At 54.8% G+C, this 57671-nt stretch carries 52 protein-coding genes (1 of these 52 only partly in view); 26 read left to right on the top strand and 26 right to left on the bottom strand.

Annotation, left to right across the window (positions count from 1 at the left end):
* Positions 1 to 11 precede the first annotated feature (11 nt).
* On the bottom strand, positions 12 to 1460 hold the full coding sequence (gene rlmD, locus K1V27_RS10505; RefSeq protein ID WP_258929947.1) for a 23S rRNA (uracil(1939)-C(5))-methyltransferase RlmD: 1449 nt from the start codon (positions 1458 to 1460) through the stop codon (positions 12 to 14).
* Positions 1461 to 1769: 309 nt separating this feature from the next.
* Here rlmD and K1V27_RS10500 point away from each other — a divergent pair, with 309 nt between their 5' ends.
* Positions 1770 to 2630 carry a UbiA-like polyprenyltransferase gene (locus K1V27_RS10500; protein ID WP_258929946.1) on the top strand — a complete coding sequence of 287 codons (861 nt, stop codon included), beginning with the start codon at positions 1770 to 1772 and terminating at the stop codon, positions 2628 to 2630.
* A 1-nt stretch (position 2631) separates the two neighbouring features.
* Positions 2632 to 4476, top strand: coding sequence for a menaquinone biosynthesis decarboxylase (locus K1V27_RS10495; RefSeq protein ID WP_258929945.1), 1845 nt, complete (start codon positions 2632 to 2634; stop codon positions 4474 to 4476).
* A gap of 61 nt (positions 4477 to 4537) precedes the next feature.
* Here K1V27_RS10495 and clpB read toward each other — a convergent pair whose 3' ends face one another.
* The 4 genes from clpB to dnaK form a co-directional block, all read right to left on the bottom strand.
* On the bottom strand, positions 4538 to 7156 hold the full coding sequence (gene clpB, locus K1V27_RS10490) for an ATP-dependent chaperone ClpB (RefSeq protein WP_258929944.1): 2619 nt from the start codon (positions 7154 to 7156) through the stop codon (positions 4538 to 4540).
* Positions 7157 to 7303: 147 nt separating this feature from the next.
* Positions 7304 to 7627, bottom strand: a complete 324-nt coding sequence (locus K1V27_RS10485) for a chaperone modulator CbpM (RefSeq protein WP_258929943.1) — start codon at positions 7625 to 7627, stop codon at positions 7304 to 7306.
* A 21-nt stretch (positions 7628 to 7648) separates the two neighbouring features.
* Positions 7649 to 8629, bottom strand: coding sequence for a DnaJ C-terminal domain-containing protein (locus tag K1V27_RS10480; protein WP_258929942.1), 981 nt, complete (start codon positions 8627 to 8629; stop codon positions 7649 to 7651).
* Between the two features lie 266 nt (positions 8630 to 8895).
* Complete coding sequence (gene dnaK / locus K1V27_RS10475; RefSeq protein ID WP_258929941.1) at positions 8896 to 10782, bottom strand: molecular chaperone DnaK; 1887 nt, start codon at positions 10780 to 10782, stop codon at positions 8896 to 8898.
* A gap of 412 nt (positions 10783 to 11194) precedes the next feature.
* On the opposite strand from dnaK, the gene K1V27_RS10470 reads away from it, so the two are divergent.
* The 7 genes from K1V27_RS10470 to K1V27_RS10440 all read left to right on the top strand — a co-directional run bounded on the left by K1V27_RS10470 (position 11195) and on the right by K1V27_RS10440 (position 18052).
* Positions 11195 to 13402: a vitamin B12-dependent ribonucleotide reductase gene (locus K1V27_RS10470; RefSeq protein ID WP_353740561.1), complete on the top strand. Its 2208-nt coding sequence runs from the start codon at positions 11195 to 11197 to the stop codon at positions 13400 to 13402.
* A gap of 36 nt (positions 13403 to 13438) precedes the next feature.
* A complete protein-coding gene (locus K1V27_RS10465) occupies positions 13439 to 14098 on the top strand; it encodes an endonuclease V (protein ID WP_258929939.1) in 660 nt (219 codons plus the stop codon).
* Between the two features lie 182 nt (positions 14099 to 14280).
* The gene (locus K1V27_RS10460) at positions 14281 to 14673 is read left to right on the top strand and encodes an isoamylase early set domain-containing protein (protein ID WP_258929938.1); all 393 of its coding nucleotides are present in this window, start codon (positions 14281 to 14283) and stop codon (positions 14671 to 14673) included.
* A gap of 127 nt (positions 14674 to 14800) precedes the next feature.
* Positions 14801 to 15412 carry an RNA polymerase sigma factor gene (locus tag K1V27_RS10455; RefSeq protein WP_258929937.1) on the top strand — a complete coding sequence of 204 codons (612 nt, stop codon included), beginning with the start codon at positions 14801 to 14803 and terminating at the stop codon, positions 15410 to 15412.
* Positions 15390 to 16016, top strand: a complete 627-nt coding sequence (locus K1V27_RS10450) for an isoamylase early set domain-containing protein (RefSeq protein ID WP_258929936.1) — start codon at positions 15390 to 15392, stop codon at positions 16014 to 16016. The genes K1V27_RS10455 and K1V27_RS10450 overlap by 23 nt, the downstream gene beginning before the upstream one ends.
* Positions 16000 to 17142 (top strand): hypothetical protein, encoded by a 1143-nt coding sequence (locus K1V27_RS22625; protein WP_309574010.1) that lies wholly within the window; start codon positions 16000 to 16002, stop codon positions 17140 to 17142. Before K1V27_RS10450 ends, K1V27_RS22625 begins: the two co-directional genes overlap by 17 nt.
* A 625-nt stretch (positions 17143 to 17767) precedes the next feature.
* Entirely contained in the window at positions 17768 to 18052 is a 285-nt protein-coding gene (locus K1V27_RS10440) for a hypothetical protein (RefSeq protein ID WP_258929935.1), read from the top strand.
* A 177-nt stretch (positions 18053 to 18229) separates the two neighbouring features.
* Here K1V27_RS10440 and K1V27_RS10435 read toward each other — a convergent pair whose 3' ends face one another.
* Positions 18230 to 18802, bottom strand: coding sequence for a hypothetical protein (locus K1V27_RS10435; protein ID WP_258929934.1), 573 nt, complete (start codon positions 18800 to 18802; stop codon positions 18230 to 18232).
* A gap of 282 nt (positions 18803 to 19084) precedes the next feature.
* On the opposite strand from K1V27_RS10435, the gene K1V27_RS10430 reads away from it, so the two are divergent.
* A complete protein-coding gene (locus K1V27_RS10430) occupies positions 19085 to 20179 on the top strand; it encodes an FAD:protein FMN transferase (RefSeq protein WP_258929933.1) in 1095 nt (364 codons plus the stop codon).
* Between the two features lie 80 nt (positions 20180 to 20259).
* On the opposite strand, the gene K1V27_RS10425 is transcribed toward K1V27_RS10430, so the two are convergent.
* From K1V27_RS10425 to rsxC, 6 genes are all read right to left on the bottom strand, one after another.
* Positions 20260 to 21156 (bottom strand): RnfABCDGE type electron transport complex subunit B, encoded by an 897-nt coding sequence (locus K1V27_RS10425; RefSeq protein WP_258930112.1) that lies wholly within the window; start codon positions 21154 to 21156, stop codon positions 20260 to 20262.
* 152 nt (positions 21157 to 21308) lie between these two features.
* Positions 21309 to 22040, bottom strand: coding sequence for an electron transport complex protein RnfA (locus K1V27_RS10420; RefSeq protein ID WP_258929932.1), 732 nt, complete (start codon positions 22038 to 22040; stop codon positions 21309 to 21311).
* A 5-nt stretch (positions 22041 to 22045) separates the two neighbouring features.
* A complete protein-coding gene (gene rsxE / locus K1V27_RS10415) occupies positions 22046 to 22675 on the bottom strand; it encodes an electron transport complex subunit RsxE (protein ID WP_258929931.1) in 630 nt (209 codons plus the stop codon).
* Positions 22676 to 23362 (bottom strand): RnfABCDGE type electron transport complex subunit G, encoded by a 687-nt coding sequence (locus tag K1V27_RS10410; RefSeq protein ID WP_258929930.1) that lies wholly within the window; start codon positions 23360 to 23362, stop codon positions 22676 to 22678.
* 68 nt (positions 23363 to 23430) lie between these two features.
* Complete coding sequence (locus K1V27_RS10405) at positions 23431 to 24405, bottom strand: RnfABCDGE type electron transport complex subunit D (RefSeq protein WP_258929929.1); 975 nt, start codon at positions 24403 to 24405, stop codon at positions 23431 to 23433.
* A gap of 73 nt (positions 24406 to 24478) precedes the next feature.
* On the bottom strand, positions 24479 to 25840 hold the full coding sequence (rsxC, locus tag K1V27_RS10400; protein WP_258929928.1) for an electron transport complex subunit RsxC: 1362 nt from the start codon (positions 25838 to 25840) through the stop codon (positions 24479 to 24481).
* Between the two features lie 267 nt (positions 25841 to 26107).
* Between rsxC and sixA the strand changes: the two genes are divergently transcribed.
* Positions 26108 to 26563: a phosphohistidine phosphatase SixA gene (gene sixA, locus K1V27_RS10395; RefSeq protein WP_258929927.1), complete on the top strand. Its 456-nt coding sequence runs from the start codon at positions 26108 to 26110 to the stop codon at positions 26561 to 26563.
* A gap of 124 nt (positions 26564 to 26687) precedes the next feature.
* On the opposite strand, the gene K1V27_RS10390 is transcribed toward sixA, so the two are convergent.
* Positions 26688 to 27224: a hypothetical protein gene (locus K1V27_RS10390; RefSeq protein WP_258929926.1), complete on the bottom strand. Its 537-nt coding sequence runs from the start codon at positions 27222 to 27224 to the stop codon at positions 26688 to 26690.
* Between the two features lie 421 nt (positions 27225 to 27645).
* On the opposite strand from K1V27_RS10390, the gene K1V27_RS10385 reads away from it, so the two are divergent.
* Genes K1V27_RS10385 through K1V27_RS10370 form a run of 4 tightly spaced genes read left to right on the top strand, consistent with a single transcriptional unit; the run spans position 27646 to position 30624 of the window.
* On the top strand, positions 27646 to 28023 hold the full coding sequence (locus K1V27_RS10385; RefSeq protein ID WP_258929925.1) for a DUF1499 domain-containing protein: 378 nt from the start codon (positions 27646 to 27648) through the stop codon (positions 28021 to 28023).
* Between the two features lie 34 nt (positions 28024 to 28057).
* Positions 28058 to 29272, top strand: a complete 1215-nt coding sequence (locus K1V27_RS10380; RefSeq protein WP_258929924.1) for an MFS transporter — start codon at positions 28058 to 28060, stop codon at positions 29270 to 29272.
* Between the two features lie 12 nt (positions 29273 to 29284).
* Positions 29285 to 29488, top strand: a complete 204-nt coding sequence (locus tag K1V27_RS10375) for a hypothetical protein (protein ID WP_258929923.1) — start codon at positions 29285 to 29287, stop codon at positions 29486 to 29488.
* Positions 29485 to 30624, top strand: coding sequence for a PQQ-dependent sugar dehydrogenase (locus tag K1V27_RS10370; RefSeq protein ID WP_258929922.1), 1140 nt, complete (start codon positions 29485 to 29487; stop codon positions 30622 to 30624). The genes K1V27_RS10375 and K1V27_RS10370 overlap by 4 nt, the downstream gene beginning before the upstream one ends.
* A 174-nt stretch (positions 30625 to 30798) precedes the next feature.
* On the opposite strand, the gene K1V27_RS10365 is transcribed toward K1V27_RS10370, so the two are convergent.
* Complete coding sequence (locus K1V27_RS10365) at positions 30799 to 31758, bottom strand: DMT family transporter (protein WP_258929921.1); 960 nt, start codon at positions 31756 to 31758, stop codon at positions 30799 to 30801.
* Between the two features lie 239 nt (positions 31759 to 31997).
* Here K1V27_RS10365 and ettA point away from each other — a divergent pair, with 239 nt between their 5' ends.
* Positions 31998 to 33683: an energy-dependent translational throttle protein EttA gene (gene ettA, locus K1V27_RS10360; RefSeq protein WP_258929920.1), complete on the top strand. Its 1686-nt coding sequence runs from the start codon at positions 31998 to 32000 to the stop codon at positions 33681 to 33683.
* A gap of 16 nt (positions 33684 to 33699) precedes the next feature.
* Here the strand turns inward: ettA and K1V27_RS10355 are convergent, their stop codons facing one another.
* From K1V27_RS10355 to K1V27_RS10320, 8 genes are all read right to left on the bottom strand, one after another.
* Complete coding sequence (locus K1V27_RS10355) at positions 33700 to 34794, bottom strand: SDR family oxidoreductase (protein WP_258929919.1); 1095 nt, start codon at positions 34792 to 34794, stop codon at positions 33700 to 33702.
* 54 nt (positions 34795 to 34848) lie between these two features.
* Positions 34849 to 36456 (bottom strand): succinic semialdehyde dehydrogenase, encoded by a 1608-nt coding sequence (locus tag K1V27_RS10350; protein ID WP_258929918.1) that lies wholly within the window; start codon positions 36454 to 36456, stop codon positions 34849 to 34851.
* A 122-nt stretch (positions 36457 to 36578) separates the two neighbouring features.
* A complete protein-coding gene (locus K1V27_RS10345; protein ID WP_258929917.1) occupies positions 36579 to 37304 on the bottom strand; it encodes a metallophosphoesterase family protein in 726 nt (241 codons plus the stop codon).
* Between the two features lie 4 nt (positions 37305 to 37308).
* Positions 37309 to 38037 carry a phosphoribosylanthranilate isomerase gene (locus tag K1V27_RS10340; protein WP_258929916.1) on the bottom strand — a complete coding sequence of 243 codons (729 nt, stop codon included), beginning with the start codon at positions 38035 to 38037 and terminating at the stop codon, positions 37309 to 37311.
* A 15-nt stretch (positions 38038 to 38052) separates the two neighbouring features.
* Positions 38053 to 39294: a class I tRNA ligase family protein gene (locus K1V27_RS10335; protein WP_258929915.1), complete on the bottom strand. Its 1242-nt coding sequence runs from the start codon at positions 39292 to 39294 to the stop codon at positions 38053 to 38055.
* Positions 39295 to 39336: 42 nt separating this feature from the next.
* Positions 39337 to 40560, bottom strand: a complete 1224-nt coding sequence (locus tag K1V27_RS10330; RefSeq protein WP_258929914.1) for a bifunctional alpha/beta hydrolase/OsmC family protein — start codon at positions 40558 to 40560, stop codon at positions 39337 to 39339.
* A 42-nt stretch (positions 40561 to 40602) separates the two neighbouring features.
* A complete protein-coding gene (arfB, locus tag K1V27_RS10325) occupies positions 40603 to 41031 on the bottom strand; it encodes an alternative ribosome rescue aminoacyl-tRNA hydrolase ArfB (RefSeq protein ID WP_258929913.1) in 429 nt (142 codons plus the stop codon).
* A gap of 574 nt (positions 41032 to 41605) precedes the next feature.
* Entirely contained in the window at positions 41606 to 42697 is a 1092-nt protein-coding gene (locus tag K1V27_RS10320) for an HD domain-containing phosphohydrolase (RefSeq protein WP_258929912.1), read from the bottom strand.
* 574 nt (positions 42698 to 43271) lie between these two features.
* Here K1V27_RS10320 and K1V27_RS10315 point away from each other — a divergent pair.
* On the top strand, positions 43272 to 43487 hold the full coding sequence (locus tag K1V27_RS10315; protein WP_258929911.1) for a hypothetical protein: 216 nt from the start codon (positions 43272 to 43274) through the stop codon (positions 43485 to 43487).
* A gap of 25 nt (positions 43488 to 43512) precedes the next feature.
* A complete protein-coding gene (locus tag K1V27_RS10310; protein ID WP_258929910.1) occupies positions 43513 to 43668 on the top strand; it encodes a hypothetical protein in 156 nt (51 codons plus the stop codon).
* Positions 43669 to 44071: 403 nt separating this feature from the next.
* Here the strand turns inward: K1V27_RS10310 and map are convergent, their stop codons facing one another.
* Together map and K1V27_RS10300 are read right to left on the bottom strand one after the other, a co-directional pair.
* Positions 44072 to 44974, bottom strand: a complete 903-nt coding sequence (gene map, locus K1V27_RS10305; protein ID WP_258929909.1) for a type I methionyl aminopeptidase — start codon at positions 44972 to 44974, stop codon at positions 44072 to 44074.
* A gap of 247 nt (positions 44975 to 45221) precedes the next feature.
* Positions 45222 to 46376 (bottom strand): protoglobin domain-containing protein, encoded by a 1155-nt coding sequence (locus K1V27_RS10300; protein ID WP_258929908.1) that lies wholly within the window; start codon positions 46374 to 46376, stop codon positions 45222 to 45224.
* A 229-nt stretch (positions 46377 to 46605) separates the two neighbouring features.
* Here K1V27_RS10300 and K1V27_RS10295 point away from each other — a divergent pair, with 229 nt between their 5' ends.
* The 3 genes from K1V27_RS10295 to K1V27_RS10285 all read left to right on the top strand — a co-directional run bounded on the left by K1V27_RS10295 (position 46606) and on the right by K1V27_RS10285 (position 49520).
* Positions 46606 to 47658 carry a Druantia anti-phage system protein DruA gene (locus tag K1V27_RS10295; RefSeq protein ID WP_258928225.1) on the top strand — a complete coding sequence of 351 codons (1053 nt, stop codon included), beginning with the start codon at positions 46606 to 46608 and terminating at the stop codon, positions 47656 to 47658.
* 53 nt (positions 47659 to 47711) lie between these two features.
* A complete protein-coding gene (locus K1V27_RS10290) occupies positions 47712 to 48392 on the top strand; it encodes an ISAs1 family transposase (protein ID WP_353740514.1) in 681 nt (226 codons plus the stop codon).
* A gap of 132 nt (positions 48393 to 48524) precedes the next feature.
* Complete coding sequence (locus K1V27_RS10285) at positions 48525 to 49520, top strand: 3-oxoacyl-ACP synthase III family protein (RefSeq protein ID WP_258929907.1); 996 nt, start codon at positions 48525 to 48527, stop codon at positions 49518 to 49520.
* Here K1V27_RS10285 and K1V27_RS10280 read toward each other — a convergent pair.
* Positions 49506 to 51236: an ArnT family glycosyltransferase gene (locus tag K1V27_RS10280; protein ID WP_258929906.1), complete on the bottom strand. Its 1731-nt coding sequence runs from the start codon at positions 51234 to 51236 to the stop codon at positions 49506 to 49508. The two genes, K1V27_RS10285 and K1V27_RS10280, sit on opposite strands and share 15 nt — an antisense overlap.
* Positions 51237 to 51457: 221 nt before the next feature.
* Here K1V27_RS10280 and mutM point away from each other — a divergent pair, with 221 nt between their 5' ends.
* Together mutM and K1V27_RS10270 are read left to right on the top strand one after the other, a co-directional pair.
* Positions 51458 to 52273: a bifunctional DNA-formamidopyrimidine glycosylase/DNA-(apurinic or apyrimidinic site) lyase gene (gene mutM, locus K1V27_RS10275; RefSeq protein ID WP_258929905.1), complete on the top strand. Its 816-nt coding sequence runs from the start codon at positions 51458 to 51460 to the stop codon at positions 52271 to 52273.
* Positions 52274 to 52354: 81 nt separating this feature from the next.
* Positions 52355 to 52705, top strand: coding sequence for a hypothetical protein (locus K1V27_RS10270; protein WP_258929904.1), 351 nt, complete (start codon positions 52355 to 52357; stop codon positions 52703 to 52705).
* Positions 52706 to 52755: 50 nt separating this feature from the next.
* On the opposite strand, the gene K1V27_RS10265 is transcribed toward K1V27_RS10270, so the two are convergent.
* Positions 52756 to 54402: a mechanosensitive ion channel family protein gene (locus K1V27_RS10265; protein WP_258929903.1), complete on the bottom strand. Its 1647-nt coding sequence runs from the start codon at positions 54400 to 54402 to the stop codon at positions 52756 to 52758.
* A 391-nt stretch (positions 54403 to 54793) separates the two neighbouring features.
* Between K1V27_RS10265 and K1V27_RS10260 the strand changes: the two genes are divergently transcribed.
* The 3 genes from K1V27_RS10260 to K1V27_RS10250 form a co-directional block, all read left to right on the top strand.
* Complete coding sequence (locus K1V27_RS10260) at positions 54794 to 56185, top strand: sigma-54-dependent transcriptional regulator (protein ID WP_258929902.1); 1392 nt, start codon at positions 54794 to 54796, stop codon at positions 56183 to 56185.
* On the top strand, positions 56169 to 57290 hold the full coding sequence (locus K1V27_RS10255) for a two-component system sensor histidine kinase NtrB (protein ID WP_258929901.1): 1122 nt from the start codon (positions 56169 to 56171) through the stop codon (positions 57288 to 57290). The genes K1V27_RS10260 and K1V27_RS10255 overlap by 17 nt, the downstream gene beginning before the upstream one ends.
* A 181-nt stretch (positions 57291 to 57471) precedes the next feature.
* Positions 57472 to 57671: the beginning of a PilZ domain-containing protein gene (locus tag K1V27_RS10250; protein ID WP_258929900.1), read on the top strand. The gene runs 277 nt beyond the window's last position; 200 of the gene's 477 nt are visible here — the first part of the coding sequence; the start codon lies at positions 57472 to 57474; its stop codon lies beyond the right edge, outside the window.

The raw sequence follows: 57671 nt of genomic DNA, 5'->3' as shown, positions 1-57671 counted from the left end.
GCCGCGCTGAATCATGATTTCCTGGCCAGCCTGACGACGCACTCGATATGCGGCGTATGGGGAAACAAATCAAAGGGTCGCACCGTTTCAACGACATACTGGTCCGCCAACAGTTCCAGGTCTCTGGCCAGGGTCGAGGGGTTGCATGATACGGTGATGATTCGCTTCGGGGCCAGTTCCTGCAGGACCCGGACGACTTTGGGATGCATCCCGGCTCTGGGAGGATCCGTTATCACCACATCAGGATCTCCACCACCCTGGGATGAACTGCGAGCTTCTCTGATCACATCTTTCAGATCGCCGACGCGAAAGGTGCAATTCTCCACCCCATTCAGTTGACAGTTTTGGTAGGCGTCTTGAACAGCTTCCTCCACCACTTCGAATCCTACTACTCTGCCCACGCGCGATGCAATGAAAAGAGCGATGCTGCCGGTTCCGCAGTAGAGGTCCCACACCGTCTCTTTTCCCGAAAAGGCACCCAGCTCAAGCACCGCCTCGTAGAGCTTTTCGGCTGCCAGCGGGTTGGTCTGAAAAAAAGAGTGCGCCGAGATCTGAAAGCGAAGATCTCCCAATCGCTCCTCTATGAATCCAGGTCCCATCAGTATGCGGCTTCTATCTCCAACCGCCACCTGCGCCTTCTTTTCGCTGACCGAGTGAACTATGGTCGTTATCTGCGGAAATTTTGCAGTAAGGTGTGCCGCCAGGGCGTCTACGACCTGCCTTTCGTCCTTATGAGGTGCCGTCAAGAGATGCACGAGGGTCTGGTGAGTGCGCTTCCCCTCACGAATAACCAGGAAGCGCCAGAATCCCTGATGATTGTCTGTGCCGTATGCCGGAAGACCGCCTGACCGGCACCAGTCCCGAACTTCCTGCAAAATCTCAACGCCCTGGGGCGACTGCAGAAAGCATTGCTCCACATTGAAAACCTTATTGAAGCTCCTTGGTACATGGAGTCCCAGAGCAAAAGATTTGTTGCAGCGCAGTTCACCCTGGGCAATTTCTTCGGGTGCAAGCCAGCGGCGGGAGGAAAAAGTGAACTCCATCTTATTCCGATAATAGATAGTCTCAGGAGCCGGGCAGGTCTCCTGCACCTCTATCGCAGAAGCTTCTTCTCCGGGCAGGTTGCGCAGGCATTCCTGGACATGCAGGCGTTTCCAGCGTATTTGCTCAGCATAGGGCAGATCCTGCCATTTGCACCCGCCACAGTAGTGGAAATGGCGACAAAAAGGTGGGCAATAAGCGGGCGATTGAGCAGCCAGGCCAACCACATAAGCCTCCGCGTACTGGCGTTTTCTACGCGTAATTCGCACCTTGACGCGTTGGCCCGGCAATGCATGTTCCACGAACACCACATAGCCGTTCACATATCCTATCGCCTTGCCGCCAAAGGCAAGTTTTTCAATGGATAATTCCAGTTCGGACCCTTTTCGTATGGCCTGCATCGGCTTGTCGCTGCTCATCCTGTTAAGTCTACTGTGAAGTTGAAAGAATACCAATACGCTGTTTTTGCTTTTTCGAAAAGACCCGGCTCACCAGTTTGCCATTTCTCAACTTTTCTTTGCCAGTGGGCTGTGCTAATAAACAGCTCGGAGGCGGCTCCATGGGGTTTGAGCAGATCAGAGCGCCGACAACCGGACTCGACGCCGATTCGGGCGGTATGGCAGACGGCTGCGGGCGAAACCGCTCGACCCGCGTTTTCCCATGGCGCACTTCAGCCCCTCGCAGTCGCTTGATTTCATTAAACACAACCGAAGGGTAGAAATCCAGGCATGTGGTTGAATCAAATTCGTATCTACGGACATCTGATCAAGTTCAGCCATACCATATTTGCCCTACCTTTTGCCCTGGCCGCAGTCCTGCTGGCACACCGCCAACACCCCGTCAGCTGGTTCAGCCTGTTTTGGATCATATTGGCCATGGCCGGGGCACGCTCAGCGGCAATGGGGTTCAACCGACTGGCCGATTACCAATATGACAGGATCAACCCGAGAACCGCCGGTCGGCCGCATGCCACAGGGCAGATCAGCAAACAGGCGCTCATCATCTTCATTACGCTTTCGTCCGCACTGCTGATAATAAGCGCCGGCATGCTGGGCAAATTATGCTTGCTATTGTCCGTACCACTCCTGCTCATCCTTTTTTTCTATTCATTCACCAAGCGATTCACCTCCTGCTGTCATTTGTTTCTGGGGTTCGCCATCGGTCTGGCTCCCCTTGGAGCGTGGATTGCCGTGACCGGAAGCATCGACGTACGCATACTCCTCCTGACCGCAGCGCTTATGACCTACATCGCCGGTTTTGATATACTCTATGCGTGTCAGGATGTTGACTTTGACCGTGAGGCCCGGTTGTTTTCCATCCCAGCCCGCTGGGGGATCGACTCAGCGCTGCAGGTTTCGTCTCTGTTGCATGCCCTGGCATTTCTGGCGCTGCTGGCACTCTATTTTGCCTTTGACCTGGGTATGGTCTACCTGGTTTTTCTGGCCGTCATCAGTTTTCTCCTGGTTTTGGAGCACAAGCTGGTGCAGCCGCATCGTCTGGATAAGATCAATATCGCTTTCTTTCATGTAAACAGTGCCATATCGGTATTACTGTTCCTGGCCGTCTTCACCGACACATGGATATTTTGAGATGACAACAGCGTATCAAAATCTCGGCGAATTTATTCAGGCTCTCCGCCAAGCTGGAGAGCTGCTTGAAATTAAGGCGCCCGTTTCCACCCATCTTGAAATCACCCAGATCACCGACTTGGCATCCAAGAGCCCAGGCGGGGGCAAGGCCCTGCTGTTTCGAAATGTTCAGGATTCCCGCTTTCCCGTGTTGACCAACGCATTCGGAAGCGACAGGCGGATTTGCCTGGCTCTCGGTGTTCCGAGTCTGGATGCACTGGCGGGGCGTCTGCAGAAGTTTGTGCAAATGGAGCCGCCTAAATCGTTAAGCGACACGTTTCGGCTACTGCCCATGGGAATGGACATTTTGAACATCATCCCGCGCAAGCTGAAAAGGAAGGCTCCCTGCCAGGAAGTTGTTTACCGCGGCAATCAGGTAGACCTCTCGCGCCTACCGGTTCTGACCTGCTGGCCCCAGGACGGCGGACCTTTCATAACGCTGCCGGTTGTTATCACGCGTAGTCTCACAACGGCAAGACGCAACGCCGGTATGTACCGAATGCAGGTTTTTGATGATCAGACGACGGGGATGCATTGGCACATCCATAAGGACGGCTCACACTACTACCAGGAATATCTCAAGGCGCGCCAACGCATGCCCGTTGCCGTGGCCATCGGTACCGATCCCGCCACGACTTATGCAGCCACGGCTCCTCTGCCGCGAGGCCTGGATGAAATTGCCTTTGCCGGGTTCATTCGCCGCAAACCGGTTCCCATGGTTCGTTGCCTGACGGTTGATCTGGAAGTTCCTGCAGAAGCCGAGTTTGTTTTGGAAGGCTATGTGGAGCCCAATGAACTGAGGATTGAAGGCCCATTCGGCGACCATACCGGATACTATTCGCTGGTGGACAAATATCCGGTATTCCATGTGACCGCCTTAACCCATCGACGCTCTGCGGTGTATCATGCAACTGTTGTCGGTCGCCCTCCCATGGAAGACTGCTACCTTGCCAAGGCCTCGGAACGCATCTTTCTGCCCCTTTTGAAAACCGTCATGCCGGAGATAGCAGACTTTTGGATGCCCTGGGAAGGGGTTTTTCACAATGTTACGGTCATTGCCATCAACAAGGAATATCCGGGGCATGCCAGGCGTGTCATGAGCGCCATTTGGGGCCAGGGGCAAATGAGCTTCTGCAAGATTGCCGTCCTGGTCGACGCAGACGTTGATTTAAGCCGTCCGGATCAGGTTTTTTCAACCATTTTGAATGAACTGGACGTGGAAACTGATTTGTATATTACGGAAGGAGTTCTGGATGTTCTGGACCACAGCGCTCCAGAGCCCATGTTTGGCGGGAAGCTGGGGATTGACGCGACGCGCCGTGTGGCCGGCGAAAGACCCCGCCACGCGCCGGAATATCCCGCAAGCGAGCCGTCGCCGGATGACATCGAACGGGCGGTGAAAGAAGTATCGAATCTTTTCACAGCCGCCTATGCACCCGGACTTCAGACGCACAACCGTATTCTTTTGCTGAATTTCCATAAGGACGGTAGAGCAACCGGACGTCAGCTGGCCGGCAAACTACTCACCCACCCTGATCTGGCGGCATTTTCCATCATCCTCCTGTGCGACGACGGCATAGACCTGAAAAACAGTTCACACGTGCTCTGGAAGGCCTTTAACAACGTGGACCCCAAGCGCGATATCGTCAAAAAGAACCGCCGTGTCGTCATTGACGCCAGCAAAAAAGGGCGCGAGGATGACCACCATCGCCCCTGGCCGGACGACATCGTTATGGACCAGGAAGTGGTCGAGGGGGTCAAAAAGCGCGCCTCCGAACTCGGAATAGAAGAGTTTCTGCCCCATTGAACGCGGCTGCAAGACTGACCCCTCTCCTGGTCCGACAACGCTGTCGGCGCTCTAATGGCTGCTATCGTTCGGGCTCGGTATGAGTCACCACCAGTTCGTCGTTTTGCACATTGACATGAATGGTTGAGCCGTCCGGCACGGATCCGGCGATCAACGCGCGGCCGATGCGGCTCTCCAGTTGGTGCTGGAGATAGCGCTTCAAAGGCCTGGCCCCATAGACGGGATCGTAGCCGGCTTTGGCGATGAACTCGCGGGCACCGTCGCTTATGTCCAACTTGATGCGCCGGTCCTTGAGGCGCCTGGTCAAATCCTGAGCCAGCAGGCCGACGATCTGTTTCACTTCGTCCAGGGTGAGTGGCTTAAACAAAACAATGTCGTCGACCCGATTGAGGAATTCCGGCCTGAAATGCCGCCTCAGGTCCTTCATCACGTGGTCGCGCGCTTCCTGAGAAATCTCCCCTTGGTCCGTCACTCCTTCCAACAGGTAGTGTGATCCGATATTACTGGTCATGATGATGACCGTGTTCTTGAAATCAACGGTGCGTCCTTGTGCATCGGTGGCCCGACCGTCATCGAGGATCTGCAGCAGGACATTGAAGACGTCCTGATGTGCTTTCTCGATTTCGTCAAAGAGAATAACGCTGTAGGGTTTGCGCCGCACCGCTTCGGTCAGCTGGCCGCCTTCCTCGTAGCCGACATACCCCGGGGGAGCTCCAATCAGGCGCGATACGGTGTGTCTTTCCTGGTATTCACTCATGTCCACACGCACGATGTTATCTTCGGAGTCAAACAGTGCTTCGGCCAGGGTCTTGCCCAGTTCGGTCTTGCCCACGCCGGTCGGGCCGAGAAAGATGAATGATCCGATGGGGCGCCTGGGATCCTTGATGCCGGACCTGGCTCGCAGCACAGCATCGGCCACCAGTTGCACGGCTTCGTCCTGCCCGATCACGCGCCTGTGCAGGATTTCATCCAGGCGCAGGAGTTTGTCGCGTTCTCCCTCAACCAGTTTGCTCACAGGGATGCCGGTCCAGCGCGAAACGATATCGGCAATCTCTTCCTCCGTCACCTCTTCCCGCAACAGGCGACTACCGCTCTGCTTGCTGGCCAGGCGTTCTTCTTCACTTTTCAGGCGCCGTTCCAGCTCCGGCAATTCGCCGTGGCGCAACTGGGCCACCAGGTTTAAATCGTAAGCACGCTCCGCCGCTTCGATGCGGTGCCGCGTCTTCTCGATTTCCTCACGCAGGGCCTGAACTCTTTTGATGCCTTGCTTTTCTGTTTCCCACTGGGCCTTCATGGCGTCGGCTTTGGCGCGGATTTCAGCAAGTTCCTTGCGCAATGCCTCGAGCCGTTCCTGACTCGCCCTGTCGCGCTCTTTCTTGAGGGCCGCTTCCTCGATTTCCAGTTGCATGACCCGTCGGGTCGCTTCATCCAGATCGGCGGGCATCGAATCGATTTCGGTGCGAATCATGGCGCAGGCCTCATCGACCAGATCGATTGCCTTATCCGGCAAAAAGCGGTCGGTGATGTATCTGTTGGACAAGACAGCGGCCGTCACCAGTGCACTGTCCTGAATCTTTACGCCGTGATGCACTTCGAAGCGTTCCTTGAGCCCCCGCAGGATCGAAATGGTATCCTCGACGCTCGGCTGATCTACCAGCACCGGCTGAAATCGCCTTTCCAAAGCGGCGTCTTTTTCTATGTATTTGCGATATTCGTTGAGAGTCGTTGCGCCGATGCAGTGCAGTTCTCCACGAGCGAGCATGGGCTTGAGCATGTTGCCCGCATCGATGGCACCTTCCGCCTTGCCGGCCCCGACGATGGTGTGCAACTCATCGATGAACAGGATGATCTGTCCTTCAGATTCCTTGATTTCCTGAAGGACCGCCTTGAGTCGTTCTTCAAACTCGCCGCGATACTTTGCGCCGGCAACCAGGGAACCCATATCGAGGGCAAACAGGGTCCTGTTCTTGAGTCCTTCGGGGACATCCCCGCGCACGATACGATGAGCCAGTCCCTCGACAATGGCCGTCTTACCAACGCCGGGATCACCGATCAACACTGGATTATTCTTGGTCTTTCGACTGAGGATGCGGATCACACGGCGAATTTCCGAATCCCGGCCGATTACGGGGTCCAGCTTATTGGTCCTCGATTCTTGCACCAGGTCCCTGCCGTACTTTTGCAGGGCCTCGTAGGTGGTTTCCGGAGACGCACTGGTGACGCGCTGGTGGCCGCGCACCGAGGTCAGGGTCTTGAGCACCAGATCGCGTGTGACTCCAAACTGCTGTAGAATTCGCCCGGCCGGGGTTGCACTTCCCTCGCCCGCGAAGGCGAGCAGCAAATGTTCAACCGACACATACTCGTCCTTCAGGTGATCGGCTTCATCCTGAGCCTTGGCGAGCAGCGTATTCAGACGCTGCGTGATGTAAACTTTGCCGGCTTCCACTCCCGGTCCGCTTATGCGCGGTTTCCTTTCAAGCTCCTCTTGCACCCGCCGGTGCAACTCATCGACGGGGATTTCCATTCTTTTAAGAAGGCCCGGTACCAGTCCTTCCGGTTGTTCGAGCAGCGCCAGCATCAGGTGTTCGCCATCCACCTCGACGTGGCCGTAACGGATGGCTTTGGTCTGAGCCTGTTGCAGTGCTTCCTGTGATTTGACAGTGAATTTATTGAGATCCATCTCCTTGGGTGTTCCTCCTTTGGTATATTAATTGTCGCCCTGGGTCGAAGCGCGATGCAGTGTAGATGAAAACGGCATCCCGATGAATTCAACCCGGGCGGACGCGTCGATGCGCCGTGTACCAACGATGGGAGGTGCTGCTGAGCATTATTCCCCCATCAGCTCCTGCAGCTTCTCTTCCAGCTCTTCGATGCGCGTCATCAATTCCAGCACGAGCCCAATGCCCGCATAATTGATTCCCAAATGATTGCGCAGTCGGATGATTTTTCTAATCAGGGGCACCACTTCCAATCTGAATATGAATTCCCCTCCGGCGTGTCCACTCGGGTCAATGAGACCAAGATGCACGAAACGTTCGATCAATTCCGGATGTATGCCGCACCGTGATGCCACCTCGGTCGTGTTCAGATAAGGAGCAACCCCTGGGGTCCTCCTCAACCGAACCATGAGATATTGGCGTTTTTCAACCATGGGGACCTGTCCTCCTCTAAATCAACGCCTCGGGTTGAATTGCGAAGTTTTTGCGAGCTCTTCGAACAATTCCTGTTCACGCTGGGAGGGCTTGGTTGGTACGACGACCGTCACCACCGCGTAAAGATTCCCGGCAGTCCCTCTGGAACCGGGCATGCCCTTCCCGCGGAAACGAAGTTTCCTGCCGTTTTGGGTACCGGGCGGCACCTTCAGCGTGAGTGGACCGGAAAGTGTCGACAGCTGCACTTCGGTTCCAAGGACGGCTTCCCACGGCGTTATGGGGAGATCCATGTACAAATCCCTGCCTTCCAGTCGATAGATGGGATGAGGGTCTATCTCGACTTTCAAGAGCAGGTCCCCTCGGCGGCCCCCTCCCGACCCTTCACCGCCCTGTCCGCTCAGGCGGATCTTCTGGCCGGGGAGAATACCCGCGGGTATTTTGACCTCGTAACTCTTTTCCTGAACGGAAACCCTTCCGTCTGGAGTCAGGCTTTGGGTTTGCAGGGTGATGGGTTTGGTCGCTCCATGATAAGCATCTTCCAATGATATCCTCACGGTGGCTGACTGATCAACCCCGTCCTGGCGCCATACCGGCCTCTGTCGAGGACCGCCGCGGCGGGTCTGATGAAAGCCGCCGGCACCGCCGAAAAGCGCTTCAAAAAAATCGCTGAAGCCTCCGGCCCCCGACCATTCAAATCCCGCGGGGCCTGCTCCTGCGCCTGTGCCGAAGTCAAAATGAGTCTCCCATCCCGGTGGGGGCCTGAAATCCTGACCATCCTTCCAGTGGGCGCCAAGCTGGTCGTATTTCTGGCGTTTATCAGGGTCTTTCAATACCTCGTAGGCTTCCCCAAGCTCTTTGAATTTTTCTTCCGCGTCCGACGCCTTGTTGACATCCGGATGGAGCTTTCTGGCAAGCTTGCGGTAAGCCCGTTGGATCTCCTCCTGGGTTGCGGTTCGAGGCACCCCCAGTATTTCGTAATAGTCTCTGAATTTTACTGCCATATTTCCCCGCTCAAACCTCTTTTGGTGGTTCTGCTGCAAATCTGTCAACCAGGGACCGATGATCATCCGCGCCACGCTGCTGCCGGCACGGGGGATAACGCAGGAACTGACGAATACATGTGCCGGTCCCGTATGCGTTGAAGCGGTGTGCGGATGAAGACTAGCTATGGAACGTTGCAGTACAAAAGTCAAGGCCGAGGGCCAAAGCCCAATGGGCGGCCTGCCGCCTCGCACCAAGCGGTTATTGGGCCGTCTGCACGTTATTCTTATTTTTCGGTATATTCGGCGTCAATAACGTCTTCCTCTTCTCTGGGCTTCTGCTGGCCCGGCTGCTGGCCGCCTGCTCCCGCCTGTTGATACGCAGCCGCAGCAATCATCTGCAACGCCTGCTGCAGGTCGCTGGCCAGCTGCTGATAACGCTCCTTACCTACGCTTTCATCTTTTACGGCCTTGCGGGTTTCCTCTATGAGCTGCTCCGAGCGCGCCTTTTCATGGGCGGGGACTTTATCGCCCAGGTCGCTCATGGTGCGCTCCAACTGATATGCCAGACCGTCCGCCTGGTTTCTGGCCTCGATCGTTTCCCGCCGCTTCCTGTCTTCCGCGGCGTGGGATTGAGCATCGTTAACCATACGCTCCACTTCATCCTTGGGCAGGTTGGTCGATTCCGAAATGGTGACTCTTTGTTCCTTGCCGGTCTCCTGGTCACGTGCCGTGACATTGAGTATCCCGTTGGCGTCAATATCGAAGGTCACCTTGACCTGCGGAATTCCCCGCGGGGCAGGGCGAATGCCTTCCAGCCTGAAACGTCCCAGCACACGGTTATCCCTTGCCATTTCCCTTTCCCCCTGAAGGACCACAATGTCGACCGCCGTCTGGTTGTCTTCCGCGGTGGAAAAGATTTCTTCGCGCCGTGCCGGGATCGTTGTGTTGCGCTCGATGAGTCTGGTCATCACCCCACCCAACGTCTCGACGCCAAGGGAGAGTGGTGTCACGTCCAGCAGCACCACATCTTCCACTTCTCCTTTAAGTACCGCCGCTTGGACTGCTGCGCCGACGGCCACCACCTCGTCCGGATTGACACTCATATTGGGCTGTTTTCCTCCCGTCAGCTTTTTGACCAACTCCTGGACCGCGGGAATGCGTGTGGATCCGCCCACCAGAATGACTTCATCAATGTCCTTGGCGGTCAATCTGGCGTCCGCCAGGGCCTGCTCCACCGGTTTCATGCAGCGCTGCACCAGATCATGGGTCAAGTCCTCGAACTTGGCTCGCGTCAACTTCATCACCAAGTGCTTGGGACCGGTGGCATCAGCGGTGATGAAAGGCAGATTGACCTGGGTTTCGGTGGCGCTTGAAAGCTCCACTTTGGCTTTTTCCGCAGCCTCGTAAAGTCGCTGGAGCCCCTGTCGATCTTGTCTGATGTCAATTCCTGCGTCTTTCTTGAACTCGTCCGCCAGCCAATCGACGACCCGCTTATCAAAATCGTCGCCGCCCAGATGCGTGTCGCCCGATGTGGAGCGTACTTCACAGACTCCTTCTCCGACATCCAGGATGGAGACGTCAAAGGTCCCACCACCCAGGTCGAACACAAGGATGGTTTCGTTTTTCTTCTTTTCCAGCCCGTAGGCCAGCGCTGCAGCAGTGGGCTCGTTTATGATGCGCAGTACTTTGAGCCCGGCGATTTCTCCGGCATCCTTGGTGGCCTGGCGCTGAGCATCATTGAAATAGGCGGGTACGGTAATGACCGCCTCGGTGACTTTTTCTCCCAGATACTTGGAGGCATCGTCGACCAGTTTTCGCAATACCAGCGCGGAAGACTCCTCCGGGGCGACCTGCCTGCCACGAATATCGAAGCGCACCGCTTCGTTGGGTCCGCGCACCACCTGGTAAGAGACAATTTTCGACTCTTCATCCACTTCGCCCCACTTACGGCCCACAAAACGCTTGGCGGAATAAACCGTTGCGCTCGGATTGAGGATCGCTTGACGCCGGGCCACTTGCCCAACCAGCCGCTGCCCGTCTTCGGTGTAAGCCACCACCGACGGCGTGGTGCGTGACCCTTCCGAGTTGGGAATGACCGTCGCCGTTCCGTTTTCCCAAATGGCCACCACCGAGTTGGTTGTTCCCAAGTCTATACCTACTGCTTTCGCCATAACCTTTGTCCTCCTATGGATGAATGATTCTGTTATGAAATCAATATATTGTAAGAGTGCTTGAGGCTCAAAATCTGAATAATCATGCCCCTGACAAATTTCAATGGGTAAATTAATCATGCCCCCATACTTTTTCATGGATTTTGGCACAGTTTTTGACCATAATATTCCGAGAACATGACCGGATTTTTCGACCAGTTATCATAACCTTGTCTAGAAGCCTCCATTATTTAAATAGAAATTTATTTTTGACAGCCTCTTCATTTCCCCTATCATGAGGCCTCATTGAAGGAGCATGATCGAGTCTGCATAGTTTTCTTTAAGTATTTGTTTTGCATCAAAAAAGGATATAATCATTATGACTGATGCTGGTCAATCCGCGGTGTCTCAGGGAAGCGATATGAGTGGTCAGATGAACACGCCTGCAAACAGGCCCGCAGCAACAGGGAAGCGCGCACCCCTGCGGTTGAGCGAAAATTCTTTGGTGGTTCTTGCCAAACGCTATCTCAAGAAAAACGAGCACGGCGAACCCATTGAAACTCCGGAAGAACTGTTTTGGCGGGTGGCTCGGGCTATTGCACAGGCGGATGCCAACTATGGTGAAGCCGAGCGGGTGGAAGAGACCGCTCACAAATTCTACAATCTGATGGGATCGTTGGATTTTGTCCCCAATTCCCCCACATTGATGAATGCCGGACGCCGCCTGGGTCAGCTCTCCGCCTGTTTTGTGCTCCCGGTGGAGGATTCCATCGACAGCATCTTTGAGGCAATCAAGCATGCCGCCATGATTCACAAGAGCGGCGGAGGAACGGGGTTTGCCTTTTCCAGGATCCGACCCGAAAGCGATAAAGTGCTGTCCACCCAGGGCGTTGCCAGCGGACCCGTGTCGTTCATGACGGTTTTTGACACGGCTACGGAGACCATCAAGCAGGGGGGTACGCGCCGCGGCGCGAACATGGGAATTTTAAGGGTAGACCATCCTGACATTGAGAAATTCATCACCTGCAAGACAGACAACGATCGACTGAATAATTTTAACATTTCCGTGACCTTAACTGACGCCTTCATGGAAGCTGTGGAAAAAGACGGCGAGTACGATTTGATCAATCCGCGCACCGGCGAGCGGGTGACCAGCCTTTCGGCGCGCAAGGTCTTTGACCGGATTGTCCAGTCCGCGTGGAAAAACGGCGAGCCCGGCGTCATTTTTCTGGACAGCGTCAACCGCAGCAACCCTACTCCTCATGTGGGACAGATCGAAAGTACCAATCCGTGCGGGGAGCAACCCCTGCTTCCCTATGAGTCCTGCAATTTGGGCTCAATCAACCTCGCCCGCATGGTCAAGGACGGCCGCATCGATTATGACCGTCTGGCTCAGGTGGTGCGAGACGTCGTCCATTTTCTGGACAATGTGATCGATGTCAACAAGTATCCTCTTCCCATGATTCAAGAAATGACACTGGCCAACAGAAAGATTGGTCTGGGAGTCATGGGTTTTGCCGACATGCTGATCGCCTTGGGAATTCCCTACAATTGCGAGCAGGCAATCGAAACCGCCGAACAGGTCATGCGATTTATCCAAGAGGAATCCAAGGCCGCCTCTGCCGCTCTGGCGCAAAAGCGCGGGAATTTCCCCAACTATCCAGGCTCTGTCTATGACCGCCCGGAAACCCCTTACATGCGCAATGCCACCACCACAACGATTGCTCCCACGGGGACCATCAGCATCATTGCCAACTGCTCGAGCGGCATCGAGCCGGTGTTTGCCATCAGTTTTGTGCGCAAGGTTCTGGATGGTCAGGAGTTGCTGGAAGTTCACCCCCTGTTCCAGAAGATCGCCCACGAGCGGGGCTTCTATTCCGATGAGTTGATGAAGCGCATTGCCGAACGGGGAAGCCTCAAGAGTTTCATGGAAATCCCCGAAGATGTGCGGCGGGTGTTTGTGGTGGCGCATGATGTCAGTCCCGAATGGCACATCCGCATTCAGGCAGCCTTCCAGGAATATACGGACAACGCCGTTAGCAAGACCATCAATTTCCCCTTCAAGGCAACTCCGGAAGATGTGCGCAGTGCCTATTTGCTGGCCTACAAATTGGGGTGCAAAGGCCTGACCATTTATCGCGACGGGAGTCGCGAAGTTCAGGTGCTCAATATTCAACGCAAGCCCCAATATCCTCAGGTGGAGCCCCGCCCACGGCCGGACAAGACGGTGGGCGTGACAGAACGGATCAACACCGGTTGCGGCAAGCTCTACGTGACCATCAACAGCGACGAATATGGGTTCTGTGAAGTGTTCGCCCAGATGGGTAAAGCCGGAGGTTGCGCCTATTCCCAGATTGAGGCGACCGGTCGACTGATTTCTCTGGCACTCCGCTCCGGCGTGAAAGCCGAGTCCATCATCAAACAGCTCATGGGAATCAGGTGCCCTTCGCCCGTTTGGCGCAACGGCGAGCAGGTAGTTTCCTGTTCGGATGCCATCGCCAAGGTCTTGAATCACCAAGCGCAGACCAACATAGCATCGGTTCTGGATGAAATGGGCGCATGTCCGGATTGCGGTGCTTCGGTAGAACACGAGGGCGGCTGCATCGTGTGTCGATCGTGTGGATTTTCCCGCTGCAGCTAAAGAACATTTACGATGACTTGCTCTCATGAGTGGAACATGCCTCCCAGGGAGGCGGTGAAGCTTCAGCGGATCCTTGCGGAACAAGTGGAGTTGCGCCGCATTGCGGAAGATTTCGCGGTCCTTGGGGCCTCGGACATCAGCTATATGAAGCCGGTGGATCGACTGGTGGCGGTGGTTTTGACATTCCACTGGCCATCGTTGGAACCCCTCGAAAGCGTGCATGCCGTTTCGCCCATCGGCTTTCCATATGTGCCGGGGTTGCTCTCGTTTCGCGAGATCCCCCCTTTGCTCATGGCATATCGGCTACTCAAGAGGGCCCCGGACGTTTTTTTGTGCGATGGGCAGGGCATTGCTCATCCGCGCAGATTGGGCTTGGCCTCTCATTTGGGCTTGTGCCTTGATATTCCTACCATTGGTTGCGCCAAAAGCAGGCTGTGCGGTGAACATCGTCCACTGGAACTGCGGCGCGGCAACTACGCGCCGCTTTTGTTGAACGACGTCCAGGTGGGGTACGTTTTCTGTTCCCGCAACGGAGTCAAACCCATTTATATTTCTCCGGGACACCTGGCGGATTTGGACAGTTCCAGGAAACTGATCGAGCGCTGCCTGGGACGATTTCGCATTCCACAACCGCTCCGTCAGGCCCACCTGGAAGCCACGCGAATACGCAAAAGCCTTTTTGCAGGAAGCGGGTGAGCGCTTTCATCAGACCATGGATTACGGGTCTCGGGATCGAGTGCCTTTGAAGACTATGTCCACTACCGCCGTTTGCTGGAAAAAGTCACCCAGCGATAAATTCTCTGCATCTTCCCGCACCCATTTCACGGGGCGCAGTCCAGCATGATGTGGTGACGGGTTGCAGGCTCAGGGGGCAGCACATGACATGCCAGCGTCACTGGACCTTTTTGTACTCTCTTGCCAGTAAATTTATCCCCGCATTTTTCCCGGTCATCCTCACTTGTTGCCTGGTGGCCTGTGTCGGTCCAGGTCGGACGAGCTTCGCACCACGGGATTGGGTCGATGTCCAGTTCATCTACCCGGACGACAGAGCACGCAGTGTTTGTGTGGCGGGTAGTTTCAACGGCTGGTCCAGGGATTCCAGTTGTATGAAAAAATACGACGGCACCTGGTCCCTGGTAATGACCTTGGCTCCTGGTCGTTATGCGTATCTGTTTGTAATAGACGGTCACCTGTGGCGCCCGGACCCAGGGGCCTTTTTGAATGAATCCAACGGATTTGGGGAGACGAACAGCATTTTGATTGTGGAATGATACGGCTACAGTGGTTGTACGACAGCGCGGTTCGTGCAGGATCATTTGTGTGCCGGTCCTGTGACCAAATGGCTGGCATCTGTGTATATGTCATTGAAGAATAATAGATTGGAGAATGACCGTCTGAATGAATGATCTTGACGACCAGAGATGTATTTCCGCCGTTTTGACCGGAGATGTCGATGCCTACAGTGCTTTGGTAAAGCGCTACGAAAAACCGATCTTCAACCTGATGTACCGTATGACCGGTTCTCGGGCGGACGCTTTGGACCTGGCTCAAGATGCATTCATTAAGGCTTACGAACAATTGGATAAGTTTCAAAGGGACAGGAGGTTTTTCCCCTGGCTGTATACAATTGCCTTGAACCTGGCGAAGAATCTGTTGAGAAAGAGCACTAGGGGATCACAAACTTCCTACGTCGATGCATGGGCCGAATGTTCGGGACTGGACTACCCACAGCAGCAGGAAGAATTCATGTGCGCCCGGATGGATGCCCATGGGGTTTACCTGGCGCTGCTTCAACTCCCCACGGAGCAGCGGGAAGCGGTCATCCTCAGGTACCGGGAAGAACTTACGATGGAAGAGATCGCCGCGGCCCTGGAGATTTCGATCAGCGGTGCCAAAATGCGTGTGCACAGAGGCCTGCACAGGCTGCGGGAAATTCTCACGGCGAAACCAACACATGGCCAGGAAGTCTATCCTGTTGAGGGATGTTATGCAAAAAATACAGGACGATAATTTGCAGGGCAGCACAAAATGCGCCAGTGAAACAGCCGACCTTCTGTTGGATGACGAACTGCGGACCGTGGTCCATGCGCTCAAACAACTGCCTGACCTGGAAGCTCCGGCCAGTCTGCTGCCTTCTGTGATGAGCGCGCTGCGTGAAAGGCGGCTGCCCTGGTACCGGCGACTCTACAACTGGGCCAGGGCGCCCCGTTCGATCACGCTCAGCCCACTGCGGATAGCCTTTGCTACGGTACTGTTGCTTGTTGGCACAAGTTTGCTGTTCACTCGGTTTCCCGCCGAGCGTCAATCGCACCTCGCTCAACTGCAAGGGGAGCGCGTACCGGTAGTGTTTATGTTGACTCTGCCCAATGCCCAATCGGTTGCCGTGGTCGGGTCGTTCAACCAATGGCGTCCCCAAGGTTTTGAAATGCAGGGAGCGGAACAACACCAGTGGACCATTACTCTGGAACTTCCACAAGGGCGCTACGAATATGCTTTTCTGGTGGATGGCAAGGAGATGATTCCTGACCCTCATGCCAGTTTTTACCAAAACGATGGTTTCGGAAATCAGAACGCCGTATTGATCTTAGGAGAAAGCAATGGCCAAGCTATTTAAAGCCTTATTTATTACAGCGTGTATGATGGGCGTGGCAGGCAACGTTTCTCTTTCTATGGCAGGCAGCACCGGCGGAAACCTGCAGGGTGCGGTCAACGATGCGCGGGATGCAGGGATAGCGGAAACCGATCTGAACCGAATCCTGACAAAGGCCTACGAAAAGCAGATCGATCCTGACGAAACAGCCGGCTACCTGCATGTGTTGACGCGGGCCAAGCGCGAACAATTGCCCATCGAGCCGTTTGTCGGCAAAATCGAGGAGGGACTGGCCAAGAATGTGCCGGCTCCGCGCATTGACCAGGTTCTGCAAGACAAGTTGGACGATTACCGCTTTGCCAGGTCTATGGCGCAGAGTTTCAAGAAAGAAAAGCAGGTGGCACCCTATGCCGACGAGTACCTGGTCCGCTTGGCGGAAACTTTGAGCTGCGGGCTTTCCCGCGAGAACCTGGAAGCACTGTCGCAGCAGGGCGGCAAGCTTGCTTTGCCGGAAGTCACGCGGGCGGCAGAAATCATGGCCGCACTTGACCAGTTGCAGTTTGATCCCGACATGGCCCGGCAAATCGCCATGACGGGCCTGAAGCAGAATTACTTCGCCGTGGAACAGGGGACTTTTATGCGTTCCGTAGCGGCCGCCAGAGCGAAAGGAATTCCCGATGGTAAAATCGCAGCCGCCGCCGTACAAACGATGGAGCGCAACGAGTCGCAAAATCAGTTCAGGGCACGCCTGGGCATAACCGACGAGGACATGACAGGGTTGGGTCCGAGACAAACCGGGAGCCGGTCGCAAATTGGCCGGGGACCGGGCGGCAAGAGCTCTCATGGCGGGCAGCGAGGTAATTTGGGGGCAAGCGGCGGGCCGGGTGGTCCCGCAGGTGCGGGGACCTCGGGTGCCGGCAGTGGCGGCCCCGATGGTGGTAGTGGTGGTAGTGGTGGTAGTGGTGGTAGTGGTGGTAGTGGTGGAGACTCCGGTGGAGGATCGGGTGGCAGTGGCGGCTCCGGGGGCGATGGGGGCGGCTCCGGGGGCGGAGGTTCCGGCGGAGGTTCCGGCGGAGGTTCCGGCGGTGGTGACGGCGGGGGTTCGGGTGGAGATGGTGGCGGCTCCGGGGGCGGCGGAGGCCGCGGTTAAATGGTGAGGAAGTATTGAGAGATCTCAACCGTTAGACGATTGAGTCGGGCAGAAGGCTGTGCAGCAGCCAGAGCATTGATCAAGCCAGGTGCGGGGATACCCACCTGGCTTTTTGCTTAGGGGTCGATTTGAGCCCGCCGGGTCATCTTTTCGTGTGCCCCCGGAAGAGTGAATCCAGGAAAGATTTTTTGTGACCTTCTACTCTCCTGATGTGTATTTCAAATATAGATTGCGCAGGAAAGGGGGTGACTTGAAGCCGATGGCTTTGGTGGTTTGAAAGAATGAGTTAGAACCGTAGGCATGTATCGATGGCAGATTATTTTGAGAGGAGAGTGCTCCATGAGGCAAATGGTAAAATCAGCTGTGATGGCTTTGATCGTGTTGACATGTGCGACTTCCCTGGCGCTGGCCGGAGGGGACAAGAACCGCAAACGGAAAGAAACCCGGACCCAAACCCGGAGTGGTGCTTCCTACCAGATGAGCATAGACGACAATCTATTCCTGTCCGCACAACGACAAAGAAAAGGAACCCGTACCCGAGATCAGAAACGTGACGGTTCCTGCCTGAATTCGTCGATGGAACCGGACAGCGGACTGCTTTTGGCCGGGAAAGGATACGGCCCGGGTGATGGGACTGGCAATGGTGGTGCCGGCCCTGACGACGGGACTGGATATGGGCCCGGCGATTGTTCAGAACATCGTGACGGCATGTTACTGTTGGCCGGACAAGGAGCCGGCGGTGGCTCGGGTGACGGCAATGGGCGTGGCGGCAATGGTCACGGCGGTGAAGCCAATGGACCCAATGGCGACGGCACCGGTGAGGGTGGGGGAGGCCATGGCCACGGACATGGGGATGGCACGTCCGACGGCAATGGTCCTGGCGATTGTGCATGAATACAGTTTTCAATGAAAGGGTTCCGCGTTTCAGGTAGGCTGGGTTAAAGCAGGGAGCCCGGAGTAACAGGTGCTGGGTTGAGTCTCGTGCGCCGCGTGATTCACCCAGCCTGCCTGAAAACCTGATCCTGGAGGGTATAGCAGTCGATCCTGCTATCGCTGTTGATTAGCCCTACTTTTCACTGAGCCGACATCATCTTCGCACCGGATATTCCCAGAAATCCGTTTCAACCCCGTCATCTCCAAAGCGACGCCAGCCAAAGGCGCCTCCTCCCTCGGTCGCTCGTCCGCTGTAGGCAAAGGCCATGAGCCTGGTCCCCGGCGGGACAGGGAATGAGCCGCTGAAGCGCAGTTCGACGTCGGTCCTGCGAAAGGAACCGCCGGCAATATTCCTGGCGGCCAAAATGACACCGCCGGCATCGGCCAGGAGCAGTTGAAGATTGAAGTAGCGGATGACGGTGAAATTGATCTGGAGGTGGTCGGCAAATCGGATGTTGCCCGCGATTTGAAAAGTGTCGCCAGAGTGAAGATATTTATAGCGAACGGACAAATCTCTGCTCGTGTAGGTGCCCATCTGCTCAGTACCTGGCACGATGGAGATTTCATGTCCGGGAATGATTCCGGCACCCTCGGGATTTAAGGCCAGCGTGCCGCACCCGTTCAACAGCCCCGCCAACAGAAGCGCGCAAGCGGCTGCGATGCAGGCAGGGGCACAACTGAAGGTATGAGCTTTTGCGGCCTGTCTGTTACTTCCCATGGGTGCCATAAGCCAATGTCCTCCACTCATTCGCATCAGCTTAAAAATCCGTGCAGAAAGTCTGCGTCCCAGCGTCCATGCGCGTACCCTCAGCCTTCCGTCCAACCCCAAAAGCCGTCGAAGACATCCATGGGACTGTTATAGGTCCTGCGTCCAATCTTCGCAACGTTCACCCCAGACTCCGATTGTGATGAAAAGTATGTCGACAGATCGGTCTTCAGGGATGTAATGTGAACCGCTCAAAACGAATGGGCAGCATCCCCTCAACGGGTGCTTGAGAGGAAGGTCACTTTGCCGGCACGACGCTCGCAACTCACGTTCAGCAGGGCCAACAGGGGATATATGTTGAATCCCTCTCATAATCAGGCACTGATAACTGCATGCCTGTTGCTCTTGTTTGTCATCGTTGGATGCTCAAACCAGGAAAAACTCTACCGGGATGTCCGCCCTTTGATGGGGACCATGGTAGAAATCACCATCTGTCACAGCCGGGAATCGCAGGCTTTGATGATCCTGCAACGGGCCTTTGAGGAGATGGCAAGAGTCGAGAACATGACGAGCCGTTACCGGGACGGCAGCGAAATCTGCGCGATCAACGCGCATGCCCATGACCATCCGGTTAAAGTGTCCGACGAACTGTTTGATTTGCTGCAGCAATCGGCGAGATACTATGAAATGACCCGTGGTGCTTTCGACATCAGCGTGGGGGCGCTCATGTCCGTGTGGCCCTTCTGCGCAGAAGAAATCGTGTTACCGACCCGGCAGCAGATCCTCAATGCGCTCAGATCGGTTGGAATGGACAAAGTGCGGCTCGATCCTCGAGCCAGGACGATCGCATTCACGTGGTCCGGCGTGGCTTTGGATTTGGGGGGGATCGCCAAGGGCTACGCCGTCGACCGGGCCGTCGAGATACTCAAAGCGAAAGGGGTCAAATGCGCCCTGGTGAATGCGGGAGGAGACCTTTACGCTTTGGGAAGGAAACCGGGCGGTAAAAAGTGGCGCATGGGAGTTCAGCATCCGCGTCGGTTGGATCGGCTGGTCTGCGCATTTGACATAGAAGATACGGGCATTGCCACATCGGGAGACTATGAAAGATTTTTCTTAAAGAACGGTGTGAGGTACGGCCACATCCTCGATCCCAACTCCGGCCTGCCGGCGTCGACATCGGTCAGTGTCACTGTTCAGGCAGGCGACACTACCCGGGCAGACGCTTTGGCCACCGGGGTGTTCGTGCTGGGGCCGGAAAAAGGTCTGGCTTTAATCGAAAGCTTGCCCGGTGTCGAAGGAGGCATCATTTTTCAAGGGGCGGACGGCACCTTACAGGTTTCCGTTTCGAGCGGTTTTAAAACGCTTTTCCAGGTTGACGGGAAGGACCTGCGCCCGTGACGGTTTGCTGCTGGTTTGCTCCATCGGAAGCACTCAATCAACGGAGATTCGCACGGGTAAGGTGGCGCAGAGCAACGACATCAGCCCCACCATTCGGTATCGTCCACCGTTGTCTTAAAATCCGCTTCGATCACGCGCGGCAGGGTTTTATCCGAAACAGCCTCCTGGTCTCTTGGAGACGGCTTGCCCATTAAAACAAGCCCCTTTCTCGGGCACTTTTGCACCGCTTTGGAGAGTTCCTCCATAAAATCGCCGCAGTACTTGTCGTAGTCGATTGCGGGAAGATTCTCTTCCATATGGAACAGGCTGCAAAACCGGGAGCACGCCCGGCACCCGATGCATCCCACCTTGCAGACTACCTTGACTTCGTCGCCAATGTCCTTATTGGAACAGGTCACCGCCAGCATCCGTTCGTATTTGAACGGGATCATGGTGATGATGTTTCTGGGGCACGCCTTGGCACATGCACCGCAACCCACGCACTTCTCATAGTCCACCGTCGCCAAGCCGTCGATGACATGAATTGCATCAAATTCACAGGCGCGCTCGCAATCGCCGAACCCGAGGCAGCCATAGGTGCATCCCTGGACGCCCGCCACCAGATTGGCGGCTGAACATTTCTTTTCACCGTGATATTCAGCTCGGTCCAGCCTGTCGTCGTAGTGTGCGCCGCAATGCACGATGGGACGATAGGGCCAGGACTGTGCGACTTCCACGCCCATAATGCCGGCCAGGGCGGCCGCGCAACTGTCTCCCCCCACGGTGCATTTGCTGACCGGGGCCTTGCCGGCCACAACCGCTTCTGCATAATCGCTGCATCCCACATAGCCGCAACCGCCGCAATTGGCGCCGGGAAGTGCATCGATGACTGCTTCCACCCGGCTGTCAACGTCGACGTGAAAGGCCCGATTGGCCCAGCCCAGAATATATGACATGGTTACCGCCATCCCAACCATTGTTGCGGCGGCAAGACTCACCGTAACCCAAATCAAATCGCAGCCTCCCGGTTAACAGTCGAATTTTCTTTCAATCATAACATGCTAGCCGCGCTGATGAACCCCCTTGACTCGCGGGTTCATCCAGGGAATCGATGCGTCGAGACCGTTCAGCAACCACCCCCCGGGCGCTGTCATTCGCGGCTGCTCTGTTGCGCCTGAACCGGAGATGGAGTCATGGCTTTTTTCAATCCCGAGTCCACCCCGGTGAACCCCATGAAGGCCATGGCCAGAATGCCGGCCACCAGCAGGGTAATTCCCGCACCCCTGAGGGATTGGGGAACATCGCATAATTCCAGTTCTTCGCGTATGCCGGCCATGATGGTGATGGCGATGGTGAATCCCACACCGCCAAAAACCGCGAGGGTAAGGGATTTGCCCAGGTCCCAGACATCGGCCGGGTTGTCCACCCCCACAATGTGGCTAAAAATGATCAGACACGCGAAAAGAATGGCGCAGTTGGTGGTGATGAGGGGCAAAAAGACGCCGAACGACCGGTAAAGGGACGGATAGAACCTGCGCACATACATTTCAACAAACTGAACAGATGAAGCGATGGCAAATATGTAAACCACGTAGCTCAGAATAGTCAAATCAACCTTGGCCGCAGCGTCGGGAGGCATGAACCAGCCTGCGACAAATTTTGACAGCGGAGCGCCCGGCATCAGAATGAAGGTCGTAATGGTCCAGCTAAGTAGGGCTGCAATGGATATCACAAAGGTTACGGCAAAACCCATCCCGATAGCCATGTCAATCCGACGGGATACCCCAATGAACGGACAAATGCCGACAAAGTAATAGAGCACAAAATTATTGACCAGTGCCGCTCCGAGAGCAATCAGGATGATGTCGGTGAAATACAGCATGATTCTTACCCCCTCTCGCTCTCAGCCTGCTCGGAGCGGCGCTGTTCGAACCAATTGACGGCCCCCACCAGCAGGCCCAGGGTCATGAAGGCTCCCGGCGGCAGAATCATAATGACCCAGTTGGGCCAGGATTCCGGCAACACCTGAACCGAGAACAGCATGCCGCTACCGAGGAGCTCACGCACGGCGGCAATGCTGACGAGGGCCAGGGCAAACCCGGTAGCCTGCCCCAGAGCATCCGCCCCGGCAGCAAACACCGATTGCCTCGAAGCACAGACTTCACAGCGGCAAATGATGATGCAGTTGACGATGATGAGCGGTATGTAGGGGCCCAAGAGTTTGCTCATACCGTACATATATGCCGCCAGAAACCGGTCGGTGATGGTGACAAAGGTGGCGATGATCAGAGTAAAGATCACGATGCGCAAATGTGGCTTAAGCAAATGCCGGATCGTGCTGGTGACGATGTTGGCGCAGAACAGCACAAAGGCAACTGCTCCCGCCATTGTCAGGGCGGCTTGCAGACCGTTGGTCACCGCCAGTGTCGGACAGAGTCCAAGCAACTGCCGATAGACAGGGTTTTCAGGCAGAATGCCCTGGATAAATCGCTCGGCGGGAGTGGGTGCAACGGCCATTTATTTTCCCCTCGCGTTGGCCATGGCGGTCAGGGGACCGCGCAGGTCGGCAACTGCATTGTTTACAATCCCGGTCACACTTCTGGATGAGATGGTCGCGCCGGTTATGGCATCAACTTGATTCGGGTCGCTGGCGCCCCCTTTGGTCACTTCGATGGGCTGAAGCGTCTTCAAGTTGCTGAACTGCTGGCGCCAGTCCAGCGTGATGATCTTATTGCCCAGCCCCGGCGTCTCCTTTTGATCCAGAACAAAAATACCGGTAAGCGTATCGACGGACGGGGTGAAGCCAATCAGGAGTTCGATCTTGTCCGCGTAACCCTGCCCCGAAGACTTGGCAACCCACCCCGCCAGTTTTCCATCCGGATAGCTGGCCTCGTAAATAGTGTAAACGATCCTGCGCTGTTCCTTTTCTACAGCAACCGTATGAGGTTCCACGATCAAAGCCTCTCCCTGCTGGGCCAATTCCTCAGCGAGCTCCGATCCAAGAATAATTTCGGGAATCTTCACATAGGTTTCGTTGGTCTTGTTGGCTGCGATTTTCGGAGCGAGCTCAAGGTGCACTCCGGCCAGAGCGGCGCCGAAAAACAGCGCCAGCATCAGTACCAGCCAGGCCTGCACGAGGTAATTGCGCTTCAGTCGCTCCAGCTTGCCGGGCTCTATTGGTTCCATGGGGTGTAGTGGTTTCATGCTCAAGGCTGCTGCACTCCTGGTCTAAACGATCACGCCTGGAAGCGTTTGGTGAAGATCCTGCATTGTTATGGGATGGCTCCCAGCGGACGAGGAATGGTCCAATGGTTGATCAGGGGGGTCACCCCGTTCATGAGCAGCACGGCAAACATCACGCCCTCCGGATAACCACTGAACAGCCTCAGAACCATGACAAAAAAGCCGACTCCAATGCCGAAAATAAACTTTCCCTTCGGGGTCAGCGGACTGGTGACAGGATCGGTGGCAATGAAAAAGGCTCCGAACAGGAGTGATCCCCCCAGTAGATGATGCAATGCGGTCCAGTTGGATTCAGGATGAACGAGGTTGGCAATCCCGGCGAGAGCCGCGGCCGTTACCACGGTGCCTGCGGGAATTTGCCACGATGCGGTGCGCCGCACGCACAGGTAAAGTCCGCCCAGGATGCAGGCCAAAGCGCTGGTTTCTCCCAGGGATCCGTTGGTCAAGCCCCAAAAAAGGGAGTCCAGTGAAGCCACCGCACCGGTTTGTTTGAAGGCATCCATGGGAGTGGCGCGGGTGATGACATCAACCGTGGCATGGATCTGTTCGTAACCTGGAGCACCCATGGCTCCGGCAAAGGCTATCATCACAAAAGCCCGCCCCACCATTGCGGGGTTGAAGATGTTCATGCCGATGCCGCCAAACACCACTTTCCCCATGCCGATGGCCACAACCGAAGCTATGACTCCTATATACCAGGGAGCAGCGCCCGGTAACGACAGCGCCAAGATGATGCCCGTGACCGCTGCGGAATAGTCGTTGAGAGTCGCCGACTTGGCGCGCATCTTCATGAACAGGGCTTCCGCCGCCAGGCACCCGAGCAAACAGATCATCAGCTGCTTTACCGCATACCAGTGAAACACGTAAAGCGCCATGAAAACAACCGGGCTGAGCCCCAGCAGAACATCCCGCATCATTTTGCGCGTGGTCAAGTCCCTGCTGGACAAGTGCGGCGCCGGAGAGACATGAATGACCGGGGTATATTGCGTTTGTTCCGCTTTCATAATCTTCCTGATATCAAGTTCCGGAGAAGTTCTTATCCTCGCCTGCTCACTCATGTCGGAAAGTGGCAGGCGGTCATTTCCTGTCAGCCAAGAACATGGTCTTGCCGGTGCGCACCAGCTGCACCAGGGGAATGTTTGCCGGGCAGATGTAGGCACAGCAGCCGCATTCAAAACACGCCATTACGCTGTATTTGCGGATCAGATCAAGATTTTTGTGGCGGGCTGCCAGGGCCAGCCGTGTCGGAACCAGGTTCATCGGGCATACGTCTACACAGCGACCGCAACGGATGCAGGTGGTTTCCTGTTCGCGCTCCACCTCCTTGTGTGTGAGAATGGTCAACCCGCTGGTCCCCTTGGTTACAGGGGTAGCCAGGTCATGGAAGGCAAATCCCATCATGGGGCCGCCGGCAATCATCCTGGCAGCATCGGCCGTCATCCCGCCGCAATAGTCGATCAATTCACCCAAGCTGATTCCTATTGGCACCAGGAGGTTCTTGGGATGCACGATTCCTCCCCCAGTGACACTGACCACCCGATGAGTCAAGGGTCTGCCCTTGAGCACGGCACGGGCTACAGCCGCCGCTGTTGCCACATTGCTCACCACCACTCCGACATCCAAGGGCAGACCTCCAAGAGGCACGGTCCGATTGGTCACGGCCTGAATCAGCTGCTTTTCACTCCCCTGCGGATATTTGGTTTTCACCACAGCGATTTTGATGCCGGTCCCCGCTGCCGCCCGTTTCATGCTTTCAATGGCTTTGGGTTTGTTGTCTTCAATGCCGATGATGATATGTCTGGCCCCGGTCGCACGGGCAGCAAGCAGAGCTCCGGTTATGATGGGCGCAGCGGCTTCCAGCATGAGCCTGTAGTCCGGGGTGAGGTAGGGTTCGCATTCGCAGCCGTTGATCATGATGGTGTCAACGGTTTTTTTTTCGTTGGGCATGATCTTGACATGGGTGGGGAACGCCGCACCCCCCAGGCCCACTATACCCGCTCGTGCAATCGCCTCGGCAATCCGTTTGGGATCAAATTCTTGCAGGCCCTGTTTTGGCCAATCTCCGCCGAATATCTCATCCCACAAAGCCTGACCCTGCAGCTGCTCTCCTTCCGCCTGAATTGCTATGGCTCTGACATGCCGACCGTTGGGCAGGGTGGTCACCACACTTTTTTGTACGATTCCGGATAGAGGTGCGTGCAGCGGGGCAGATACGAAACCTTGCGCCTCCGCAACCAGTTCGCCGAACAAAACCTGCTGTTTGCTTTTGACTTTCGGAATGCACGCCGCGCCGGCGCTTTGCAGCAGTGGCAAGATGACTCTTGGCGGTGGAGGTATCACTTCAATGGGCACATCGGCAGCCAGCTCCTTTTTTCCCGGAGGGTGCACGCCATGGGCAAAACTTCCTTTGCCTGGAAACTCCTGCAACTTAGATCTCAACTCAGCTCCCCACTCCAAAAGAAACCGCGCGTAAGCGGATGTGCCGCCGGATCAACAACCACGAATCGACCAAAGGATAAAAGCATTCATAGTTCGATAGTAAACTCTTTAAACCGAAAGGGGGCAGTGAATCAAGGAGTAAATGATGCTGCTTTGAACCGGATTTTAAGCTATGAGTGGAATCAACAGAGTTGATGATTAATTTTCACCTACAGGCATTGGGGCAAGCAATCCGACTCGTCAAAACCCGCTGGTAAGGAGGATTTCATGGCGCTGTATTTGGTCCAGCACGGCAAGAACCTTCCCAAAGAGCAAGATCCCGACAAAGGTCTCTCGCCGCAGGGGAGATCCGAAGTCGAGCGCATCGCAAACGTTGCCAAAGGTTACGCTGTAACGGTTTCCATTATCAAGCACAGCGGCACAAAGAGGGCCCTCGAGACCGCGGAAATATTTACCGCTGCCTTGAAGCCTCCCCAGGGGTTGCAGGAAATCAGCGGCATCGCTCCGCTGGATGATGTCACCCGGCTTCGGCTGGATGCCGGGGATAACGTCATGCTGGTCGGACACCTGCCTTTCATGGAAAGGCTGACTTCCTATCTCACCACAGGTTCAGTGGATAACACCGTCTTTAAGTTTCAAAATGGCGGTATTGTGTGCCTCGACAAGGATGTGGACAAGCGGTCGTGGCATATCAAATGGGCTTTGATGCCCAATATTGGCTGAGATCCTGCCTACCAGGGTGAACTCAGCATGCTTGCGGCCACGCTGTAATTCGGTAAGGACGAGCCCTTCCGGATTGCAGCCGGGGTGGCGGTGCCGGGCAATTGCAGGGTGGTCCATAAGGTGTTTAGCCCTGCCATGCATGGATTCTTTTCTTGATTTGGTCGCACAAGAGAAAGGTTGTTGTCACTTCTTCCGCCGTAACGGTTTGAATGGCGGCAACGGCTCTGGAACCGAGTTTTGCTTCCAGTTCCGGGCAAAGATAGTCCACACAGAGCATATTGCGGACCGTTAGGGTACACCCCCGAGGGCTGAGAAAGTAGCAGCTTTCCCGGCGCACGTGAGTGCGCGGAAGGTTCACTCCAAAAAGCAGATTGGCAATGAGAAGGCTCACATCATACTTGTTTTCCAGCCCTCGACTGCAGCAACTGCCACGCGGCGCCGTCGAGTCGCACGCGGCACAGCTTTTGCCGATCCCCAAAGCGGTCATGCACTGCCAGGAGAGGTGAAGAGCATGCTGCAGCTGCGCCACAAGCCGGCTGATGCGCTGGTCATGGGCAAGTTCCTTTTTCTGGCTGCGGAACAGTTGCTCAGCCAGTTCCAGTTTTTGTTCGATCGGTATGGCGGAGGCAATCCATATGTCTCTGTTGAATTTGTAGCTCATGTCTCTTCCCGCAGCTGAAATGACTAAAGGTGATTTGGGGACTATCGCAAAATTTTCCTGCACCGTCACTTCGGGGCGATACCGTCCGAGCGGGGGGTACAGGAACCGCTCACAATGCCCGATTCCGGCGTATGCTGGAATAGCGCACGGAAAAGGGTTGGGGTATTTTCCAGCGGCTTCTTGATCGTTTCCGTCCCCTTGAGCAGAATGCAGCCCAACGGATACGGACATGGAGTTAACCACAGTACGCGGGATTGTTGCAACATCCGCCTGCGATTGTTTTTTCCCAAAGTCGGAGGATCGTGTTTATTTTATGCGCGAGAGGTGTGATAAGAAGCCAGTGGATGGTATGGGTCTTGAGAAAATGTCACTGGTCTTTGTTGGATTTATGATGTTGGTGAGTTGCACTGGAAATCCGGATATGAAAATCGGCGTTACCGATGGTGCTCTTTCTCCGTGTCCCACTTCACCCAACTGTGTTTCCACCCAGAGTGCGGACGAGAGGCATCGCATTGAACCGATAGAGTACAGCGGGTCGCAAAGTGAGGCGAAGGTAAAACTGCTGGCCGTTATTCGTTCCATGCAGCGGGCCGCGATCGTCGAGGATAACGGCGGCTACCTCCATGTGACCTTCACATCGGCCTTGTTTCGATTTGTAGACGACGTGGAATTCTACTTTCCCGGCGGTAGACAGATCATTCAGATGAGATCGGCCTCGCGGGCCGGTTACTACGACTTCGGAGTCAATCGAAAGAGGATGGAACGGATTCGAAGCTTGTTTCACTTGTTGCCCAGGTGAATAGCACTACACTGTCAATTCGGGGTGATTTAGTTTGACTGATTCTCTACCAGGTTCCCAAGAGATCGAAGCACAGGGGGATAATTTATTCCTGACTTTGCCAAAACTCATTCCCCTGTTCTTTCTTACGACAATCTTTTTCACCAACTTTTTTGCGCGCATCATCGCATCCCCTTTGATGCCCTCCATCGAAGCCGACCTGCATGTGAACCACTCGCAGGCTGGAGTGCTGTTTCTGGTGATCGCCGCCGGATACTTTGTGACGTTGGCCGGTTCAGGGTTCGTTTCCTGCCGCCTCACCCACAGAAGAACCATCATTTTGTCTGCGCTTGTCCTGGGTCTGGCTTTCGTGGCAACTTCCTTCAGCAACACACTCAGCGGCATGAGCATTGGTCTGCTGGTCGTCGGGATGGCGACCGGTCTGTATTTGCCTTCCGGCATTGCGACTCTCACGTCGCTGATTTCACCGCAGCATTGGGGTAAGGCCATTGGGGTCCACGAACTGGCGCCCAATACCGCCTTTGTGATCGCGCCGCTGGTGGCTGAGCTTTTCTTGTCCTGGTTTTCCTGGCGTGCCGTGTTGACGGCGGTGGGCGCCACCTCTTTCTTCATTGGTGTGGCCTATGCCATCTGGGGCAGGGGGGGCGACTTCCCCGGCGAAGCACCCGCCTTCAGCTCCATAAGAGCGCTTTTCCATGAACGAAAATTCTGGGTCATGGTTGCGTTGTTCAGCCTCGGCATTGGCGGTTCTGTGGGCGTCTATGCCATGCTGCCTCTCTACCTGGTGGATGGGCGCGGCATGAACCTTTCCTGGACCAACACCGTGGTGGCGACGTCACGCATCATTCCGCTTGCCATGTCGCTTCTCAGCGGGTGGGCGGCGGACCGTTTCGGGAAATCCCGAACCATAACGATGGTGCTGCTCTTCACCGGGCTTCTGACCGTCCTGATCGGGATCGTTCCGGACTCGTGGGTGGTGCTCGTCGTTTTTCTGCAGCCGATGCTGTCCGTGTGCTTTTTTCCGGCGGCTTTGGCCGCCCTCTCATCGATCGGCCCGGCGAGTGCGCGCAATGTGGTGGTATCGTTCACCATTCCCCTCTCGTTTCTGCTGGGGGCAGGGGCTATTCCCACGCTGATCGGCTTCCTCGGCAACCGGGGATGCTTCGCGTTGGGCATAGTCGCAGCCGGCGGTCTGATAATGGCCGGGGCATTCCTCACTCGCTATTTCGAGCCCCGCGCCAGGAGATGATAAGGAGCCCCAATGGTTCATGTGGATGCCGTGAAAAAGTATTTGAGCGATTTTCCGCTGATAGTATTGGTTGTTCTGTTTGCCGGGGTGGTGGCCGCTTTCATGCGTGGTGTCATCGCTTATCCGCTCGGCTGGTTGGTGGTTGCGGCGCTGATTTATCTGCGCATTGTTAAAATTCGGAGAAGGGACAACCATAAAGAGGAAAATGACAAATGACCAGATTAAGCTCTGCCGTCCTACTGCTAGTCGCTTTGTGCATTTGTTCCTGCTTTCCGGCCCTGCCGTCGCGGAGCCTCAATCTCGATGCCATCGCCATGCCTGCCGGCTTCACCATCGACCTGTACGCCGATAACGTTCCGGGTGCCCGGTCTATGGCCCTGGGGAAGGAGGGAGTGGTATTCGTCGGCACGCGCAGGGAGGGCAAAGTCTATGCCGTGATCGATCACAACCGGGATCACAAGGCCGATGCCGTGATCGTTCTCGCCAGGGATCTGAATATGCCCAATGGAGTGGCTTATCGTGATGGGGCGCTCTATGTGGCTGAAATCAGCCGGGTGCTGTGTTTTGATGAAATTGAGAGCCGCCTGAAAAACCCGACTCAACCTCGGGTGGTGAATGACACTTTTCCGACAGACACTCATCATGGCTGGAAGTACATCGGTTTTGCTCCCGATGGAATGCTCTATGTTCCCGTGGGGGCTCCGTGCAACGTCTGCCGGTCGGAAGATCCCCGCTACGCATCGATCATGCGCATGCATCCCGACGGCAGTGGCCTGGAAATCTTTGCTCGAGGGATCCGCAATACGGTGGGCTTTGATTGGCATCCCCGAACCAAAGTGCTCTGGTTCACCAACAACGGGCGCGACTGGATGGGGGACAATCTGCCGCCGGACACGCTAAACCGGGCACCGGAGAAGGATCGGCATTTCGGTTTTCCGTATTGCCATGCGGGAGATATTCCTGATCCCGAGTTCGGCGGTCAGCGACGCTGCACTGATTTCGCTGCTCCTGCAATCAATCTGGGGCCCCATGTCGCTGCCCTCGGCATGAAATTCTATACGGGAACCCTGTTTCCCCAAGAATACCGCAACCAAATTTTTATCGCAGAACATGGATCGTGGAACAGGTCGGTTCCTATCGGCTACCGGATCACACTGGTACGGGTGCAGGGAGAAAAAGCGGTGAGCTACGAAGTATTCGCCCAAGGATGGTTGCAGGGGGTCAAGGCCTGGGGGCGACCGGTGGACATTCTGCAGATGCCCGATGGAGCACTCCTGGTGTCCGATGACAGAGCCGGCGCCATCTACAGGATCAGCTACAGGAATCAGAGCCATCAGCCGATCAATCCCTGAAGTAGGGCGCATTGGCCTTGGCGCCGATTTCCATGTAATACCCAAATAGATCCCATTGTCCGGCCGGTCAGGCGTGATGGAGCAGGAGGGTCGAGCAGGAATCTCCGCCGCTCTGGATGTCTTGCGGGGCGTCGCCGCTGTGCCAAGGTCTCTTGATGAGGAAGCCAAAAGGCGTTACCGGATTTTGCTGATCCGGGGGTCGGTTGTTGCGTGAACGGTGGCAAGTTCTGTCGGGAACACGAGGGGCTCGGGTTCTCTCTTTTGCTGACTCAGAAAAACACCCAGAAAAACAAGGGCCGCCGCCATGTACTGCAGGCCCGTGAACTTCTCGTCGAGAATCGCCCAGCCAAGCACAAGGGTGAAAACCGGAATGAGGTTGACGCAAGCAGAGGCCTGGCTGGCAGGAATGCGGCTCACCCCGTAATTGTAGAGACCATAGGCACCCAGGGTTATGAATACCCCGAGATAGAGGATACTGAGAGCCGGGACCCCATGGAACTGAGTCGGCAGAGCCGAAGGTCTCAGCAGAAGGTAAGGCAGAAAGAAGAGTGTTCCGATGAACGCCTGCAGAGCGGTCAGGAAAAGCGGTTGATAGCGGGCACTCAATTTCTTGAGGGTGATCGTGTAACCGGTGGCAAATACCATTGCCATGAATTCAAGAAAGTTGCCGAGCTGAGGGTTGGGCGCATCCTCGGCCGGCTCACTACCCATACTCAGCAGGGAAACACCGATAATGGCCAGCGTGAAACCGGAGAAGGTCCTTTTGGTGATCACTTCCCGCAAAAAAATGCGCGCGCCGACTGCAACCAGAAGCGGCAGCATGGCAGCGACCATGCCGGCCTGCGATGCCGTGGTGTTCTGCACGGCTTTGGTTTCAAAAATAAAATAGAGACAGGGTTCGCACAACACCATAAAAAGGATGTATTTCACGTCACCTTTTTGGTAGGTATTCCCTCTGAATCGTCTGATAAGAAAAACAAAACAGATACTGGCGACGACCATGCGGCCGAAGATGACAAAGAACGGATCATAACCCTTGATGGCCAGCTTCAGCGCGATAAAGGAGCCGGCCCACAGCACCATGGCCGTAATCAGACAGAGAATGGGAACCCATTCCGATTTTGCTCGAATCATTCAACAAATCCTGACGGTATGACTCGGGTAACCGCATTGCAGAGTCGGCAGCTGCGACTCCGGCCTGAGAGGTTTACCATCCTCACCTGTTGGAGATCCCTCCCGTGGCAGGACATAGCATTGTTCGGCGCCGAAGGGAACCAGAAAGCAGGCAGCTGCCCCCGATCCATATGAACAGCCACCGCCTGGTTCTGACCAGTTTAGCGTTGCAACGAGGCGTCTTGAAAGGAGCTCAACACATGAGCACAGAACCGAACAAAGTCATTTATTCCATGATCGGAGTCAGTAAGTATCACGACAAAAGGCCCATCTTGAAGGACATTTATCTGTCTTATTTCTACGGTGCCAAGATCGGCGTGATTGGATTGAACGGCTCCGGGAAAAGTACTCTCTTAAGAATACTGGCGGGTGTGGACAAAGACTTCAACGGCAGGACGGTTCTTTCTCCGGGCCATTCGGTGGGTTTTCTCGAGCAGGAACCACAACTGGACGTCAACAAGACGGTTCGGCAGGTTGTGGAGGAAGCGGTGCAGAAAACCGTCGATCTGCTGCAGGAGTTCAACCTCATCAACGAACGCTTTGCAGAACCCATGAGTGATGCTCAAATGAACGATCTCCTCGAGCGCCAGGGTGAAGTGCAGGAAAAGCTTGATGCCTGCGATGCCTGGGACCTGGACGCGCGCCTCGAGATGGCGATGGACGCGCTCAGGTGCCCGCCCGGCGAGACGCCGGTAGACGTTCTGTCCGGCGGAGAAAAGCGCCGTGTCGCTCTGTGCCGGTTGCTGCTGCAGAAGCCCGACATTTTGCTGCTCGATGAACCCACCAACCACCTCGATGCCGAGACCGTAGCATGGCTCGAACATCATCTGCAGCAATACGAGGGCACTATCATCGCCGTCACTCACGACCGCTACTTCCTGGATAATGTTGCCGGTTGGATTCTGGAACTGGACCGCGGTCAGGGGATTCCCTGGCAGGGAAACTACAGCTCCTGGTTGGAGCAGAAGCAGATCCGCCTCAAGCATGAAGAAAAAGCCGAGAGCGAGCGGCAGAAGACCCTGCAACGCGAACTGGAATGGATCCGCATGTCCCCGCGCGGGAGGCACGCCAAATCTAAGGCGCGGATCAGTTCTTATGAATCCCTGCTGGCGCAGGAGAGCGAAAGACAGGCCAAAGACCTGGAAATCTACATTCCTCCGGGTCCCCGACTGGGGAAGGTGGTGATTGAAGCGGATAACGTCACCAAGGGCTACGGAGACAGGCTGCTGGTGGACGGCATGTCGTTTGCCATTCCTCCAGGCGGCATAGTGGGTGTCATCGGACCCAACGGCGCCGGGAAAACCACTCTATTTCGCATGATTACCGGCGTGGAAAGCCCCGATTCAGGCATTTTCCGCATCGGCGAAAGTGTACAGCTGGCCTATGTAGAGCAGGACCGCGACGCCCTCGATCCCAACAGGACCATATGGGAGGTTATTTCCGAGGGGCAGGACAAGGTTCAGCTGGGTAAGCGGGAAGTCAATTCGCGGGCGTACGTGGCGCGCTTCAATTTTTCCGGAGCAGACCAGCAGAAAAAAGTGGGCGTGCTGTCGGGAGGCGAAAGGAATCGTGTTCACCTGGCGCGCATGCTCAAAAAAGGCGCGAATGTACTGCTGCTCGACGAACCCACCAACGACCTGGATGTCAACACCATGCGGGCTCTGGAAGATGCGCTGTTGAATTTTGCCGGGAGCGCGATCGTGATCAGCCACGACCGCTGGTTTTTGGATCGTATCGCAACCCACATCCTGGCTTTTGAAGGAGAAAGCAGTGTGGTCTGGTTTGACGGCAATTACACCGAGTATGAGGTGGATCGCAAGGCGCGCCTCGGGACTGCCGCCGACCAACCGCATCGCATCAAGTACCGTCGATTGACCCGGGCATGAACCGGAGGGGTGCAAGTCACATCATGGCGGCGGGGGATATCCCGGGATGACGCCGCATGAACCGGACTAAATGGCCGGCATAGGAGGCAAACTCGGGGCAGGCAATGGCTGTTCCGTGCAAATCATGCAGCGTGTCGGCGCACAGATAGCGGGTGGGATGCACGAAATACTCGATGGCTTCGGGTTCTATGCGCATCAGCCGATAGACGCCGGGGACGTATTTCAGGGCACCCTTGGCAAGGACTTTGGGGAGAGGCACTTTCACCAGTTTCTTGCCGGTGGCCTTTTCCAGGCTGGTGAGCAGTTGGGCCACGCTGGGTGGTTGCGGAGAGCACAGGTGATAGACCTTGTTTAAGGAAAGATCGAGACTGCTCAGATAAGTGAAGGCGTCGATGAAAAAATCACTGGGGATCAGGTTCACGTGATAACGCCTCGTATCGCCTATGACGGGCACGATGGCGCAGGTCGGTTGACGTAAAATCCACTGAATAATGAAGTAGGGTCCATCATATTTTTGCGTTGCGCCGGTCCGGCTGTTCCCCACGACGATGCTGGGTCGATAGATGGTGGTGGGCAGCCCTTTGGTCATGTGTTCTTGTACCTCAACCTCAGCCAGGTACTTGGTTTCTTCGTAGTAGTTGTTGAAGGATTGGCCCTTCTGCAGATCCTGTTCGGAAAAATCACCGGCATACCGGCCGCTCACGTAGCAAGTGCTGACATAGTGAAAACGGCTCAAGCCCGGACACTCTTCGGCAAAGCGAAGCATGTTGCGGGTTCCCTGTACGTTGATGCGCATACCCACGTGGCGTTTCACTCCCAGGTCATAAACGGCGGCCAGATGGTAGATTTCCCGGATTTTGCCCGTCAGTGAGAGATGGACAGAACCCAGGCCCAGATCGGGTGCGGTGATGTCGCCTTCAACCAGCTTCATCCGCCCTGCCCATTGAGGGTTCCTCTGTTCAATGGCCGCCGCGCGCTGCTGGGCCAGTGCGTGGAACTTGGCTTGTACCAGGCATACCACAGGGGCATCCCCAGGGGACCGCTCCAGCAAACGCTCCACCAGTTCCGAACCAAGAAATCCCGGGAATCCTGTCACAAATGATGCCGCCATGGCTTGCTCCTCGGATGTGCTGTATGATGATGCCGATGGTATGCCTTTGCAGATTCAACGAAGACCCGGAATGTGGCGTAACAGTCGCAGGGCCGCCGTCATGACGCGGGCATAGAATCCGGCCTTGACAAAAGGCCAGGGCCCCACCGGGATAAGGTTTTGCTGCGCGATGGTCTGGGATTCCGTGAATCGGGCAAACCCCTCCACGCCATGCCTGCGGCCGATACCCGAAGCTTTCATTCCGCCCATGGGTGCATCCACCGATCCCCAGGCGGCGGCATACGCTCCATTGATGTTCACCGTGCCGCAACGCATGCGGACAGCAAGCCTTTGGCCCTGCCTGACGTCCCGGGTCCAGATGCTGGCATTCAAGCCAAACGGGGAATCGTTTGCCATGCGTAACGCTTCCTCTATATCTCCAAAGGGGCAGACGGAAACCACGGGTCCGAAGGTCTCTTCCTGCCAAACCCGCATCTCTTGTGTTACCCGGGCGAGGATGGTCGGCTCGTAGAAAAACGGGCCCAAATCCGGCCTGGCCCGTCCTCCGGCAAGAATTACCGCCCCCTTTCGCACCGCATCGCGTACATGTGCGTCAACTTTGTCGAGCTGGCCGCGGGAAATCAGAGAACCCATTCCCACATCAAAATTCTTCTCCGGACCAATTTTCAAGTTGCTCGTTCTTTTTATGAATTGGTGCAAAAAGCGGTCGTATACCGGATCCTGCAGAAAGAGTCGTTCACAGGAGATGCACAACTGCCCGGCGTTGGCGAAGCAGCCGCGTAAAGCGCCATGCACAGCTCTGTCGATATCCGCATCGTGCAGCACCAGCATGGGGTTCTTTCCGCCCAACTCGAGGGAGCACCCGATCAGGTTCTCGCCCGCCTGACGAGCAATCGATCGGCCGGTCGTCGTACTGCCGGTAAAACAGATATAATCCACGCCGGCGATGAGCGGCTTTGCCAGATCGGCACCTGGGCCGGTGACCACCTGCAGGACGTCGCCGGGCAATCCAGCCTCGCGCAGCCACTGCAGCCCCAACAGGGCTGCGAGGGGAGCCTGGCTGTCCGGTTTAACAACCACGGCGTTGCCCGCCAGCATGGCCGGAATGGCATCGGACAGGGTGAGTGTCAGAGGATAATTCCAGGGAGATATGAACCCCACGACGCCGATAGGATGGCGCAATTCCCATGTGCGTGTGAGCAGCGGCAAAGCCCCTTTGCGCCATTTGGGCTGCAGGTAGGATTCCGCCCGGAAGGCGTAGTGCCGGCAGGCCTGGGCTACGTCCAGCACCTCTTCCAGCGCATCGCGGCGGGCCTTGCCGGTTTCCATCTGGAGCAGGTCGAGCATGGTCTCTTGACGCTGCAATATGAGATCATGCAGGCGCAATACAATTTGTTTGCGCTCCCGGACGGGGCTTTCCGCCCACTCCTGCTGAGCTTTACGGGCCCGATTCAGCGCCAGGATCACATCCTCTTGCGTGCAAGCGGGAACCTCAACGATGGGCTCATCCACAGCCGGAGCTCGAACTGCAAAGTTGGTACGCTCTCGGCCCGACGCTCTGGTGATGAGATCCACCAGGTTGTTGAGCAACCCGGGGCGCATTGTTTGAGTCCATAACTGCTGGAAATTCGCTGCGATTGACTGGGCAGGCTGTGTGTTCATGCTTCACTGCTCCCGTGCAAACAAGTACGCGCAAGGAAAATAGGAGGTTTCCACCAGATCTGGAAGCCTTGACGGGCACGGCTCCGCAAATCGTTGTGACCCGAATTCGCCGCTTGAGGATGTTACCACAGTCGTCTGGCATTAACGGACGGCAAACCAAGGCGCAAGATCTTCTCTACGGTGGTGGCAATATCGTATCGGACAAACTTCACTTCAATGGTGCCCGCGGTCGTGTCCCACACGACATACTTGGCTCGGTTGTCACCGTCCCTCGGTTGTCCCACACTCCCCACATTTACAATGTATTTGCAATCCGCCGCCAAAGGGAAAATGCCTTCCGACAGGACCATCGGCGACGATTCTTCCTCGTCCAGCCGGATATATCCCAGATCATGTGTGTGTCCAACGAAGCAGAGGTCCTGCTGCATGGTTCTTGCCAGCTGAAACAGCTGGGAATGAGTCAGTTCGAACAGATAGGTTGAGATGGAAGCGGGGGGAGCACCATGTACAAAGAGGCATCCTTCCTTGACCATAAACGTGTTCAAGCCGCGCATGTATTCAAGTGTTTCCGCGGAAATGAGCCGACCCGTCAGCACAAGAGACCTGCGCGCCACCGGATTAAACCAGTCCAGGCTCAAGGGATCGACAATCCCCAGTTCATGGTTTCCCATGACGCAGGGGATGGCCCTTTCTCGCATGATTCCAACGACATGCTCCGGGTCGGGGCCGTAGCCGACATTATCGCCCAGACAGAAGATTTCATCAATGCCTGAGGCATCGATGTCTCTGAGAACTTCGGTGAATGCCTCGAGGTTGCCGTGGATATCGGAGATAATCGCCAGCCTCATCCTGCTAACTCACCTTCTTTCCGGGGATTCTATCTTGCGTGGAAGAGGCGAACTGGTTTTTTCGCAGTGCGGCGAATGCCCGTTTTGCCGCGGTTACAAAAGAGTTCAGAAGCAGCGGGTCCTTTCTCCCGTCAGGGGCTTCAACCCCCGTGTGCACATCCACCCCGGCAGGCCCCACCCGCAGTACGGCCTGTTTCACATTAGCTGGAGTGAGGCCTCCCGCCAGAATGACGGGTCGTGGAGATGACTCCACGAGCCTGCGGCTGATACTCCAGTCGTGGGTTTTCCCCGTCGCCCCGCAAGCCCCCGTCGATGGATCGAAACTGTCGGTAATGAAAGCATCCACAAAAGGTGCATACTGATTCATGCGGTCTATTAATTCAGGCAGATTACCATCACGAACGATGAGGCTTTTTATCAGGAAAAGGGACGCATCCTTGCTTCTCAGTCGTTCGATCTGTGGAACGGGCGGTTCACCATGTAATTGTACCTTGCTGACGCCGATCCTGCGGCAAAGCTTGCTGATTTCATCAGCCTTTTGCAGGTAGGTGATCACTACCGCCGACCCGCCAAGGTGCAGCTTGTCAATGATTGTCGCCGCCTGGTCACAGGAAATGTCCTGGGGATGGACGGAAAGCCCCAGAGGGAAACCGACCAGATTTACACCGGCAGCGAGAATGTTCCAGGCATCCGCCAAGTCCTTTACGCCGGCAATTTGAATCAAGCCGCTCATATCAGCCGATGCATCCTACCTCAGGTTTAATTGCAACACGTTGTCAATCTGCGCCACTGTCTGCCGAATGGCGTTGGCATCTGCGCGGGTCAGTTTCCCTTGCCTACGGAGTACCACTAGCTCGCGCATGGCTTCATGTAAATTATCAAGAGCCGCCCTCACATTCAGGTCGTCATTCATGCCCTGTTCGAACTCCTGGCGCAGCTTATTCGCCCAATGCCCCCCTCTATCGCCGGGATCTGCGGCAAAACCTGCTCCGGCGGCCAGTTCCTGGAACATTCCCCGAAAAGAATTGAGCCTCTGGCTTGTTTTTTCTAGCTGCTGGTGAGTCAGGTTCAGTTCTTCTCGATGGTGTCCGTAGATCAAATAGAATCGCACCTGTTCGGGATCGTATCCATCCCGCAGGAGGTCCTCCGGGTAGACAATGTTGCCTCTGCTCTTGGACATCTTTTTGCCGTCCACCAGAAGATGCTCTCCATGGATCCAATAACGGGAAAATTCCTTACCCGATACTGCCTCGATAACTGCGATGTTATAATCGTGGTGCCGATACAGATTGTCCACTCCGCCACAGGCTATATCTATCTGGTAGCCGAGGTGCTTGGTTATTATTGCCGGATCCTGAATGTTCCAGGCGGGCCTGCCCCTGCCGATCTCCGTATCCCAGTACAGGGAATCTCCGTCCTTGTAGCCGTGCCACAGGATGAAATCGCCAAGATTCCACCTCCTGCCCGGGTAGGTATCTCTACGAAAGCGCCTCTTCTGTTTGGGCCAGCGCGTCATGTCCAGGCGAAACAACTTGCCGAAATCTTTAAACTGCAGCGGATCATAGAAAATGTCGTTCCCATGCCGGTAAGCATATCCCCTGGCCAGCAAAATTTTGATGAGATGCACGGCCTGGTCTACCGTATTGGAGGATCGCGGAATGAATTCCGGCAGCTTTATCTTGAGCAGTTCGGCATCCTTGGAAAACTGCTGAGCGATGGATTCGGTAATGTCTTGAACCGTTCCGCCTTCCTGTTGCGCTTCGGCAATCGCCTTGTCTTCCACATCGGTCAAGTTGATGACGCGTTCTACCGTATACCCCTGATATTCGAGATAGCGCAGCAGCACGTCTTCCCACAAAAAGCTGCGATAGTTGCCCACATGCGGCTTCCGGTAAATAGAAGGACCGCAGGTAAACATCTTCACGGATCTGGCCCGGTGCGGCTTGAATGGTTCGATTTTTCTGGACATGGTATTGTAGAGATTGAGCATACGATTCCTATCCTTATTTCCGAAGCAGATGTGTTGTTGCTGTCAAGCCTTCAAGTGCGATTCAATGATGGTTTTTCCCTCCAGGGTCCTGTGAACCGGGCACTTATCGGCAATTTCCAAGAGTTTCCGGCGTTGTTCCGGACTGAGCTCCCCCATCAGTTCGATTTCTCTTTGGACACGATCTATTTTGCCATCTTTCTGGAAATCACACTGCTGACAGTCGGAAGCATGAATCTTTTCGTGTTTCAACCGCACCACAATCGCTTCCAGGGGCCATTGCTTGCGATCGGCATACATTCGCAGCGTCATTGAAGTACATGCACCCAAGGCCGCGACCAGCAACCCGTAAGGCGTCGGACCGGTATTTGCTCCCCCCACGGCAAGGGGTTCATCGGCTATCAGACTGTGCTCGTTGACTTGAATTTCAGTTTGATAACCCTTCCTGCCGGTACGCACTACGATTCGGTTATCGGCAAGATCCCTTCGGCGTTTGTCTTCCTGCGCCAGGCCGATGTATTTGTGAGCCCAGGCGGCCAGCACCGAGCCGAGGTAAAGGGAGTCTTCCCGGGCCGAAAGCAAGTGATCGGCTTTGTCCAAAGAAATGAAACTCTTGGGGTGGCGTGCCGTTTCAAATATTTTCCTGGCGTTTTCGATGCCGACAACAGCATCTTGAGGGGAATGGAACAGCAGCAAAGGCCTCCCCAGATTGCGGATTGTATCCTCCATTTGCACCTGTTCCAGGTCCTCGAGAAACTGCTTCTTGATGCGAAACTTTCTTCCTCCCAGAGTGATCTCCGCCTCGCCTCTCTGTTCTATTTCTTGTGTAGTATTCCCCAGGTGACGGGTCACACTGGAGGGATCGGCAGGCGCAGCAATGGTGGCCACCGCGGCACATGAATCGATGCGCCCGGCCGCCTGCAACACCGCGGCTCCCCCCAGGGAATGTCCGATCAGCAGCTTGGGAGCTGCGAAGTTGTCCTTCAAGAAATCAGCCGCCGCTGCCAGATCGGCCACGTTGGATGAAAAATTCGTCTCGGCAAACTCCCCCTCACTTTCTCCCAGCCCGGTGAAATCGAAGCGTAATACACCTATGCCCTGTCTGGTCAGTGCTCTGTCAATATTGACCACCGCATTCAAATTCTTGGTGCACGTGAAGCAATGGGCAAAAATGGCGTATGCGAAGGGTTTTTCATCCAGCGGCAGGTCCAATCGACCAGCCAGTTCGTGTCCCTCATGATTTTTGAAAAGAATTTTCTGGAATTGCATTGTTGCCTCCAGCGAGCCAGATAAACCCAGGCCGCCCGATCTTCAGTGGTCATCGTCTCGCACAGCCCTGCGCCGTTTTTTCAGTTGTCCCTTGAATTTCTTTTCCTTGATGCGAATCTCTCTTGAGGCTCGTGGAATACGGGTTCGCTTGCGCGGTTTATTGCGCCTCAAGGCCTTGCGCAGCCATTCTGTGAAGTTTTCAAGGGCGGCGTTGCGATTGGCGGACTGGCTGCGATGTTGCTGACAATCTACCTGCAAGACTCCCTCCCTGTTGATCCGCGTCGCCAATCGCCTCAGCACGAGCTGCTTTTGGCTGTCTGACAAACTTGCCGAATGGAGGACGTCAAACCAGAGTGTCACCCGTGTGTTTACTTTGTTGACATTTTGCCCACCCGGTCCACTGCTTCGGGAAGTAGTGAACTTCAATTCGTACTCTGGGATGGCAACTTTTTGACTGATTTTGATCATCATTGTCAACCCCCCGGCATTCTTCCTTGGTCACTGCCCAGAAGACTGCTCGAGAATTGAGTTCGAGTGCTTTTCAGTCATTCCGGCAGTGGCCGGAATCCGGTGATCCTGCAGTCCTCCGGATTTTGACCTGCGTCGGAATGAAAATGATCCAGCAGTTTCGAGCGGTTCCTGGGTGTTGAGGCACCGAACCGGTCTTTTCAAGATTCTCCTGCCGGTTGTTTGTTTGCCGGCTGTTTGCTTCTTTTTGCTTGACATAGTTGTCATGTCTGTTATGAGGATTAAATCCTTCCCAATCTCAGTTTGGTGAAGGATGAGCTGCATTTGTTGTGCAGAAAGACCGATCGCGGGTGAACAGAGAGGGCAAGGGAAGCCGCGCAGCCTGCAAGCACCCGAATTTGATTTCCCAACTTCTCTCTTTTTCTCCATTGGGGGGCGAGTCTCGGGCAGAACGTAGAGGGGCTAACCGAGGCTCCTCCCCATGTTTTTTCTGCGGGATGACTCACTGTAGACTCCGATCCGGCCATTGACATAGAAGAGGGTGCGTGATCGGGCGAATCGCCGCGCGGTCCGGCATTCACTCAAACTTGAACGCGTTCTCTCTAAAGGTCTTCAGACAAGCATCAACCACTTCCACATCGTAGAGAATCCCCCGCATTTCGGAAATGTGCTCCAGAGCAGTGGCGATTCCAAGGCCCGGCCGATAAGGTCGATGCGAGGCCATCGCCTCGACCACATCAGCCACTGCCAAAATCCTTGCTTCAAGCAGAATCTGATTGCCCCGCAGACCCTGCGGATACCCGGAGCCATCCAGCCTTTCGTGGTGTTGCAGGACGATCTTGGCGATTGGCCACGGGAACCGTATGTTTTTGAGGATGTCGTAACCCACTTGCGGATGTGATTTAATCAGCGAATATTCGAGCTCATTTATCCGTCCGGGTTTGCTGAGAATTTCGGCCGGCACGGCAATCTTGCCGACATCATGGATAACCCCCGCCATCCTGATTCCGTCCTGCTGCTGCTCGGATAGCCCCATGCTTTGGCTTATGGCGTGAACCAGTTCGACCACTCGGCGTTGATGCCCCGCGGTGTAGGGATCCCGCATTTCCACGGTCAACGCCATGGCTTCAACAATCCCTTCCATTGCCTGTCGATAGTCGTACAGTGTTTTTTCCAGAACAGCTTCACGTTCCCGTAATTGGCGTTCCTTAGTCTCAAGTGTATGGACCGTGGCACGGAGCTCCCTTGTGCGGATCTCAACGATCTGTTCAAGACTCTGACGGTTGATTCGGTTGTCAATTTCCAGTTGCCGTCTGCGCAAGGCATTGGTAACGTTAATCAATATTTCGTTGGCCTCAAATGGCTTGATGATGTAGCCGTAAACGCCGATATCCAGCGCTGTTCTGGCAACTTCCGGATCATCTATGGCGGTTACGGTGATGGCGGCCGTGTTCTGATGTTCACCAAGGATAAACCGCAGCAACTGCAGCCCCGACTCCCCGGGCATATTCAAATCGCACAGAACCAATTCAAACCGTTCGTCCTTAAACAACTGGCGGGCCTCCCTTGCATCGGCAGCCAGTTCGCAATCATACCCTTTCATTTCGAGCAACTGCCCGAGCAGTCGTCGAATCGGTTCTTCATCATCAACAATCAGTATTCTAGCCATGCGCTCTCTAATTCTCCCCAAACCCAGCCGGCCAGTGATGGCGGGAAAAAAGCGGCCCCGTTGTCTCGTGCCAAATCCATCGTCACAGCAGCGCAATCATCTTACCTGTTCTGAACAGAGCCAGTTTATTCGATCATCATCTGATCGTGTCGTCGGAGCGTTGCTGAAGGCATCCCAACGTTATGTGCCGGACGGCTATTGAACTGTCTCGCGCTGAGTGTTGATTGTGGCTGTAATTGGGCCATTTGTCAAAACAATTGCCAAGCGAGCCGGGCGTAATCTGCGTGTCACCGCGGCCCATCAGCCCAATACCCACGCCCACTCGTCCAGGCAGCGTGAATGGCATCTTGCGAGCGACACCATGCTCAACCGAAGGTGCAAGAGCGGCCCCGACGTCGGCCAAGGTCAGCACAAGGTGAAGCAACAACCCGGGTGGTTGAAGATTGATGGAAAGTTATTAATTTTAAGAACAGACACAGACAAGGAAAGATAACCTGATGGCATTCGTTCCGGCGGGGGAAGACCGTCTCCCGGTTTCACCTCGGGTGGAAGCGAAGCGGAAGGAGGTTTCAATATGGATGAAAAGGCTGAACTCAACCAATATCTCTATGATTTGGTCGGCACGGAAGGATGCGGCGTGTCGTGTGGCAATGCTGACATCCTGCATGATGAAGAAGGCTGGAAGCTCATGATGGAAGGCTTTATGGAACCCTGGAAGCTTGGCCGGACCATCACTGAAGCCAAGGCAAGCCTGAAAGAATATGTGTCACAAGGTTTTGGAATCGCCTGATGGCGATACGAAGGAGAATAAGATCATGGCGGAAAAAAAGTTTGAATGCGTAGCCTGCGGCCAGGAGTTTGACCGGGAAATGGCCGTCAAGGAGTGCCGCATGTGTCATCGCAATTACTGTGACGAATGCATCAGTGCGGAAGGCATATGCGTTCCTTGCGACGAAAAGGATGCGAACTAAGCAAGTTTGCTGAGTGGATCCAAAAGTACATTGTGCGCGCCCTGCCGGGCAAAAGAAAAGCCAATCGGCGGGGCTAACCGGTTGGCTTCAAAGAGGAGGAAAGAGTTTAATTTCGCAGTCAAAGAGCAGAGCAATTACTATGCCAAAGAAAATTTTTGACGGTGAAGCCGCATTAAGTCACGGCCCTTGCAAGCGACGTGAAATTACTATACGCCATTATCGCGCCATATAGACGTTAAACACGCCACAATCACGACAAATCGCGCCGAAGCGATGGGAAAGCCTGGCAACGCAAGAACTCTTCAGCGGGGATAGCCATCAACTCATGAGGCGGCGCCGGCAGATCTTCTCCGGCGGGCAGTCTGGCGCGGCGCACGCCGTTGTGATTTGCCGCGACGCGGTGTCAATCAAATGGGGTCAGGCTCTCAACTCCGTCTTCGGTCACCACAACGGTTTGTTCAAATTGCGCAGACAGAGAGCCATCCCTGGTCACCGCCGTCCACCCGTCATCCAGAATCAACAGTTCCTTGCCTCCAAGGTTGATCATGGGTTCAATGGTGAAGACCATTCCCGGCGCCAGCCGCACGCCTTCCCCTCTCCTTCCATAGTGGGGAACCTGGGGAGGCTCGTGAAAGTCAAACCCTACTCCGTGGCCCAGGAATTCTCTCACCACCGAACACCCCTGCCCCTCGGCATAACGTTGAATCGCCCAGCCGATATCTCCAATGGTGTTTCCGGGGCGCACCATTGAAATTCCCACCTTGAGGCTCTCATGGGCCACACTGACGATTTTCCGAGCGTCCGGATTGGGGCTTCCCAAGATGAAGGTCTTGTTAGCGTCGGCATAGTAGCCATTAAGGATCGAGGTCACATCTACATTGACGATGTCACCCTCGCGCAAAATCCTTTCCCCCGGAATGCCGTGACAAATGACCTCATTGACCGACACACAGACACTTTTGGGAAATCCCCGGTAGTTCAGGGGTGCCGGTATGGCGCCGTGCTTGATGGTGTATTCGTGCACCAGCGTATTGATTTGATCCGTGGAAATTCCCGGCTTGATCGCCTGCTCCACGTAGTCAAGGGTATCCGTGACGAGTTTGCCCGTCAGACGAATGGCGTCGATATCCGATTTTTGTTTGAGTCGAATCTTGTATCTTTGGTAATAGGAATCCTTCATGACGTTCGCTGTTTTTCCTCTTATCGGCCCACTCTCGGTGAGGCAACATTTCTTATATTTGAGGCCGCTGCCACAAGGGCAGGGATCATTTCGGCCGAGTTTCAAGTTGCTTGATTTCAATACCATCCTCAAAAACCTGTCTTTCGAATTTGATCAGTCCACAGCAGGATGTTCCGTTGTCCGCTGGAATCGGCAGGGTATCCATCCCCTTCAAGCATAAATCCTCTGTCGGCAATACTCAAGCGCGCCAGAGCAGGGTGACATGGTTGTGATACTGTGTGGCCGGCAACCATGTGTGTGATACTTCGTGACATCCCATGTTTCCGCACGATGCTGGTGCACTGCACAGACTGCCTGCTTGTATCGCGAGACTTCAAGCCGGCTCCGCTTTTGGCAAGACCACCATGCATTTTGTTCCTCTGCCGGGGACCGGTTCGATGGTGACCGTGCCAAGATTTTTGCGGGCAATCATTCTTGCAATGGGGAGGCCGAAACCTGTTCCCGTAGGTTTGGATGAGTAAAAGGGGGTATATAAATTGTCGAGCTGGTCTTTGTCTGGGGGAATACCGGTGTTGAAGATCTCGACATGTACGAATCGTTCACTGGAATCGCCTCCCGAAGAGACTCTCAGATAAGGATCATTCAAGTCCATCGCCTCAAAGCTGTTTTCAACGAGATATCGAAACATCACTTGCAGGTCCCGGGTATCGGCTTTGACCAGGGTAAACCCGGGGTGAAAGATCAGTTCAACGACCGCGTTGTTGATTCCCTTTGCCTCTTTGACCTGCGCGATCGTGCTGGACAGGATTTGCTGCAGCGAATTCACGGTGAATTGCGGATCTTCCCGAAAAATCTCATTGTACACCCCGATGTCCGTAACCATCCTCTCGAGCCGTCTGGTTTGCGATATGATCGATTCGAGCATTTGGCTGTCTTTGCCGCTCGATTCAATTTTTCTCTGGAGCCGCAAGATATTGCCGCCTATAACCGTGATGGGATTTCTCACCTGGTGTGCGACCCCTTTTATCACTTCCAAATCGCACCGTGTGGTGGCCGTCACATAGGCATCGGTTGCCACCAACACACAGAGATCGAGCATTTTATCAACGGTCGAAGTGACCTGCGGTCGCGCAGCGGAGGGCACCTGGGACTGGATAATTCGGTGGCAGAATTGTCGCGTCGCAGCGTAGCCAAGATTGACATATCTCTGATCGACATTGACATCCACGTGTCTTATGCCGCTCTTCCAAAGGAAGCTCAAAAATTCTTTATTCAACCGCTCCTTGAACAACGACTCGAACCAGTTGGACAAGGTTTTGGCAAGTCGTCTCGCAGGCTTGTCGTGATCTATGATAATCCGGGTGCGCGGGATAGCGTAAAAATAGTCATAGAAATATCGGCCAAATTCGTCCCCGTGGCTGACAAATGTGTCACGATAGGGAGCCAGAAAGTCGAGTTCTTCATCGCTTATGCCGAGCTCTGCCAGGAAAAAAGCCAGACGATCATGTGGCACCGGGATATTCAACATGCTGCTGCACCTCATTGTCCGATTTGCACTCAGACACGAATAATAACATCAAAAACCCGAATTACAATGGATCAAGTGTCTGCAGAAGCGTCCTCAGAAATACCGCACGGTGAATAGGTGCTCTATATATTTTCCAGTAAACTCCATGACTTACACTTATTTCTGGTCAACTGCCTCCCATTGGTGTATAGAAAGTACGCTACTTACTTCACTTTGGAGGTGATCCACGTTGAACCTATGGGAGGTCCATGTCAGGCCCGTTGAGCGATCAGAGGAAGGTCGCTATCAGGAAGTGATGGATGAGCATCATTATCTGGGACGCATGCCTAAGATCAGCGAAACGCTTTGGTACATTGGCCTATGGCGCAACCAGTGGGTGGCGCTTCTGAGCTTTTCCGCCGCCGCATGGAAGTGCGCGGCGCGGGACCAATGGATCGGTTGGAGCCCACGCCATCAGTATGATCGGTTGAAACTGGTAGCCAACAACAGTCGTTTTCTTATTCTTCCCGACTGGCACTTTCCGAATTTGGGCTCTCGCGTCTTATCATTGTGCCAGAAGAGAATCCCTCGCGATTGGCAAGATATCTTTGGCCATCCTTTGTTGTTGCTTGAAACCTTTGTGGACCCTCGACGCTTTCAGGGCACCGTCTATAGAGCAGCTAACTGGCACTGTGTCGGTCAGACCAGGGGCTTCCGCCGCACCGGCAATGGCTACAGTGCTAGAACCCACCCGCCCAAAATGATCTTCGTAAGACCACTGCGACCCAATGCACGAGAGTTGCTCTCGCGCCCACTTCTCGAATCGGCCTTTAATACAGGAGGAGCCAAAATCATGATTACTGCCGAGCATATGCAGTCTTTGCCGCAATTCTTCACCGATATACCAGATCCCCGTCGTGCACAAGGACGTCGCCACAGGCTTTCAACCGTACTCGCCATCGCGGCCGGTGCAATCTTGTGCGGAATGCGAGGCTATAAGGCTATCACCGACTGGGCAAACAGCCTTGGCCAAAAGGCGCGTGAACGTTTCAGGTGTCGTGTGGAAAACGGCCGATGTGTGGTTCCAAGCGAATACGTCTTCCGGAATGTCCTTATCCGTGTCGATCCACTGGACCTGGACCACGCCCTGCAAAATTGGAATAAAACCCACGGCGAAAAGGATGAAAGCCTGGCAATCGACGGCAAGGTCATGCGCAATGCTATCGATGAGCAGGGCTATCAGACCCACATCATGAGCGCCATTGGTCATCAGACCAAGAATTGCTACACCCAAAAAAAGTAGGTACCCTTCCCAAGGAAGGGGATGAGGAGGCCAAGCGAACAAACGAGATAAAAATGGCCGCCCCACTCCTTGATCCTATCAATATTCAAGACAAAGTCATCACGGCGGATGCCCTTCTAACGCAACGCGCCTTCGCCGATTATCTGGTTCTGGAGCGCAAAGCTCACTATCATTTCACCGTTAAGGATAACCAACCCACACTTCGTACAGACATCGAATTCTTCTTCCAAAACCCAAAAGAGCCGGATTATATCGACAACGACTCTTGTGATCATGGACGGATTGAAACCCGTAAAATCTGGACCACCACCGAGCTCAACGACTACCTCAACTTTCCTCATGTTGGGCAAGCGTTCGCAATCGAACGTCACTCAATAGACAAAAAATCAGGCAAAGAATCTTGTGAGACCGTCTATGGCATCACCAGCAAATCCCCGGAAGAAGCCGACGCACAAAACGTTCTCAACACTAATCGAGGCCACTGGAGCATCGAAAATTCCTGCCATTATATCATCGATTGGAACTATGACGAGGACCGCAGCAGGATATCCAAGGGCTACGGTCCCGAAAATATCACCCGGCTTAGGCGATTTGCCGTCGGGCTCATCAAGTCCAAGGGTGTATACAGCGTCGCACAGAAAATGCGTCAACTCAATCGCAATGTCCGCTCAGTTCTCGACTATCTGTGTATGACAACAAACTCATGTACCCCTGCTCACCGGCAATTAGAATGAGAACAAATTTACCGTGAGAAATACCGCATTATTATTGACAACTCACTAAATCTTATCAAGAATTGCCGGGCGATACTGCGCGCGACCGCCACACAAACCTGGTTCAGCCATTGCGTTGTAAAGGAGACTCAGATGATTCGAGCGACCATTCGCGGCATCGGATCCTATGTGCCGCCGAAAGTAGTCACCAACGATGACCTCGCCAAATTGTTCACCACCAGCAACGAATGGATTCAAACCCGCACAGGCATTGAAGAACGGCGCTTTGCGGATGAGGGGACGCTGTGTTCGGACCTCGCACTGGAAGCATCCAGGAGAGCTCTCGAAGATGCTGCAATGAGTGCTTCCGATGTCGACTTCATTATTTTTGCCACCCTCAGTCCGGATCATCATTTTCCCGGGACCGGGTGTTACCTGCAAAAAAAACTGGGGGTGCGGCACATAGGCTGCATGGATGTGCGCAACCAATGCACCGGTTTTCTGTATTCCATGACGGTAGCCGACGCACTCATTCGAGCCGGCACTTATAAAAACATCCTGGTGGTGGGCTCGGAAATCCATTCGAGCGCGCTCGACTTCTCGGATCGGGGGCGCGATGTGGCGGTGCTTTTCGGCGACGCTGCGGGTGCAGCGGTTTTTACCGCATGCGAGACACTAGATCAGGGGGTTTTGTACACGGAGCTTCATGCCGATGGTGAATTCGCTAAAGCGTTGCACATGGACGTATGGGACATATCCCGCAAGCCCTACCTGAGTCAGGAAAGCATCGGCGGGAAAGAGATCTGGCCGCACATGGACGGCAGGACGGTCTTCAAGCACGCCGTCACAAGACTCGTGGAACTGGTTCACCATACCCTGAAAAAAAACGGTCTCAGACCCGATGAAATCAAATACGTCATTCCCCACCAAGCCAACCTGAGGATCAACCAGATGGTCGCCGAAAAATCGAACATCCCCCCTGAGAGGTTTCTCAACAACATTCAAAAATATGGAAACACAACGGCTGCATCGATTCCGCTGCTGCTTGATGAGAACTACCGCTCCGGCAAATTACAAAGGGGCGATCTGATCCTGCTGATCGCCTTTGGCTCGGGTTTTACCTGGGGCTCGGCGTTAGTGAGATGGTAGCAGGCCTGGCCGTTCCCGAGGCAAAGCCACGTAATAGAACTCCTTCATGGAAGCAATGCGCTGCCGTTTTTGGGAGCTGTTCAACAATGCGAGCATGTCTTTTAAGTGCCATCTCCTGTATTCATAGCCGCACTGCTGCACCTGGTACCCGTAACCGATTAATTCTTCTCTGTAATTTTCGGAAACAATGAGGGCGGGGTACTGCTCCAATTGCCTTTTGCCAGGCAGATCGAGGAGCTCCGCAACCCACACGGCCCCATCCGAAAACAGTGTCAGTTGGTGTTGATATTCATGGGGTAGGCCGATGGATGCCACCCTGACGGGCTTTGACATGCTGACGGGGGCAAGACACTGTGCCAGAGAAGTGACTGGAGATACGGAAAAAACCGGTTTGAGAAAGGTGAAAAAAGTTGCATAGAGCAGAACCAAAAATACACCGGTGACGGCAAATCCTCCCATATTGCTGTGCTTGAACAGCAGCAGGTAGGGAACCAAAGTAAACACAAATAACAGGCTGCCTCCTGCCGACCATCTAAAGTCCACCCTGGCACCGGCCAAGGCAATCAGAACCGCCGCGGCGAGGCCGGAGAGGACCAGGGTGTTCTCAACTTTTCTAATGAGTTGAGAGCATTTTGCGTACTCGGTGGCCTTGATCAATAGAGCCGCAAACAGTACGGCAAGCAGCGGATAAGCAGGAAGCAGGTAGCGGCTGCGGGTCAGATTGCCCAGGATGAAGATCCCATACAGGGTTGCAAACCAAGCCCCGGTGAAGAGGCATACGTATCGGTTTTCCTTAATAAAGTCGATTATTGAGCCGGCTTTTTGTAAAAATGCCAAAACGAGCAACAGTGACCACGGGAAAAAATGGCGCAGAACCGCAATGAGGTATTCCATCGCGTTTTTCAGGATATACACCTTGCTGCCATCGAGACGTTCCGTCACCTGGTCGCCCAAAAAGCCACCGATGGCGAAACCGCCGTGTTCCGCAAGGATCAGGGCGTACCAAAAGAGGGCAACCACAGCAGCAGACGCCATAACCGGCAGGTCGATCAGGTTTCTCGGCCTGGTCAGCTCTTTGGGGGCGATAACACTGAATGCGAAGGCGTACACGACAGGAACCATGCCCAACAGCCCTTTGGTGGCCACTGTGAGGGCCGCTCCAAGGTAGGCGCAGCCATAGTCGAGCCGCGCCTTGGATCGGTTGAAAAGAATATTGGCGAAACCATAGAGGCTGACCGACAGGAAAAGGGTCTGCAAAATATCAGGGGTCGAGCGTGTGGAAATGACGAAGAACTGTTCGTTGGAGAAAATCACAATGGCAGCCAGCAGAGCTTCTTGTTCGCGTTTGAGTAGAGCCAGCGAGGTCTTGTGAGTGAACCAGATCACCAGGCACCCGGCAAGCAGGAAAGGGATGCGCGATGCGAACAGGCTGATGCCGAAAATCTTATAGCTTGCCGCGATCACCCAGTAGGTGGCTATGGGTTTGCGAAACCTGAGGGCTCCGCTGGAATAGTAGGGGGTGAGGTAGTCTCCTGTTTGGATCATGCGCACGGCGCCGTCGGTGTAAAATCTTTCATCCCCGTGATAGATGACCGGGCTGAACAGGCTCGGGAATTGTACCAGGAAATACAGGACGATGAGCATCCAGTGGGCATTCTGCCGGAACCCTCTGTGCCCGGGCAATTTGCGATGGATTTCCGGCGAAGAATCCGGCATGGTCATCATAGGTTCTTTCGATGGTGTTGAATTGGCTCTCATGTCTCGCGCGCTCGATCCCATTCGCGTCGCATCATAAGTCTTATGGACAGAATGTTAAACTCAAAACTGCCGCCCTTAAGGACTCGTGACATCAATCCGATTTCTTCGCGCAGGGTTTTTCAGTTATACTGGGTTGGAACAGACTTTTGCCAACAATGACGTTTACTCCAGGTGCCAGCATGCCGGAATTGCCCGAGGTAGAGACCATACGTCGCTGTATCGCCCCTGAAATTACGGGTCAGACGGTCACCCGCGTCATTGTAAGGAATGCCGCGCTGAGGTGGCCGGTGCCGGTGGAGCTGGCCCGCTCCCTGCCCGGACAACGGGTCATTGCGGTAGAGCGGCGGGCCAAGTACCTGTTGATCCAAACCGAAGGGGGTACGCTCATCATGCATCTGGGGATGTCCGGCACTCTTCTGGTCCGTCGCAACCAACAGCCTGCCGATAAACATGACCATCTCGACCTGGTATTCGGGAACGGGAAAATATTGCGCTTCAACGATCCCCGTCGCTTCGGGTGTGCTCTCTGGACCACGGAGCCACCCGATCAACACCCACTCCTGGCTGCCCTTGGCAAAGAGCCGCTGGAAGATGGTTTGACGGCACAATATCTGTATGAGCAGTCACGCGGGAGGGCACTGAAAATCAAAGAATTTCTCATGAACAGCCGCATTGTTTCAGGGATTGGTAATATCTATGCCAATGAATCACTCTTCGCAGCGGGAATTCATCCCAATCGGGCCGCCGGACGTATCTCGCTGAAGCGTTATGAGCGGCTCACGAACGCCATCAAAAAGGTTCTGGTGAACGCTCTGCAACAGGGCGGAACGACATTGCGGGATTTTTGCGATGCGTCCGGAAAACCGGGGTATTTTCAGCTGCAGCTCATGGTGTACGACCGAGCCGGTGCACCGTGCCGGATATGCGGTTCCGCCATCCGGCGAATTCGTTCCGGGCAGCGCTCCACTTACTTCTGCAGAATGTGCCAGCGGTGATTGCACTGCCAGCGGTGATTGCACTGCCAGCGGTTGCGCAGGGACAATTTGCTCCAATGGAATCTACAGGGGGAATAGTGAATGAGTAAGTTTATTGAAATCGAAATCAAGCTCATACCGATTTATGGTTCGGCAGGCCTTGCCGGTCGATTTCCAAATCTGGCGAATTTCCTCAAAGAATGGGGTTACGAACGGGTGTTGGAGGAACAGCCGAATGTGTATCAGCTGGTGGAGGTCTTGACCCGACTGAGAAATGATCCTGCGATTCCGGACACCGCCAAAAAACCCATTCATCGTTTTCATGACAAAATTCAAAAAGTGCGTGATGAGGCGCGAGAACATCTGCTGTCACGCCACCTGAACGAGCTCGATCAGACGCTCTACCGGCTGGAGGATTTATACGAGGATTTGGAAAAAGAAATGAGCTGGTGAGGCAGACCTGGGCCAGGTTCACGATCTTGGCCCGGGCACGGCAAACAGGGTTAACTTTTTGCGCCGGCCTTTTCGGGTAGCAGGAAGGCGGGCTTTTCCTCTGATCCGTTTCGGGTCAATTCGGTGCGGAATTTGGGCAGGCTTTCCGGATAGTTTTTCTGGATGAAAAGGATCAGTTCTTCTCGTACCTGGCAGCGAAGATTCCACGCTGCTGAAGCATTTGCCGCGCTCACCATGGCGCGCAATTCAATGGTGTGCTCCCTGGCGTCGGTAACCTGTAGTGCCCAAGCCTTGCCGTCCCAGAGATCGGATTCTTGCAGGATTCTGTGTAGTTCCTGGCGAACTGCGTCGACCGGGATCGAGTAATCGGCATAGATGAACACCGTGCCGATGAGATCCGCAGAAGTTCTGGTCCAGTTCTCAAACGGTTTTTCAGTGAAATAGGTGATCGGCAGGATCAGCCGTCGCAGGTCCCAGATGCGCACGACGACATAGGTGGAAGTGATCTCTTCGATCTGGCCCCATTCGTTCTCAACGATGACCACATCGTCCACCCGGATTGGCTGAGTAATGGCGACCTGGATGCCAACCAGAAGGTTTGCTATGGAACGCTGTACCGCCAAACCTGCAACGATCCCCACGACGCCTGCAGAAGCCAGAATACTCGCGCCAAATTGTCGTACTTTGGGAAAAACCATCAACATCGAGGCAGCCGCGATGACCAGCACCACCGTCACAATGACTCGTTTCAAGAACCGAATCTGGGTGTGAATCTTTCGTGCTTCCAAATTGTCTGCAACATCAATGCGGTAGCGGGATAAAACCAGGTCTTCCAGGATGTCGGTGGTGCGGATGATCAACCAGGCCATGGTGCCGATGAGAGCCATGGCGAAGCCATGATTCACCAGAGCAATCCATAGCTTTGGTCCACCCGCTATGGAGACGACCAACCTCACCCATACGATGAGAAACAGGGTCTTCAACGGGCGCCGCCAACTGCTCATGAGTGTCGATAAAATCCGATCCGTCGCGCTGCCCGATCTTTTCGCTCTGCTCTCGAGGGCATCGTCCAACAGCCCGATAAAATTGAATATGGCCCAGAAAGGCACGACGCTGCCGGCAACATGGGTCGCCTGATGGGCCAGCCCCTGCACCACATTGGTGCCGTCCGGTTGGCGGAAGTATTGGAAAAAAGGGCTAAAGGCCGCAAACAGCCCATAGGTCCATAGGAGCAGAGACAGGGGCCTGGCCAATGCGGCAAGGATGAGCTCCAGCAGGTTGAACGGTTTCTCTTCCCCACTCATTCTGCGCATCAATCTGCGGTTCAGAGCACGCAGCAAACGTTCTATGATCAGTACCAAAACAACGAGGGATCCGCAGGCGATAAACGTCAGCCATGATATGCCGAAGGGGGCTGTAGAATTCACCCAGTTGCCCAGATACGAGGTGATTTTTTCGTCCATGAAGGCGGCTATTTCATTGCCTATCCCGTCGATTTGATGATTCAATTTTGTTCCGATCAAATCGATTTCCTGCGCTTCGTCCGGGGTCGACGCCACGGCCTGTCCGCTCGACCTGCTGCTTTCCCCCCCTGTGGCATTTGTTCCCGCCTGCGGAGCATCTGCCAGGGGCGTAAGAGTGCCCAGGGCGAAAAATATGACCATTGGGAGGAACTTGAAAAAGCTGGAATATGTCATGCTATCCGGGGTCCGATGTGGTATTCGCTGTCATGCAATGTATCGCTGACGCGCTGGGTTTTGGTTGAATTTTAGGAGCAACTGCCGGCTGAACTCTTGTCACCATGCCTACATTCTACCGAACATAAATGTATTTGCAACCTTAGAGCGAAAACTATAGGAAATGCCCAATGTTAATTGGGCTTCACAGCGAGGAGCTGTTATCATTGTTAAATGAGGCAACGGAATGAATTTTTGGATATATCGATTGCAGCGCACAATCTTATTCGGGCAAACAGTGGGGCATGCATACAACATGATTCCCACCACACACCTGCTGCCGGGCGCTCACCAAATGCCGGGTGTGGGGACTTTGCTTTGCAATCAATTATTGAGAGGTGCATTTTAGCGCATGGCGTGTGTGCTTTTGGTAGAAGATGATGAGGCCCTGAGGATCACTCAGAGTCTCTATCTGGAGCAGGAAGGGTTGGACGTGATTGCCGTGGCCAGCCGCACTGATGCTCGTCAGGCGCTCGAGCGTCATCGCTTCGAGGTAGTGGTCACCGATTTGCGTCTGGGCGAAGAAAACGGTTTGGATGTCATGCGGGATGTGCGACAACTCCAGGCCGCTGCCGAAATTCTGGTCATTACCGGGTACGGGTCCGTCGCTACGGCTGTGGCGGCGATGAAAGAAGGGGCCTACGATTATCTCACCAAACCGGTTGATCCCGAGTACCTGGTGCGCGCCATCAATAAAGCGCGTGAGTGCCGGGGGCTGCGTCAGCAGGTTGAACACCTGCAGGAGCGATTTGCCGGGGCACTGGGACTCGATAGAATTGTCGCACAAAGCCCCTCCATGCAACAGGTCATTGAGACCATCCATGACGTGGCGAAAACAGAAGCCACGGTGCTTATCGAAGGAGAAAGCGGCACCGGCAAGGAATTGATGGCCCATCTGATCCATGAGCGCAGTAAGCGTTCGCAAGGACCTTTTCTGGCGGTCAATTGCGGCGCCATGCCGGAAGACTTGCTGGAAAGCGAACTGTTCGGTCACATGCGAGGCTCCTTCACCGGTGCTCATAGAAACCAAAAAGGGCTGTTTGAAGCGGCGGATGGAGGAACGCTGTTTCTCGATGAGATCGCCGAGACTTCTCAAAACTTCCAGGTCAAGCTCCTGCGCACTCTGCAGGAACGCAGCATCCGGCGTGTGGGAGACCCCCGCGAAGTGCCCGTGGACGTCCGGGTGATTGCCGCGACCAATCAGGACCTTACCCGGTTGGTCCGGGAAGGTCGCTTTCGCCGGGACCTGTTCTTCCGGGTCAAGGTGATCCCCATCTACATTCCTCCTCTGCGGGAACGTCGGGAAGATGTATTAGCCCTGGCGGAGCACTTTTTGGTGCGTCTCAGCAACCGGATGGGCAGGCGGCGCCCTCCCCGCTTGACGGAGACGGCCCAAAAAAGATTGACCGAGCACACATGGCCGGGCAATGTGCGCGAGCTGGAAAATAGTCTGGAGCGCGCCCTCATCATCAATAAAGGCGATGAGATCGACATTCAAGATCTGTTTCTCGAGGATTGCCTCCCTCTGCAAAGTCGTGATGCAAACCCAACCGAGTCACTGCAGCTGTCCCTGGCCGAAATGGAAAAACGTCACATTCTCAATGTCTTGTCCCATTGCCGGCAGAATAAGACCAAGGCGGCGGAAATTTTGGGAATCGGCTACAATACGTTGTGGCGCAAATTGAAAAAGTATGGCGTCGAACATAATAAGGATGCACTTGGACAAGATGGCCAAACGCGCTAGACTCACCAAGCAACCTCCGGTTGAAAGGGAAAGCGATTATCTCAAGCGCATTCTCAACAGCATGGAAGACGGCATCTACATTGTCGGACGAGATTACCGCATCGAATTCATGAACTCTGCGATGCAAGCCATGTGCGGCAATGGGGAGGGGCACCTTTGTTATGAGTTTTTCGGACGTCATCCGGCAAATTGCGAACATTGCCAACACCAGATGGGATCGTTCGGCCCCGAGCTCCGCCACGAATGGCACTGGCAAGAAACGGGAAAAAACTATGAAATAATCGTTTCACCCATCCATTCACCCGACGGTAAGGTATCAAGACTGCACATCCTGCGAGATATCACCCAGAGGAAACAGCTGGAAACGCAGCTCAAGCAGTATTCGCGCAGATTGGAAAGCAGAGTCGCCGAGCAGGCGGAGGCACTGATTCACAAGGAGCGGCTTGCCCTGCTGGGAGAAATTTCGGCCGGTCTGGCCCATGAAATCAGGACGCCGCTGGGTGCTATCATCACCGGAATCAAACTGCTGGAAAAGAAGTCTGTGGGCAGTCACGATGCGGACATGATTTTTTCTCTGGTGAAACGAGAAATCATGCGCTTGAACCGCAAAGTGGATGAATTCCTGAGCTATGCAAAACCTCGCCTGCCGCAGCTGCGTGCCACCCCCATTGCCCGCTTGTTCGCTGAGGTCAAAGATATTCTCTCAACCGATCAGGGGCTCATTGGCGATGTGTCCGTCATCACCGAAGTTCAACCTTCCCAGTTGACGTGGTTCCTGGACGCAGATCGCATGAAAGAGGCTCTCTTGAACATTTGCGTCAATGCTTTGCAGGCGCTGCACGGCAAAGGTACCCTGCGACTGGAAGCCAGAAGCTATTACGAGGGAATCCTGGAAATGAAGATTCGCGATAACGGCCCGGGCATACCTGCAGGCGCTTTACCCCACATCTTCAAGCCATTTTTCAGCAGACGTTCTGAGGGCACCGGACTGGGCCTTTCCATCAGCAGGGACATCATCGAGTGTCACCGCGGGCACATCACAGTGACCAGTATTCCGAACCTGCACACCACTTTCCGGATAACCTTGCGCGAGCCGCCCCGGTGAGGGCCACCGTTGCGGCACACTTGTGCGGCTCAGCTCCAATTTTGTTGAGCAGGCAAGTCTTTTTGAGTAAGATCCCGAAGACTCGTCCGCAGGAGCCAAGTGCACCAGGCACGGATGGTGGGCATTGTGGAGTCCGGCAAGCACGGAATCTGAGTGTGCGAGACAAGTATAGAGAGGCGACATGGCAGAAGAGAGGGTAACGCAGATCAGGTTGGGGGATTCTCTGGATAGACGCATTGACGAAGCCCTGGATCTATTCAATAAGAGGAATCCTGAAATTTCCTGGGACAGGGAACAGCTCATCCGGTTGGCTGTCGGATACGGTCTCAACCAGCTGTTTCGGCAGTATGTCCGCAAGGAAACGAATATGCCGGGAGTCTA

This window comes from Desulfoferrobacter suflitae (genome assembly GCF_022603395.1).
Taxonomy (GTDB): Bacteria; Desulfobacterota; Syntrophobacteria; order Syntrophobacterales; family Syntrophobacteraceae; genus Desulfoferrobacter; species Desulfoferrobacter suflitae.
Note: the sequence above shows the minus strand (reverse complement) of the source record. Positions and strands in the feature narration are given on the sequence as shown.

What these genes read in the sequence shown, in the direction of transcription:
- rlmD (WP_258929947.1), bottom strand. Translation starts at nt 1,460, where the DNA reads ATGAGCAGCGACAAGCCGATGCAGGCCATACGAAAAGGGTCCGAACTG.
- K1V27_RS10500 (WP_258929946.1), top strand. Translation starts at nt 1,770, where the DNA reads ATGTGGTTGAATCAAATTCGTATCTACGGACATCTGATCAAGTTCAGC.
- K1V27_RS10495 (WP_258929945.1), top strand. Translation starts at nt 2,632, where the DNA reads ATGACAACAGCGTATCAAAATCTCGGCGAATTTATTCAGGCTCTCCGC.
- clpB (WP_258929944.1), bottom strand. Translation starts at nt 7,156, where the DNA reads ATGGATCTCAATAAATTCACTGTCAAATCACAGGAAGCACTGCAACAG.
- K1V27_RS10485 (WP_258929943.1), bottom strand. Translation starts at nt 7,627, where the DNA reads ATGGTTGAAAAACGCCAATATCTCATGGTTCGGTTGAGGAGGACCCCA.
- K1V27_RS10480 (WP_258929942.1), bottom strand. Translation starts at nt 8,629, where the DNA reads ATGGCAGTAAAATTCAGAGACTATTACGAAATACTGGGGGTGCCTCGA.
- dnaK (WP_258929941.1), bottom strand. Translation starts at nt 10,782, where the DNA reads ATGGCGAAAGCAGTAGGTATAGACTTGGGAACAACCAACTCGGTGGTG.
- K1V27_RS10470 (WP_353740561.1), top strand. Translation starts at nt 11,195, where the DNA reads ATGAACACGCCTGCAAACAGGCCCGCAGCAACAGGGAAGCGCGCACCC.
- K1V27_RS10465 (WP_258929939.1), top strand. Translation starts at nt 13,439, where the DNA reads ATGCCTCCCAGGGAGGCGGTGAAGCTTCAGCGGATCCTTGCGGAACAA.
- K1V27_RS10460 (WP_258929938.1), top strand. Translation starts at nt 14,281, where the DNA reads ATGACATGCCAGCGTCACTGGACCTTTTTGTACTCTCTTGCCAGTAAA.
- K1V27_RS10455 (WP_258929937.1), top strand. Translation starts at nt 14,801, where the DNA reads ATGAATGATCTTGACGACCAGAGATGTATTTCCGCCGTTTTGACCGGA.
- K1V27_RS10450 (WP_258929936.1), top strand. Translation starts at nt 15,390, where the DNA reads ATGCAAAAAATACAGGACGATAATTTGCAGGGCAGCACAAAATGCGCC.
- K1V27_RS22625 (WP_309574010.1), top strand. Translation starts at nt 16,000, where the DNA reads ATGGCCAAGCTATTTAAAGCCTTATTTATTACAGCGTGTATGATGGGC.
- K1V27_RS10435 (WP_258929934.1), bottom strand. Translation starts at nt 18,802, where the DNA reads ATGGCACCCATGGGAAGTAACAGACAGGCCGCAAAAGCTCATACCTTC.
- K1V27_RS10420 (WP_258929932.1), bottom strand. Translation starts at nt 22,040, where the DNA reads ATGCTGTATTTCACCGACATCATCCTGATTGCTCTCGGAGCGGCACTG.
- rsxE (WP_258929931.1), bottom strand. Translation starts at nt 22,675, where the DNA reads ATGGCCGTTGCACCCACTCCCGCCGAGCGATTTATCCAGGGCATTCTG.
- K1V27_RS10410 (WP_258929930.1), bottom strand. Translation starts at nt 23,362, where the DNA reads ATGAAACCACTACACCCCATGGAACCAATAGAGCCCGGCAAGCTGGAG.
- K1V27_RS10405 (WP_258929929.1), bottom strand. Translation starts at nt 24,405, where the DNA reads ATGAAAGCGGAACAAACGCAATATACCCCGGTCATTCATGTCTCTCCG.
- sixA (WP_258929927.1), top strand. Translation starts at nt 26,108, where the DNA reads ATGGCGCTGTATTTGGTCCAGCACGGCAAGAACCTTCCCAAAGAGCAA.
- K1V27_RS10390 (WP_258929926.1), bottom strand. Translation starts at nt 27,224, where the DNA reads ATGAGCTACAAATTCAACAGAGACATATGGATTGCCTCCGCCATACCG.
- K1V27_RS10385 (WP_258929925.1), top strand. Translation starts at nt 27,646, where the DNA reads ATGAAAATCGGCGTTACCGATGGTGCTCTTTCTCCGTGTCCCACTTCA.
- K1V27_RS10375 (WP_258929923.1), top strand. Translation starts at nt 29,285, where the DNA reads ATGGTTCATGTGGATGCCGTGAAAAAGTATTTGAGCGATTTTCCGCTG.
- K1V27_RS10370 (WP_258929922.1), top strand. Translation starts at nt 29,485, where the DNA reads ATGACCAGATTAAGCTCTGCCGTCCTACTGCTAGTCGCTTTGTGCATT.
- K1V27_RS10365 (WP_258929921.1), bottom strand. Translation starts at nt 31,758, where the DNA reads ATGATTCGAGCAAAATCGGAATGGGTTCCCATTCTCTGTCTGATTACG.
- ettA (WP_258929920.1), top strand. Translation starts at nt 31,998, where the DNA reads ATGAGCACAGAACCGAACAAAGTCATTTATTCCATGATCGGAGTCAGT.
- K1V27_RS10355 (WP_258929919.1), bottom strand. Translation starts at nt 34,794, where the DNA reads ATGGCGGCATCATTTGTGACAGGATTCCCGGGATTTCTTGGTTCGGAA.
- K1V27_RS10350 (WP_258929918.1), bottom strand. Translation starts at nt 36,456, where the DNA reads ATGAACACACAGCCTGCCCAGTCAATCGCAGCGAATTTCCAGCAGTTA.
- K1V27_RS10345 (WP_258929917.1), bottom strand. Translation starts at nt 37,304, where the DNA reads ATGAGGCTGGCGATTATCTCCGATATCCACGGCAACCTCGAGGCATTC.
- K1V27_RS10340 (WP_258929916.1), bottom strand. Translation starts at nt 38,037, where the DNA reads ATGAGCGGCTTGATTCAAATTGCCGGCGTAAAGGACTTGGCGGATGCC.
- K1V27_RS10335 (WP_258929915.1), bottom strand. Translation starts at nt 39,294, where the DNA reads ATGCTCAATCTCTACAATACCATGTCCAGAAAAATCGAACCATTCAAG.
- K1V27_RS10330 (WP_258929914.1), bottom strand. Translation starts at nt 40,560, where the DNA reads ATGCAATTCCAGAAAATTCTTTTCAAAAATCATGAGGGACACGAACTG.
- arfB (WP_258929913.1), bottom strand. Translation starts at nt 41,031, where the DNA reads ATGATGATCAAAATCAGTCAAAAAGTTGCCATCCCAGAGTACGAATTG.
- K1V27_RS10320 (WP_258929912.1), bottom strand. Translation starts at nt 42,697, where the DNA reads ATGGCTAGAATACTGATTGTTGATGATGAAGAACCGATTCGACGACTG.
- K1V27_RS10315 (WP_258929911.1), top strand. Translation starts at nt 43,272, where the DNA reads ATGGATGAAAAGGCTGAACTCAACCAATATCTCTATGATTTGGTCGGC.
- K1V27_RS10310 (WP_258929910.1), top strand. Translation starts at nt 43,513, where the DNA reads ATGGCGGAAAAAAAGTTTGAATGCGTAGCCTGCGGCCAGGAGTTTGAC.
- map (WP_258929909.1), bottom strand. Translation starts at nt 44,974, where the DNA reads ATGGTATTGAAATCAAGCAACTTGAAACTCGGCCGAAATGATCCCTGC.
- K1V27_RS10300 (WP_258929908.1), bottom strand. Translation starts at nt 46,376, where the DNA reads ATGTTGAATATCCCGGTGCCACATGATCGTCTGGCTTTTTTCCTGGCA.
- K1V27_RS10290 (WP_353740514.1), top strand. Translation starts at nt 47,712, where the DNA reads ATGGCCGCCCCACTCCTTGATCCTATCAATATTCAAGACAAAGTCATC.
- K1V27_RS10285 (WP_258929907.1), top strand. Translation starts at nt 48,525, where the DNA reads ATGATTCGAGCGACCATTCGCGGCATCGGATCCTATGTGCCGCCGAAA.
- K1V27_RS10280 (WP_258929906.1), bottom strand. Translation starts at nt 51,236, where the DNA reads ATGCCGGATTCTTCGCCGGAAATCCATCGCAAATTGCCCGGGCACAGA.
- mutM (WP_258929905.1), top strand. Translation starts at nt 51,458, where the DNA reads ATGCCGGAATTGCCCGAGGTAGAGACCATACGTCGCTGTATCGCCCCT.
- K1V27_RS10270 (WP_258929904.1), top strand. Translation starts at nt 52,355, where the DNA reads ATGAGTAAGTTTATTGAAATCGAAATCAAGCTCATACCGATTTATGGT.
- K1V27_RS10265 (WP_258929903.1), bottom strand. Translation starts at nt 54,402, where the DNA reads ATGACATATTCCAGCTTTTTCAAGTTCCTCCCAATGGTCATATTTTTC.
- K1V27_RS10260 (WP_258929902.1), top strand. Translation starts at nt 54,794, where the DNA reads ATGGCGTGTGTGCTTTTGGTAGAAGATGATGAGGCCCTGAGGATCACT.
- K1V27_RS10255 (WP_258929901.1), top strand. Translation starts at nt 56,169, where the DNA reads ATGGCCAAACGCGCTAGACTCACCAAGCAACCTCCGGTTGAAAGGGAA.